This window comes from Myxococcus sp. CA051A, assembly GCF_013336705.1.
GTDB lineage: Bacteria > Myxococcota > Myxococcia > Myxococcales > Myxococcaceae > Myxococcus > Myxococcus llanfairpwllgwyngyllgogerychwyrndrobwllllantysiliogogogochensis.
This window is the reverse complement of the sequence record NZ_JABUMS010000014.1, coordinates 1-57,671: the sequence shown is the minus strand read 5'-3', so window position 1 is coordinate 57,671 and position 57,671 is coordinate 1. Positions and strand designations below refer to the sequence as shown.

Genomic DNA, 57,671 nt, shown 5'->3' with positions numbered 1-57,671 from the left:
CCGGAGGACGCGGCCATCACCACGCCGTACTGGCTGCGCAAGCCCATCTCTGGAGGACTCTTCGCCCTCGAGGACTCGGACCGCGCGCTGACGGGGTTGCCCGAGGGCGGCCCCGCGCTGGCGGTGACCTTCGTTTACGAGGTCGGCGGCAGGCGCATCGCCGTGACGCGGCCGGTGGTCCACGTGTGGACGGACCCGGTGCGCGGCGAGCTGTACCGCGCGTTCGAGGTGGTGCCCGCCGTCACCGCGACGCTGGAGCGCGACCGGGTGATGTTCCCCAACGGGGCGACGCAGGCTGTCTCCGTGGTGCTGGGCGCGGGGCGCGCGGAGGCCTCGGGCAAGGTGCGCCTGGAGCTGCCGCAGGGCTGGCGTTCGGAGCCGGTGGAGCACGCGTTCCAGCTCGCCGCGCGCGGTGACGAGCGCACGGTCCAGTTCCGGGTGACGCCGCCCAAGGGCGCCACCGAGAAGGCGCGCCTGCGCGTCGTCGTGGACAGCGGAGGCCGCGCGGAGTCATGGCGCGTGCGCAACGTCGCCCACGAGCACCTGCCGCCCCTGGCGGTCCGCCAGCCCTCCGAGGCGACGCTGATTCCCTTCGCGCTCGCGACGAAGGTGAAGCGCCTGGGCTACATCCCCGGGCCGGGAGACCGCGTGGCGGAGAGCCTGGCGGCGGTGGGGTACGAGGTGACGGTGCTCCCCGAGGAGCGGCTGGCTTCCGAGAAGCTGGAGCGCTTCGACGCCATCCTCGTCGGTGTGCGCGCGTTCAACGCGAACCCCCGCCTCGCCGTGCACCGTGAGCGGCTGCTCGACTACGTGAAGCAGGGCGGGCGACTGGTGGTGCAGTACAACACCAACAGTCGCGTGGGCCCGCTGGCCGCCTTCGTCGGGCCGTACCCGCTGGAGCTTGGCCGCGAGCGCGTGACGGACGAGACGGCGGTGATGACTCCCGTGTCCAAGGACGAGCCGCTGTTGCGCGCACCCAACCGGCTCACGGCCGCGGACTTTGACGGCTGGGTGCAGGAGCGCGGCCTCTACTTCGCGTCGAAGTGGGATGACCACTACCGCCCGGTGTTCGAGCTGAACGACGCGGGCGAAGCGCCCCTGCGCGGCTCGCTGCTCGTCACCCGTCATGGCAAGGGCGTGTTCGTCTACACGGGCCTGGCCTTCTTCCGTCAGCTTCCCGCCGGAGTCCCCGGCGCCTACCGCCTCCTGGCGAACGTCCTCGCGCAATGAGCTCCCCCGTGAATCCGTCTCCCTCCCAGACACCGCCCGAAAAGAGGCCGGAGCTGGATGACGCGCCGCCGCTCCTGGGCTCGTGGCGCAACGTCTATCTGCTGGTGTTCGGCGCCTTCGTCCTGTTCCTCGCGCTGTCGTCGCTGCTCACCTGGGTGTACTCGTGACCTTGCTTGATTGGGTGGTGCTCGTCGGAACGACGGCGTTCATCGTCATCTGGGGGATGTGGAAGTCCCGGGGCGCGAAGAACACCGAGGACTACCTGCGCGGCGCGCGCGAGCTGAAGTGGCCCACGATTGGCCTCGCGGTGATGGCCACGCAGGCCAGCGCCATCACCTTTCTCTCCGTTCCCGGGCAGGCGTACGAAGACGGCATGCGCTTCGTGCAGTTCTACTTCGGACTGCCGTTCGCGATGATTCTCATCAGCGCGGTCTTCGTTCCCATCTACTACCGGCTGAACGTCATCACCGCGTACCAGTACCTGGAGTCCCGCTTCGACTTGAAGACGCGCCTGTTGGGCGCCTTCCTGTTCCTGGTGCAGCGGGGACTGGCCGCGGGCATCACCATCTACGCCCCGGCCATCATCCTCTCCACCATCCTCGGCTGGCCGCTGGAGCCCACCGTCGTCGCGATGGGTGCGCTGGTCATCTTCTACACGGTGACGGGCGGCTCCAACGCCGTCAGCCAGACGCAGAAGCAGCAGATGGTGGTGATGATGGGCGGCATGGTGGTGGCCGCGCTGGTCATCCTCTGGCGGCTGCCCAAGCACGTGTCGTTCGGCGACGCCGTGGACGTCGCGGGCGCGTTCGGCCGGATGAACGTAGTGAGCTTCGACTTCAACGTGCAGGACCGCTACAACTTCTGGTCCGGCATCACCGGCGGCTTCTTCCTGGCGCTGTCCTACTTCGGCACGGACCAGTCGCAGGTGGGCCGCTACCTGACGGGGCGCTCCATCTCAGAGAGCCGGCTGGGACTGCTGTTCAACGGCGTCCTCAAGCTGCCGATGCAGTTCCTCATCCTCTTCGTCGGCATCCTCGTCTTCGTCTTCTACCAGTTCAGCACGCCGCCCCTGCTGTTCAACGACACGCTGGGCGAGCGCATGCGCGCGACGACGCAGGCGGGGGAGTACGCGGCGCTGGAGGCGAAGTGGGAGCAGGTGCAGTCCGGCAAGCGCGCGGAGGTGGAGCGCTACCTGGCGGCGGGAGACGCGGGAGACGCCGCCACGCAGTCGGGAATCCGGGAGGCCCTGCGTGTCTCCTCGGGCGAGGCCAGCGCGGTCCGCAAGGAGGCCAAGGCCCTGGTGTCGCGCGCGTTGCCTGGCGCGGAGACCAAGGACTCCGATTACATCTTCATCGGCTTCGTGAAGCGCTGGCTGCCCAGTGGCCTCTTCGGCCTGCTCATCGCGGTCATCCTGGCGGCGGCCATGAGCTCCATCGCCAGTGAGCTGAACGCGCTGGGCGCCACCACGACGGTGGACTTCTACCGGCGCGTGTTCCGCCCGGAGGCGTCGGACCGGCACGTCCTCATCGCCTCCAAGCTGTTCACCGTGTTCTGGGGATTGGTGGCCGTGGGCTTCGCGAGCTTCGCGTCGCTGCTCGACAACCTCATCCAGGCGGTGAACATCCTGGGCTCCATCTTCTACGGCACGGTGCTGGGCATCTTCCTGGTCGCCTTCTTCCTCAAGCACGTGCGAGGACACGCGGTCTTCACCGCGGCCGTCATCTCCCAGGCCACGGTGATTGGCCTCTTCATGCTCAGCGACATCGGCTACCTCTGGTTCAACGTCATCGGCTGCGCGCTCGTCGTCGCGCTGAGCCTGGCGCTCCAGGTCGTCATGCCTCGCGAGCCGCAGGTCGCGCCGGCCGCCGAGGTGTAGGTCGCGGGCTTGGGCCCCCATGAGGGGCCCGCCCTGGAGCGATGACCTCTCCGGCGTCGTCGACGAGGCCCGGAGTGGGGTCCAACTGGTGGAGGCGCCTCGCGCGGGATGTCCGAGCGAGGCCCCTGCGCGCCGACGCCCGGGCTAGCGAGGACCCACGAGGTACATGCAGGTTCCCGACGAGGGGGGCGGGGTGACCTGTGAGAACCACGGCGGGCAGCCCGAGCCCATGCTGCCCACGGTCATGGACGTGCCCAGGCTCATCCCCGCCATCCGCCAGATGACGACCTGCCCCGAGCTCGGGTTGTGCCAGGCGATGTCTGGGATTCCATCGCGCGTGTAGTCCGCGGTGGCGCCGACATAGAAGGCCAGGGACATGACGGGCAGGGGAAAGGAGCCGATGATGGCGGTGTTGTTCATTCGCCAGATGTCATTCTGGCCCGAGGTGCGGTGGCGCCAGAGCAGGTCCGTCCTCCCATCTCCGTCGAAGTCCGCCGCGCCCACGATGTACCAGGGGATCGCGCGAGGAAGCGGCGTGGAGATGCCGATGGGCGTGGGCCCGGACATGTACTGGTAGAAGAACTGCCCCGTGGAGCGGTTGTGCAGCACCAGGTCTGTCTGCCCGTCCATGTTGAAGTCTCCGGACGCGGCGACGTACCAGCTCGACGACGGGAGGACGCCCGAGATGGGCGCCATGCCGAGCACACTGAAGGAGCTGTTGAGGAAACGGATGGCCGTGCCGGCCGACGCGGGCGTGTGGAAGACGAGGTCCGGGTCCGACGTCGGTCCGCCGAAATCGGAGGCGGCCTGAACCACGAGCGACGGCGACACGGCGGGCATCACCGCCGTGGCGGCCAGGGAGGGGCCGGCCATGATCCAGGTGAGCATGTTGCCCGTGGACTGGTTCCTCCACAGCAGGTCGGAGTTCGGGTCGCCATTGAAGCTCACGACATCGCCGAGGATGGCCTGGGACTGGGTGCCCTCCGGCGCGACGCCTTCGTCGAGCGTTCCCTCCGGCTCGCCACAGCCCAGGACACCTCCAGCAAGACACAACGTCAGCACGGTCTTCTTCATGTTCAGCTCCCCCACGGGTGACTGCTCTTCGGAAACGGCGTGACTACACGGCCACGGCCTCGGTAATGCTGAGCGCCGCCGGCGGGGTCGGCGATGCGCTGCGCGGAATGCACGGTGGGTGAAGTCATGGCGCGCATCTTGTCCCATGCTCCCGACGCGAAGCCAATACATGCACATACCCGCCGTTTTAGTTTGGAGTGTCTCAATGCGTCAGTCGCCATCGCCGGGAGAACTCCTCGCGGTTGCGTTACCGCCGTGAAATGTGTCGGCACTGCGTACTCCCTTGCACACCTTGCATGGCGCCGACGTCACAACTGGATATCGCCGCGACGATTCCGGCCGCGAACAGGGTCAGCCTGTTGATGGGTCTGGGCGATGGCTCGCTCGCGGAGAGGCAAGACGTCGTCCTGGGGGCGATGCCCAGGGGGCTCGTCGCGGGGAAATTCAACGCCGATGACAGACTCGAGCTGATGGTGAGCCAGGACGGAAGTGCTCCCCTCAAGCTCCTGACGACGACCTGTCTTCCCTGACGCAGCGGCCGTCCACGACTCTTGAACGCCGCCCGCGAGTGGCCCCGTTTGGGGGAACGAACGACGCGTAACGTCTTCGTTTCGAATCTGCTTGCCGCGATTTCGCGTGCGCTGATATGTAACGAGTCGTTGACATATGAGTCCTCGCTCCGCCCACGCCCACCTGCCCACGTCTTCGGGGCCGTCCACGACGCTCGACGCGGTGTTCTTCGCGCTCGCCGACAGCACCCGGCGGGCGCTGCTGGCCCGCCTGCGGGGCTCCGAAGCGACCGCGGGGAGCCTCGCCACGGGCTTCGCGATGACCCGGCCCGCGGTGTCGCGCCACCTGCGCGTGCTGCGCCAGGCGGAGATGGTCCGCGAGGAGCGCCGGGGACGCGAGCGCGTCTACACGCTGGAGCCGCTGCGCCTGCGGCTCATCAGCGATTGGCTCGATGACTACCGCGTGTTCTGGCCCGCGCGGCTCCATGCCCTGAAGCAATTCATTGAGTCGATGCCCGACGACGACGCTCCAGGCCCACCCCAGGTCCCGGTGCGTCGCGCCCCACGTTCCCCGAAGAGGAGGCCCCGATGAGCCCGTCGTTCGAGCACGAGTTCACCTTCAAGCTGCCGGCTCCACCCGAGCGGGTCTACCGCGCACTGACCGACCCGGCCGAGCTGCGTCACTGGTTCGCCGAGCACGCCGAGGTCGAGCCGCGTGTCGGTGGGGCCTACCGCTTCTGGGGCAAGGCCACCCTCGGCGCGCCCCGCGAGCCTGTCCGCGACCAGGTCCTGACGGCGCTCGAGCCCGGCCGCGAGCTCAGGTTCAGCTGGACGATTCAAGGCGTCCCGACCGAGGTGAACTACACGCTCCAGTCAGGGGAGGGCCCGGACGCGTGTTCACTGGTGATTCGCCACGCCGTGCGAGGGCAGCTGCCGTTTCGCCAGCCGCGTCACGTGATTGACGACTTGTGGCGCATCCACACCGGGAACCTCAAGGACCACCTTCGCGAGGGCATCCAGCTCACGCTGCCCGACTTCAGCAGCAATACCCCCGAGGTGCGCGCGTCGATTGAAATCGCCGCGCCGCCCGCGAAGGTGTACCGAGCCCTGCTCGTCCCCGAGCTGATGAACCGCTGGCTCTTTGGCGCCGCCCGCGTCGACGTGGAGCGCGGTGAGATTTCCTACGGATGGAACTACACTTGCGAGGGCAGGTCCGTGGCGGGCGGCCCCACCCGCATCCTCGAGAAGGTCGAGAACGAGCGCCTGGTCACCGATTGGACCGACTGGCGGGGGGAGCCGGACAAGCCGATGACGCGCGTGACGTGGCTCCTGGAGCCCCTCGCGGAAGGGCGCCACACGCGCGTCACCGTCATCCACGACCGCTTCGAGCTGCCGGTCGACCGCAGCGACTACCAGCAGGGCTGGGCCGGGTTCCTGCGCCACCTCGGCAAGGTGGCCACCGACGCGAGCTGAGTCCGTCGGCGAACCTCGAACGCCGCCCGCGCGCGGGCACCTCCCACGGGCGGGCGGCGGATGGATGGAAGACAGCGGGCCTCAGAGCTCCGTGCAGTTGAGCGCTATCTTCCGATGCTCCAGCGCCTGCCGGATGCCGCTGTAGACGACCCCGTTCGACGCGAGCCCCACGTGTTCGACGAGGTTGTCCTTGCAGAAGTCCTGCACCGTCACGTTGCACTGCAGCGCCTCGCCCGAAGGGCTCGTCCGGTCACAGTTGTCCATCTTCCCGTTCGAGTTCGCCTTGGTGAACACGTCATGCAGGGTGTTGATGTTGGTGTAGTAGACGGGGTCGTTCGGCGGGCGCGTGTTGATCTCCGCGATGAACGCCGAGCCCGCCTTCATCTGCTTGCAGGGCAGCGGGTCCGCCGCGGTGCCGGTGCAGTTGAATAGCAGGCGCGCCACCAGGGCGAGCAGCGGGTCGTCGTCGGTGCCCTTGTGGGGCGTGCCCAGGCTGATGATGCTCTCCACCGACGCATTGCCGAAGTCACGCACGTACGCGCGGGCCACCGCGCCACCCTGGCTGTGGCCAATCAGATGGACCTTGCTCGCGCCCGTCTGGAGCAGCACGTCCGCCACCTTGAACTTGAGCTGTCGCGCGCTCTCGTGAAGGTCAATCAAGCCGCCGCTGGGCAGTTCGAAGAAGAAGCGCTGGTAGCCATCCCTGTCCAACCGGCTCTCCAGCGTCCAGTACAGGATTTCGCTCGCCAGGGTGCCGCCGACGATGACGACCGGATTCTTGCGCGCCGTCGGAGTGGGCGAGGGAGTCGGCGTCGGCGCGGGAAGCGGTGTGGTGGCGGGGACGGTGGTGATGCCGCAGCTCAGCACGCTGGCCTGTGCGCTGCCCGGGTTGCTGATGAGCGGCGGGTCCGCGCCCCAGCAGGACCAGGCGCCGTCCGCCTGGGGACCGTGCTGCACCATGAACTGTGCATGCACGGAGCCATTGCCGGCATAGGAGAGGTCGCAGCCACCACTGATGACCTTGCCCGTGGCGGCGGCGAGGGCTCGGGGATAGGCCATGCCCGTGGTCTTCACGCCCTGGCTCACCGCGCAGCGCAGCGCGGGCTTCGGGATGAGGAGGGCCGCCTGCGCGGGGTCCACCGCGAGCTGACACGCGACGAGTGACGCGGTGACGGTGGCGTCCTGTGGATGGTTCGGCGGGTCCGCGGCCTGACAGCGCCAGCCCTTGCCATTCGCAGTGGGCTTGGAGACGACGACGTTCTCCGCGTGGATGGAGCCATTCATCGCGTGGGAGGAGTCACAGCCGCCGGAGACGACGACATAGCCCTCGGTGGCGAGCTGTGGGGTGAGGGACACCTCCGCGAGCGGGTTGCGCGAGGGGCCCGTCTTCGAGCTGAGCGTCTTGCACTGCAAGCGCAGGCTGCTGACGTTGGGCGCGCTGGCCTTGCAGAAGGTGACGGAGGCCTTGGCCCACGCGGGATTGATGACGAGCGCGGGGTCGGCGCCCTTGCACCGCCAGCCGAAGTCCCCGTCGGGAGCGTTCTGCACCATGACCTCGGCGTGCGCGGAGTCGTAGCCGAAGCGCGACACCTCGCACCCGCCGCCCACGCGGACGTAGCCCTGTTGCTGTCTGGCGAGCGGCACGGAGGCCACGGCCTTCGGATTGGCGCCGAGGCCGGTGGCGGGAGCGCGCTCTTGAATCGTCTGACAGTCGAAGGTCACCTGCGCCGAGGCCGTCGTGCCCACGAGCAGGAGCGCGGCGAGGAGGACTCCACGTGGGCCATGTGCGGGGCTCATCGCGTCGCCTCCGGGGTGGAGGTGCGAAGGTCCTCGGAATAATGGCGACGGCAAAGCCGCCTCACAGAGCGCGCCAGCGCGTGCGTGGCGGTGTGAAGCGGAATGAAGTGGGGCTGCGTCATGGAGTCACTCTCCCTGCGGCGGCGAGCCAGGGCCACGCCGCACGCGGGGCGGTGATCTGCAAGCGCTGGACCCGTGACAGGGATGGACTTGTCCAAGAGCAGGGCGGAGCGATGTTCCTCACGCCAACAATCGAAGACAGTCAAAACGGACGCGTCACGGACACGTCAGCGAAGCCGCGTGACACGTCAGCCCGGAATGGACAGCCATGACTCGGGACAGGCCGGCTCCTGGTCTGCCTGGACCCATCCCGGGACACTCCGGACACGCCCCGTGTTGCCGAGAGCGGGCTCTACCTGCGAGCCCGCTCCCGTGGCGAAACCTCAGCCGCCCAGCTCGACGTTCTCGAGCACTCCGAGCGCATCCGGAATCAGGAGCGCCGCGGAGAAGTAGGTGCTGACGAGATAGGACGAAATGGCCTTCTCGCTGATGTCCATGCGGCGCACGGACAGGCCCGGCTCGACTTCGTCCTGGAGCCCCGTGCGGTGCAGGCCGATGACGCCCTGGTCCGACTCACCGGTGCGCATCACGATGATGGAGCTGGTGCGCTGCTCGGTGATGGGAATCTTGTCGCACGGCAGGATGGGAACGCCGCGCCACGCCATCGCCTTGGTGCCCTGCACGTCCACCACCGTCGGGTACAGCCCGCGACGGGTGCACTCCCGGCCAAACGCGGCGATGGTGCGCGGGTGGGCCAGGAAGAAGCGTGACTTGCGGCGCCGGCTGAGCAGCTCGTCCATGTCGTCCGGCGTCGGAGGGCCGGAGCGCGTGTGGATGCGCTGCTTCAGGTCGGCGTTGTGCAGAAGGCCGAAGTCACGGTTGTTGATGAGCTCGTGCTCCTGCCGCTCCTTCAGCGCCTCAATCGTCAGCCGGAGCTGCTGCTCCGTCTGGTTCATCGGCCCGTTGAACAGGTCCGCGACACGGGTGTGCACGCGGAGCACCGTCTGCGCCACGCTCAGCTCGTACTCGCGCGGAGCCAGCTCATAGTCCACGTAGCCACCGTGCAGTGACGGCTCGCCGGAGTGACCCGCGGCCATCGGAATCGCCGCCTGCCCCATCTTGTCCTGGGGCTTCTTCAGGCGCTCCTTGTACCGCGCGACGTGCGCCTGCAGGGCAGGGGACTGCTTGATGAGGTCCTCGAACACCTGCTGCGGCAGCGCCAGCACCGTGCAGGCCGTGGTCGCCTTGACGGTGAAGCCCCAGTGGTCGTTCGACTCCACCACCGCCTGGTCACCGAAGTGGTCGCCGTCCGCGAGCACGTCCAGCACCAGCTCGTCCCCGTACTTGCCCTTGCCCAGCTTCTTCGCCTTGCCGTGGGCCAACAGGAACACGTGCTCGGCGGGAGTCCCCGCCTCGACGATGGACTCGCCGGCCTTGTACTCCTTCTGGACGAAGCGGCTCGCCAGGGCCTGGAACACCGCGCTGTCACCCTCGAAGCCGCGCAGCAGCGGCAGCTTGTGCAGCTCCTGGGCGGGCACTTCCACCCGGGCGCCCACGTTGCCGAAGTTGAGCCGGTCGTCTCCCACCGAGTAGCTCAGGCGACGGTTGACGCGGTACGTGCCGCCCGTCACCTCCACCCACGGCAGCATGCGCAACAGCCACCGGGGGGTGATGCCCTGCATCTGCGGTACGGTCTTGGTCGTCGTCGCGAGCTGCCGAGCACCCGCCGTGCTCAAGCTCGTCAACTGCGAGTCCATTCCGCCGCCTGGATTGTTTGGGTTCGTCATGGCGTCGGGCTTTCGTTACTCCGAGCGGCCAATCTCGACGCTCTCCAGGATGCCCAGCGCGTCCGGGATGAGGACGGCGGCGGAGAAGTACGCGCTGACCAGGTAGTTGATGATGGCCTTCTCGTTGATGCCCATGAAGCGGACAGAGAGGCTGGGCTCGATTTCGTCGGGGATGCCGGCCTGGTGCAGACCGACGACGCCCTGGTTCTTCTCACCCGCGCGCATCAGCAGGATGGAGCTGGTGCGGGAGTCGGAGACCGGAATCTTGTTGCACGGGAAGATGGGGATGCCGCGCCAGGCGGGCACCATGTTGCCGTTGAGCTCCACGCTCGTGGGGTAGATGCCCCGGCGGTTGCACTCCTGGCCGAAGGCGGCGATGGCGCGCGGGTGCGCCAGGAAGAAGGACGGGTCCTTCCACACGGTGGAGAGCAGCTCGTCCATGTCGTCCGGCGTCGGAGGGCCGGAGCGGGTGTGGATGCGCTGCTTCAGGTCGGCGTTGTGCAGCAGGCCGAAGTCGCGGTTGTTGATGAGCTCGTGCTCCTTGCGCTCCTTCAGGGCCTCCACCGTCAGACGCAGCTGCTGCTCCGTCTGGTTCATCGGCTCGTTGAAGAGGTCCGCGACGCGGCTGTGAATCTGGAGCACCGTCTGCGCGACGCTCAGCTCGTACTCGCGCGGCGACGTCTCGTAGTCCACGTACGTGCCCGGCAGCACCGGCTCGCCCGTGTGGCCCGCGGCCAGCTCGATGGCGGCCTGGCCCGACGTGTCCTGCTTCTTCTTCGAGCGCGCCTTGAACTGCTCGATGTGCTTCTGGAGCGAGGGCGCCTGGGCGACCACCGCCTCGAACGCGGACTGCTGGAGCATCAGCACGGTGCACGCCGTGACGGCTTTCGCCGTGAAGGTCCAGAAGTCCTGCGACTCCAGCAGCGCCTGGAAGCTGTAGTGGTCGCCGTCGGCGAGCACGCCAATCACCGTCTCGTCGCCGTACTTGCCGGCGCCAATCTGGTTCACCTTGCCGTGGGCGATGAGGCAGATGGAGTCCGCCTCCTGGCCCTTGGCGGTGATGACCTCGCCCGCCTTGAACTCCTTCTGCTCGAAGCGGTTGGCCAGGGCCTGCAGCACTTCCACGTCGTCGAACCCGCGCAGCAGGGGCAGCTCACACAGCTCCTGGGGGATGACCTGGACCTTGGCGCCGGCCGTGGTGAACGTCACGCGGCCGTCGCCCACCGCGTACGTCATGCGGCGGTTGACGCGGTACACGCCACCGGACACCTGCACCCACGGCAGCAGCTTGAGCAGCCACCGGGAGGAGATGCCCTGCATCTGCGGAACGGACTTGGTCGTCGTCGCGAGCTGCCGCGCCGCCGCCGTCCCGAGGCTCAACAGCTGGTTCTCTGCTTCGTTGCCGGGCTTCATCGAGTTCGCCATGAGGGCACCTTGTCTTTCAGAGGTGGGGAGACTGGGAAAAGGTTGGGATTACGAATGAGTCAGGACTGGCGGAGGGCGCTGAACATCGAGGCGATTCGGGCCGCGGAGGTGCCCAGCCCCGTGGGGCCGTGCACGTGAGGCATGGGCTTGCGGCTGCCCTTCATCTCGAACTCCTTGTACCGGTCCACCGTCTGGTGCCAGATGAGCACGCCGGCCATCCAGTTCTGGAGCTTCACGACGTACAGGTTGAGCTTCTCCTGCGCCCGCGCGTCCAGCTTGAAGTTGAGGATGAGCGACGGCAGCTCGGTGGCGACGGTGTGCTGGAACTGCTCCATCCGCGCGGTCATCAAATCGTTGACGACCTCCACTGCCTGGGTGGGCGCCAGGTCCAGGAAGCGCTGGACGACGAGGACGCCGTTGTTCAGCTCGCCCTCGTACTCAATCTCCTTCTGATAGGAGAAGACGTCGTTGGTGAGGCAGGCGTAGTCGGCCGCCGAGTTCTCCAGCGAGCGGATGGGCCGGGTGTGGAAGATCTCCGCCGGAATCGCGTCGCCGTGGGCCAGCCGCGACAGGCTCATGGTCAGGTCCGAGCCGAACGTCTTGCGGCGCATCTCCACATAGTCGACCGGGTCCGGGACGCGGTTCTGTATCTGATTGGCCAGCTCCCACAGCCAGCTCTCCGTCATGTCCTGGATGGCCTTGCGGAACAGGTTACGCGCGTTCGGCGTCAGGTTGGCCGCGGTGCGCGCCCACAGGTCGGCGAGGCCTCGCTCCACCGGGTTCGTCGCGACCGCCGTGCTGGTGGCCGGGTCGTCCGGCATGAACGCCGTCAGCCGGGCGTTGAAGAGCTTCGCCCCGGCCATGTCCTTGGTGTAGCCGTAGAAGGCCGGGAAGTAGTCGTCCGCGTACGTGCCCCAGACGAGCCAGCCTGCGGTCAGGTTCAGCTCGGCGACGGAGGCGTCCGGATGGATGAGCGCGCCGCACAGCGCCACGTCCGCGACGTCGAACTTGTGGTCATCCCAGATGTACACGCCGGGCAGACCGGGCAGCGCGTCCAGCATGCCCATGCGCCGCGCCCACGCCTTGGAGTCCTTGCGCGAGCCGTCCAGGTGGGGGCTGAGCCCCGTGGTGTACGGCATGTAGAACTTCGGAGGCACCAGGTGGCCCACCGGCTGATAGGGCACGTGGGCAAAGCTCTTGAAGCGCTTGAGGCCCAGCGCGCCGGGCGACAGGGGGATGCGAAGCGCGGACGTGCCCAGGCCCGGGAAGGGGAGGTTCAGCTCGGCGCCGGGGCCCGATGCGGGCTTCATGTAGCGGCTGGAGCGCAGGTGCCACTCGTGGCCGCCGGACTGCCAGTCCTGGAGCCCCCGGATGTAGACGAGGACGTTGGCCTGCTCCACCGGGTTGAGGCCGTGCTCCGCGAAGAGCGAGGGCAGCTCCGTCACCGCCGTGTTCTCGAACTGCTGGAGCCGCGACGTGAGCACGTCGTTGACCAGGTTGGCCGCCGCCTGCGGGTCGATGTCCAGGAAGCGCTCCATGACGAGCACGCCGTTGGACAGCTCGCCTTCCTCCAGAATCTCCCGCTCGTAGGAGAACAAGTCGTTGCGCAGGTGGACCGCGTCCGCGAACGAGTGCTTCAGCACGAGCATCGCCCGGCTGGCGGCGATGCGGTCAGGCACTTCGGCGAAGACAGCGTGCTCCACCAGGTCCGCGGACCAGGGCGCCCCGCCGACCTTGCGGCGCATCTCGATGTACTCAATCGGGTTGGAGACCCGGTGCTCGCTGATGTTGTCCAGCTCCCACGTGGACTCGTCCAGGAGCGCCTTGGTGCTCTCGAAGAAGCGCTTGCGCCACTCCACCGACTTGGAGGGCACCGTGCGCATCCACAGGTCCGCCAGGCCCGCTTCCACCGGGTTGGTGGGCTTGGGCATGGGCGTGGACAGGTCCACCGGCATGAACTGGGGAAGCCGGTCCAGGTACGCCTTGGAGCCCTCGCGGTCCTGCGGACGCTTGTAGATTTCGAGGAAGTGGTCGTCGAAGTAGAAGACCCAGACGTACCAGTCCGTGATGAGGTCCAGCTCCGGGCTCGGCGCCTCCGGATGGGTGTAGGCGCACAAGAGCGCGTAGTCCATCGCGTCGAACTTCTTCTCGCTCCAGATTTCCGGAGCGCTGCCGTCCTTGGGCGCGCCGATGATTCCCAATTCGCGCGCCCACGCCTTGGAGTGCACCCGGGCTGCTTCGAGGTTTGGATTCAGGCGCGCGGGCCAGGGGACATAGAACTCTGGCAATACAAAAGGATGTTTGTCTCGCGCCTTGGCCATGGGTGCCCCTCGTTGTGACGGGCGCCTTGTAGAGTGTTCAAAAAGATGAATCCACGGATTACTCAACCAAAAGATAAAATCGATGGAACACTGTTAATTCTGAGTCTCCAGGCGGGGTGGGTCCGCACCCGGTGGGGCGATATTGATTGGCTCGTTTTCTCAGGGAGGGAGAGAAACAGGACGACAGTCGTTGATGGAGGAATGAAGTATTCGTGGAATTATTGCTTGTGATTGCGCTCGGGTCGGCTTGGCTCGGGCGAATGGGCCGGGCTAGCGTCACGGTCATGCTCCTCGTCACGCAGGGCCGTGAGCCGCGCAGGCAGTTGCTTCTCCAGCCCGCTCCCGGGTCGAAGCAGGTCGTCTCCGCCATCCACGCCTCGTCTGTCACGGTGGAGACGGGCGGCACGACGCGGCGCGCGCCGCCAGCGCCCTCCACGCGGATGACCTTCATCATCCACGTCCAGTCGGTCTCCCCGGAGGGGGACACGCGCTATGACTTCACGCTCGACGCGGTGGACCTGCTCGTCCACCCCGGCACGTCCGAGCAGCACGTGGACGAGGTCCGCAAGAGCCTGGCGTTCCTCCCGGGCCTCACCGGTGCGGGCCTGTCCGGACGGCGGGGCAACACCCTGGACCTGAAGCTGCCCGCCCACCTGGAGCCCGAGCGCCGCAGGGAGCTACAGGACCTGGCCAAGGCGCTCCAGTTCGTGGGCAACCCCTTCCCCCAGGAAGCCATTGGCCTGGGCGCGCGGTGGGATCAGCCGCTGTATGGCAGTGGCCCCGTGGGGACGCAGGGCACCGGCAGCTTCGAACTCTTTTCATTGGAGGGAAGCCGGGCGGGGACGCGCTTCCTCATCCAGCAGACGTCGAAGAACCAGCCCGTGCCGGCCGAATACCAGACGCGCTCGGACAGCTCCGAGCGGATGATGATCCGCTCACAGACCAAGGGGGAGACCGTCTTCCGCTTGGACAGACTCTGGCCCGCGAGCAGTGAGATGGAAATGCGCGTCCAGGCAGACCTGTCCTCGGAGAAGGAGGACCCGCCCCGTCGACTCAAGGTCATCACCGACGTGAAGGTGCGCCTGGAGGAGAAGGACCACTGAAGGGGACGTGGGACGTCTTGCTTTGGCGACCCGCCTTCCTGCCTCACACAACTCCTCGCATCGAATCTCGGATAATCTCTTTCGAGTGACGAGTGGACCCGCATTGCGGGCTGGACTCGTGTAGGTCCATGTCCGCCGTGGCGGACTTTCGCGGAGTCGGGGGCATGCGAGTCAACGAGGGCGGTTCCACTCGAGCCACGGGTACAGGGGATTCAGGCGCTTCGAGCGCGGCGGCGGAAGCCGAGCGGGCCGCTCGCGCGGCGCAGCTCGCGGCGGAAGCAGCGGCCCGTGCGGCGGCGGAAGCGGCCCGGGCCCAAGCCGCGCAGGCGGCCCAGGCGCAGGCCCGCGCGGAAGCCGCGGCCAAACAGGCGCAGGAAGCGCTGAGGCAGGCGCAGGCGGCGCTCGCGGAGGCGAAGAAGAAGAACGCGCCCAAGGCCGAGCTGACCCGCGCGGAGCAGGCCGTGAAGCAGGCCACGACGTTCGCCCAGCAGGCGGCGACGTCGGCCCGCAATGCGGGCAACCGGGCCACCAACGCCAGCTCCTTCGTCCCGGCCAATACCACCCAGGTTCCGGCGCAACGCCAGACGCCCGCGGGCCCTCCGGGCGTCACGCCGGGCTACACCCGCGAGCAGGCGGCCAAGGACGCCACGGAGCTGTACCGCGCGACGAAGGGTGGCCTCACCGGCTGGGGCACGGACGAGGCCGCCATCTTCAAGACGTTGGACAAGCGCACGCCGGGGGACATCGCGCTCATCCGCCAGTCCTTCCGGGAGCACTACAAGGAGCACCTGGACCTGGTCCTGCGCGACGAGCTGAGCGGTGACGAACTCACCCGCGTCAACAACATCCTGTCCGGCAACAAGGGCAACGCGGGCGCGGCGGCCATCCAGGAGCAGACGGGCTTCTTCGGGGACAAGGACGCCATCGTCAACACGCTGCGCGACGCCAGCCCCACGGAGCGTCAGTCCATCGCCCGCTCCTTCCAGCAGATGTACGGCAAGGACCATCCGAACATCCGGGCCTCCACGCCCGAGGAGTTCATGAAGCAGGCGCTGGGGCCGCGCCTGGATGACGCCCAGCGCACGCAGCTCAACAGCCTGCTGGACACCACCCGCGCCACCACGCCGGAGCAGGTGACGCAACTGGAGGCGGGCGCGGCGCGCTCCAAGGTGCATGACGCGCTCCAGGGCTTCTTCGGCGCGGACAGCGACAAGGTCTTCGACACGCTGAAGAACCTGCCCCCGGAGCAGAAGAAGGTCCTGCTCGCGGACGCGGCGCTCCAGGCGGAGCTTCAGAAGAAGTTGTCGAAGGAGGACTACACCCGCGCCCGCGGGCTGATGGAGGACAACCCGGCCGCCGCCAGCGCCGCGCAAATCAACAGCGCGACGCAGGGCTGGTTCGGCGCGGACGAGAGCGCCATCCTCGACGTGCTGAAGAACACGAAGCCGGAGGACATGTCCGCCCTCAAGGCGGAGTTCCAGAAGCAGACGGGCCGCTCGCTGGAGTCCGAGGTCCGGGGCTGGGGAGGCGCGGACACGCAGGTGGGCCTGCGCTACCTCAACCCGCCCGCGGCCGATGACAAGCTGGGCCAGGCGCAGGCGGCGGCCGAGCAGCTCCACCGGGCCATGGACGGCGTGGGCACGGACGAGGCGGCGCTGCGCGAGGTGCTGGGCAACAAGTCCAAGGCGCAAATCAATGACATCACCGCCGCGTACCGCGACCTCTACAAGCGGGACTTGCGCTCGGACCTGACGTCGGAGCTGGGCGGGCGCGACAAGTTCGAGATTGTCGACCAGATGTATGACCTGGGGGCCATCGACCCCAAGGCGCCGGATGCGGCGAAGCAGCAAGTGGACCGCCTGCGGGCGCAGCAGCAGTTCGAGCAGAGCGGCGGCCTGGGCATCATCGACACCATCCAGAACGTCACCAAGGGCGAGTCGGACTCGGAGCGCCTGGAGCGCAACCTGACGGCGGCGGAGACGGCCATCGCCACGGGCGACACGTCCGCGGCGCAGCGGCGCACCACGTACGCCACGGACGACGTGAAGGACCTGCAGGAGACGAAGGACAGCACCGCGGACATGGCGGCCACGGCGGCCGTCGCGGTGGTGACGACGGCGGCGGTGGTGGCCACCGGTGGCGCGGCGACGCCGCTGGCCATCGCGGGCTACGCGGCGCTGGGCGCCACGACGCGCGTGGCGACGCAGGCGTACTTCAAGGGCGACTCGCTGGGCATGGACGGGGTCGCCCAGCAGGCGGTGGTGGGCGCCGTGGAGGGCGGCACCGCCGTCATCCCCCTGCCCAAGGGCCTGGGCGGCGCGGGCGCCACGGCGGCCACGGAGACCGTCGAACAGGTCGCGAAGCAGACGGTGGGCCAGCGGCTGCGCAGCACGGCCATTCAGGGCGCGTGGGAGGGCGGCGTCGGCGGTGCGCTGGGCGGCGCGACAGACCAGTCCCTCCAGAGCGAGACGTGGAAGAACGGCCTGCTGCCGGGCCTCCAGCAGGTGGGCCAGCGCGCGGTGGTGGACGGCACGGTGGGCACCGTGTTCGGCGCCGGCGGCGGCGTGGCCATGGACGGCGTGATGCAGGGCGCCGCCCGCCTGACGGCTCCGCGCGAGGTGCCGGTGCTGACGAACCCGGCGCTGGACGGCGGCACCGTGCACGTGCGCTACGGCGACGGGCGGGTGCGAATCGAGGCGGGGCCGGACGCCACGCCCGCGCAAATCCAGGCGCACATGGAGACGGCCCGCACGCTCCAGAAGTACGAGGGGCCGCTGGGGCAGGTCCGCCAGCTCAAGGACCGGGTGAATCAGGCACTCACCGGGCAGCCGGGCTACGGCACCCAGGGCTTCGAGTCCCAGCTCGAGGTGAAGAAGCTCAACACCATCATCAAGGACCTGGAGGGAGTGCAGCAGCGCATCGACACGCGGCTGCAGAAGCTCAACGGCGGCGGCGAGGTGCCCACGGCGGCGCAGCGCGAGGTGATGGAGCGCGAAATCGCGGACCTGCGCGCGCAGCTCGACACCCACGCCGCGCAGGTGGGCTCGCTGGCCCCGGCGCGCGGCTATGTCGCGGCGGAGCAGCTCAGCAAGGGGAAGACGGAGGCGCTCAATCGCGGCTACCCCACGACGGAGGCCGAGGGGCTGCCGAAGGACCACTTCTGGGTGGAGAACGAGAACGGCCAGCTCTACCTGCAGCGCAACTCGGTGGAGAGCGGGCCCCGGAAGCTGTACGAGCCGTCCGGCAAGGAGGCCGAGGGCATCTTCGGGGAGTTCACCGACGCGCCCACCGGCTACATCGAGCCCAAGTTCCCCGCCAACGTCACGCGCCAGGAGGCGTTCGACGCCCTGGGCGGCAACAACCCGAAGTCGCCGTTCGGCGCCTGGGTGAAGTCGCTGGAGGCCGAGGGGCTCATCAAGGACAAGCAGGAGCTGGTCAATCTGCTGCGCGAGTCGCCCGGGGGCCTGTCGTTCGGCACCGTGCGCCACGAGCTGAAGGACAAGTACACCGACCAGCTCCTCACGCGGATGACGGACCCGGCCCGGCTGCGCGCCACGCCCGCCTACGCGGAGGCGCTCAAGGTCACCAAGAGTCCCGAGCAGGCGCTGGTGGCCGCAAGCCACACGGAGATGCTGCGCATCACCCGGGAGCTGGGCCCCGCGGACAAGGGCGCGCTCGCCCAGCGCTGGTACCAGTCCACGTTCGAGAGCACCCGCCACGGCGCCACGGAGGTCACCGTCAGCAAGCAGGCCGCGGCCGACCTCGGCGTCAGCTTCACGGCCAACCGCCGCATCGACGTGCTGGAGCCGGGCACGGTGCGCGAGCTGAAGAACGTCTCCACGAAGTTCGGTGAGCGCGAGCAGGAGCAGTTGATGGACCTGGTCAAGCTCTACGGCAAGACGCTCGACGGGACGGACACGCCCATCGAACAGGTGGTGGAGACCTTCGTGGACCCCCGGGGCGTGGTGGCCAACTCCAAGTTCCTGCACGACATGTTCGACGGCTCCGGCGGCCAGTACCTCAAGGTGGAGGTCTTCAAGGCCGACGGGACGTCGCTGATGATTGATGCCAACAACCGGGGTATCCTCAACCAGAGTCAGGCGGAGCTCGAGAAGACCCTCGGCATCACGAGGTAGCGGGGGCCAGGAGGTCGCGGGGTGACGGAGACGGAGATGAAGCTGGGGCTGTCGGGTCCTGACCTGCCAGTCCTGGTGCGGGCCATGGTCAGCCGACTCCTTCCGAAGACGTCCCCGAGCGCGCTCTCGGTGGACTTCACGGACCAGTCGCCCGGCGCGGACTGGCTGGAGACGCGCATGCTGAATGCCCGGCGGCGCGCGAAGGCCGTCTGGGCGGGCGACTCCTGGAACTTCCTCCTCGTCGAGTCCCCCGTGGCCCTCGTCGCGGGGTCGCATGAGAGGGACGCGCGGCAGGTGCTCGCGGAGCTGGCGCCGCTGCCCTTCTTCCTGGCGTCGTTCGCCAGCCTGTTTTCGGACTGGAAGGTCGACGGCAAGGCGTACGCCGCGCCCATCCTGGATGACCTGCACTACCCGCACGGCTGGGGCTGTGCGTTCCGCGGCCAGGGTCACGCGCGGCTGGTGTCTCGCCGCTGGCTGGAGTTCGGACCGTGGCGCCTGTTGAAGGGGCCGGACGACGTCTCCCTGGTCCAGTTCCATGACCTGGAGGCGGACTCCGCCACGGCGCTCGCGGAGGCGAAGCCGGGCCATGCGCGCATGGGAGCCAACGCGGAGGGCGGCATCATCCGGTCCGGGTACAAGCGCAAGCACACGTTCGACGGCTTCTATGAGCCGAAGGACAAGCTGCTGCGCATGGTCATCCACGGCCGCGACGTGTCCGCCAGCGAGATGCTGGACGCGTGCTCGCTGCGTCTGGACGGCGCGGTGGGGCCCGGGCAGCCGCTGACGCGCGTGGCGTATGTCTTCATGGAGCCGGAGCGGGCGCGCGCGCACCTGCACGAGCTGTGGCTGCGCGAGCTGGAGTGCTGGACGATTGAAATGGGCAAGGAGGTCCGGCTGGACAAGGACTACCGCCCGACACCGGTGAAGCCCGACTGGGTGAAGGTCGTGGAGGCCCGGGAAGCGGGCGCGACGAAGCGCTGAGTCCGGCGTGCCGCATTCCGGGCTTGCGTGGCGGCTGCGGGCTGGGAAACATGTTTCGCATGACCCAGCAAGCGGTGTCTCCCGCCGTGTCCGGTGTGTATGTGGTTCATCGCCAGGACGGTTTCGTCATCTCCGACGACTCCGCCCGCCTCGACGTGGACGTGGTGCATGGCTACCTGACGCGCTCGTACTGGAGCCCGGGTATTTCTCGTGCGCTGGTGGAGAAGGGGATTCGTCACTCGATGGTCTTCGGCCTGTATGGCGCGGACGGCGCGCAGGTGGGTTACGCGCGTGTCGTCACGGACCGGATGTCGTTCGCCTATCTCTGTGACGTGTTCATCCTGGAGACGCAGCAGGGCAAGGGCCTGGGCAAGTGGCTGATGGAGGTCGTCTTCGCCCATCCGGACCTCCAGGGGCTGCGGCGCTTCCTGCTGGCTACGCGAGATGCCCACGGACTGTATGCCCAGTATGGCTTCACGCCCCTGAAGAGCCCGGACCGGTTCATGGAGCGGCATGACCCGGACGTGTACAGCCGGACGTAGCGGGATTCGGTTGGCCCATGGTTCGCATTCGTCCCGGAGGGCTCCGTAGACTGGAGCCCTCGCGGGAGGTGCGGCGTGGAGCGTGTCCGGTCTCAGTCAGGGCTTCGTGAAGAGGACGCGGGCGCGGCGTGTGTGGTGTGTGACGCCATGCTGGAAGGTGCTCGTTGCGCCCATTGCGGCGCGGCCGTGGCGCCGGGCGGATATCGCGTCCTGCGGCTCATCTCGCAGTCTCCGCATGGTCGCGTGTACCTGGCCGTGGATGGGCAGGGGGCGCGTGTCGCGCTCAAGGAGCTGCTGTTCGCGCTGGTGCCCGGGGTGGAGCAACTCGACGCCTTCGAGCGGGAGGCCACGGTGCTGCGCTCGCTGGAGCACCCGGACATTCCGCGCTTCGTCGCGAGCTTCAAGGAGGGCAGCGGTGTGGGGACACGCCTCTACCTCGCGCAGGAGCTACTCGAAGGGGAGACGCTGCTCGAGCGCCTCACGCGCCGTCGATTGGACGAGGCGGAGGCGTGGACGTTGGCGGAGCAGGTGCTTCAGACGCTCTCGGCCCTGCATCGGCGCACGCCCGCGCTGGTGCATCGCGACGTGAAGCCGGCGAATCTCATCCTCCGGCCGGATGGACGCGTGGCGCTGGTGGACTTCGGCGCGGCCCGTCACCTGTCGCGCGACGTGACACATGGGTCCACGCTGGTGGGGACGTTCGGGTACATGCCGCCCGAGCAGCTTGGTGGCACGGTGGAGCCGTCCAGCGACCTCTACGCGCTGGGGGCGACGCTGGTCCATGCCCTCAGTGGACGCGAGCCCGCGGACCTCGTCGACGAGGGACTGGTGCTGTCGTTCGAGCAGCACCTCCAGGTCTCCGAGCCGCTCCGTGTCTTCTTGAGCAGGCTGCTCGCGCCGAAGCGCTCGGCGCGGTTCTCCTCGGCGGTGGAGGCGCTCTCCGCGCTGCGGGCGTCGGTCGAGGCACTGACGGTCGAGCCCTCGTCTCCAGTCGTGCTGACGTCCCCGAACGCGGGAGCGAAGGCCCCAGCCCAAGGACTGGAGCGGAGTGAGGAACGTCCAGGCGGAGAGGCTGCGGCATTGGCCGATGCGGGAGGCCCGGTAGGCGAAGCGTCTTCCAGCCCGGCACAGGCCGCGCGGGGAGGGCCCATCGGAGATCCGGTCCCATCCGTTGATGGCGCTTCGACAGGCGGCGCCGTGCACCCCGGTGGGGAGTCCGCCGACGTTGCTCGGGCGCTCCCTGCCTCCCTCTCTGAAGCGGAGGCGACACGCGAGGACACGGGGCCCCCGCGTCTCTCAGCGCGTCGGCGGAAGCTGCGCTGGGCCTTCGCCGCCCTGTCCGCGACGGCCCTGGTGCTGGGCGTGCTTCGCCTCGTGATGGCCCCGGGTGGCAGCGCGGTGATGGTCACCGACTCACCCGACTGGGGGCGCCCGACCCAGGCCCCGCCGCCCGCCCAACCCGCGATGCCTTCAGGGGCGGGCAACCACCGCAACTTCCGCACGCCCTGGTCGGGAGAGTCCGGCTCGCGCTGAACGGGTCGAAGGCATGCGCCTGCCCTGCTCAATCGGGCTGCCGCCGCATGGCACCAGTCGCCAGGTCGAGCCGCCTTGCGAGCCCATGCGGCGCGCGGCCCTCCCTCCTGAGTCATTTTCGTCTCGGGTGAGCGGTCAGCCAGCCGCGCGTGGGGGGTGACTCGCGGCTCCTCGCGCACGGGACGCGCGGTCCTCGGTACACAGCCCCCCTGTTTCAGTTTCACCCGGCCGCCGTGCTTACATCGCGCCGCGCTGGCCCCGTGCTTGCTCTCTCGCTGAGCTGGCTCCCGCCGCCGCACGACACCCCATGTCCTCAAACGAATCCGAACCCACCCCGCCGAGACCTCGGCTCGCTCGCCGCATCTTCGGTGAGCTTCGCTGGACGCCTCCCACCTGGGCCGCCGTGCTGGGCCACGCCCTCGCCCGTTTCGCGCGCGCCGTGTTCGGCTGGGTCCGCCGCAATCCCAAGCGCATCGCGCTGTCGGTCGTCGCCCTGGGGCTGCTCGTCGTCGCGGCGGATGCCGGCTATCGCTGGTATCAGAGCCGGCCTCAGCCGGTGCGCTACTCGCTCAGCGCCACGTCTCCCTCGTTGACGCCGCTCGACGACGGCACGCCTCGGTGGGACTCGGTGCACGTGCGGTTCACCGGCTCGGTGGCCCCGCTGGAAGCCATCGGCAAGCCGGTGACGGCGGGCATCACCCTCAAGCCCGAGCATCCTGGAACGTGGCGCTGGTCGAATGACCGGACGCTCTCCTTCGTTCCGGGTGCCGACTGGGGCGTGGGTCAGGAGTACCGCGTCACGCTGGACCGCTCGCTCTTCCCCGAGCACATCCTGCTCGAGTCCTACGAGACGCTGTTCCGCTCGGAGCCCTTCACCGCGTCCATCAACAGCCTGGAGTTCTACGAGGACCCGCGCAATCCGAAGGAGAAGCGCGTGGTGGCCACGGTGGCCTTCTCGCACCCGGTGGACCCGGCTTCGCTCGTGCGCAACCTCTCGCTGCGCTTCGACGTGCCCAAGGAGGGGCTGCTGGGCTCACGTCCCCAAGAGCACAAGTTCAACGTCACCTACGACAAGCTGAAGGGACAGGCCTACCTCCAGTCGGACCTCATCCCCATCCCCGACAAGGAGGCCACCATGGTGTTGCGGATGGCGTCCGGCGTCCAGGCCGCGCGGGGAGGCAAGGGGACCGAAGGGATACAGGAGCGGCAGGTCACCATCCCCGGCATGTTCAGCTACTTCCGCGTGTCGGGCACCCACGTGTCGCTCGTGCGCAATGACCGCTACGAGCCCGAGCAGGTGCTCATCGTCAATCTGACGACGGGCGTCACCGAGGAGGAGCTGCGAAAGAACCTCCAGGTCTGGGTGCTGCCCAAGGACAGGCCGGCCACCGCGGACGAGGCCGCGCGCACCAACCATTCCTGGAGCGATGCGCGGCTCATCGGCGACGAGCTGCTCGCGAAGGCGGAGAAGCTGGCGCTGGACCCGGTGCCCGCGGACAAGGAGCACGCCACGCTGCACAGCTTCCGCATCCGCGCGGACGTAGGCCGCTACCTCTACATCCGGCTCAAGAAGGGCACCCGCTCCGCCGGCGGCTACGTGCTGGCCGAGGAGTTCAACAGCACCGAGTCCGTGCCTCGCTTCCCCGAGGAGGTGAGCATCCTCCACGAGGGCGCGCTGCTCAGCCTCGCGGGTGAGAAGAAGGTCACCGTCCTCTCACGCGACGTCCAGGCGCTGCGCTTCCAGTTGGGCCGCGTGCTGCCGGACCAGCTCAACCACCTGGTGAGTCAGACAGAGGGCCGCTTCGCGCACCCCAGCTTCAGCAACTACCGCTTCGACGAGCAGAACATCACCGAGAGCTTCTCCGTGGTGCGCCCGCTGGAAGGCGTGGGCCGGGGCAAGGCGCAGTACGCCGCGTTCGATTTGACGGAGTACCTCACCCCCGCGAACAACCCTTCGGCCCGGCGGGGCCTGTTCTTCTTCAAGGTGCAGAGCTGGGACGCCGCGCACAATCGGACGACGGGCAAGGAGGACTCACGGCTCCTGCTGGTGACGGACCTGGGTCTGGTGGTGAAGGACAGCGCGGATGGCTCGCATGACCTCTTCGTGCAGTCGCTCGGCGCGGGGCTCCCTGCCGAAGGCGTCACGGTGAGCGTGCTGGGCAAGAACGGCCTGCCGGTGCTCAGCGCGACCACCGATGCGGACGGCCACGTGGCCTTCCCCAAGCTGACCGACTTCACGCGCGAGCAGACGCCCATCGCCTATCTGGCGCGCAAGGGTGAGGACTTCGCCTTCCTTCCCTTCAATCGCTCGGACCGGCAGCTCAACTTCAGCCGCTTCGACGTGGGCGGCATGACGAGCGGCACCACGCCGGAGCGCCTGACGGCCTTCCTCTTCTCGGACCGGGGCCTGTACCGACCCGGCGACACCTTCCACGTCGCCATGGTGGTGAAGCCCTCCGACTGGAGCCAGCCGCCCACGGGCGTGCCGCTGGAGGCCTCCGTCACGGACCCTCGCGGCCTGGAGGTGCACAAGCAGAAGCTCTCCCTCTCCGCCACCGGACTGGAGTCGCTCCAGTACACGACGGAGGAGACGTCTCCCACGGGCCACTACGCGGTGAACCTGTACGTGGTGAAGGATGGACTGCGAGGCAGCCTGCTCGGCTCGACGCAGGTGCGCGTGGAGGAGTTCCTCCCGGATCGGATGCGCATCACCACGCGCTTCGAAACCGACCGGCTCGAAGGCTGGGTGCCGCCCCAGGGGCTCAAGGGCCGGGTGACACTGAAGAACCTCTTCGGCATCGCCGCGGCGGACCGGCGAGTGTCCGCGGAGCTGTCTTTCAGCCCTGCGTATCCCGGCTTCCGTCAGTACCCGGGCTACACCTTCCATGACCCGATGATGGCGACGCGCAGCTTCAGCGAGCGCCTGGAGGACTCCACCACCAACGACGAGGGCGAGGTGGAGCTGGAGCTGGGCCTGGAGAAGTTCGAGAAGGCCACGTGGCGTGTGTCGCTGCTCGCGGAGGGCTATGAGGCCGAGGGCGGGCGAGGCGTGTCCTCGGAGGCCTCCGTGCTGGTGTCGCCCCTGCCGTACCTCGTCGGCTTCAAGCCGGATGGTGGGCTGACATACCTGAGCCAGGGTTCGGCGCGCTCGGTGGACTTCATCGCGGTGGACCCGACGCTGAAGAAGAAGGCCGTGCAGGGGCTCAAGGCGGAGCTCGTCGAGCGGCGCTGGGTGTCCGTCCTCACGCAGCAGCCCAATGGCACTTACGCCTACCAGTCCGCGCGGCGGGACACCGTGCTGCGCACGCGGGAGCTGACCATCAGTGAGTCTGGCTTCAAGTACGCGCTGTCCACGGAGCAGCCGGGCGACTTCGTGGTGGTGGTGAAGGACGGGGAGGGCACGGAGCTCAGCCGCGTGGACTACACGGTGGCGGGGCACGCCAACCTCACGCGCACGCTGGAGAAGAACGCGGAGCTGGAGGTGAAGCTCTCCCGTCAGGACTACGCGCCGGGGGATGAAATCGAGCTGAACATCAAGGCGCCGTACACCGGCGCGGGCCTCATCACCCTGGAGCGCGAGCGCGTCCACGCCTGGGTCTGGTTCAAGGCGGACGCCACCAGCACCGTGCAGAAGATTCGCCTCCCGCCGGGCCTGGAGGGCAACGGGTACGTCAACGTCACCTTCGTGCGCGCCATGGACTCGCAGGAAATCTTCATGAGTCCGCTGAGCTACGGCGTGGTGCCGTTCTCCGTGAGCAAGGACAGCCGCGTCCTGCAGGTGACGCTGACCAGCGCGGAGAAGGGGCGTCCGGGAGAGCCCTACCGCATCCGCTACAAGGGCAACCGGCCGGGCCGCGCCGTCGTGTACGCGGTGGACGAGGGCATCCTCCAGGTGGCGAGCTATTCGACGCCGGACCCGCTGGCGCACTTCTTCAAGAAGCGCGCGCTGGAGGTGCGCACGGGTCAGATTCTGGACCTGCTCTTGCCAGAGTTCTCCGTGTCGAAGGCCGTGTCCTCCATGGGTGGCGACGACGAGGGCATGGCGGCCATCGGCAAGAACCTCAACCCCTTCAAGCGCAAGCGGGACAAGCCGGTGGCGTACTGGTCCGGCGTCGTCGACATCGACGAGACGGAGCGCGAGCTCGTCTACCCCGTGCCGGACAGCTTCAACGGGGAGCTGCGGGTGATGGCGGTCGCCGTGGGCCAGGAGTCCGTGGGCGCTTCCACGCGCCGCGCCGTCATCCGGGGCCCCTTCGTCATCACCCCCAGCGTGCCCACCTTCGTCGCCCCCGGGGACGAGTTCAACGTGGGCGTGGCGGTGGCCAACAGCGTGGAGGGCGCCGGCAAGGGGAGCGAGGTGACGCTGGAGCTGAAGGCCTCCGAGCACCTGGAAGTGCTGGACGAGGCCCGGCGCACGCTGAAAATCGATGAGGGCCGAGAGGGGAGCACCACCTTCCGGGTGCGCGCGAAGTCCGTCCTCGGCTCGGGGACGCTGACCTTCACCTCGTCGCTGGGCAAGGAGAAGGGGCGGCAGTCCGTGGACCTGAGCGTCCGTCCGGCCGTGCCCTACCTGACGTCCGTGAAGGGCGGCTATGTGAAGGACGGCGAGGCGGACCTCGCGGTGCCCCGGAAGATGCACGGCGCCTTCCGCACGCTGGAGGTGAGCGCGTCCCCCATGCCGCTGGGCCTGGCGCGCGGCCTGTCCGCGTACCTGGAGAAGTACCCCTACGGTTGCACCGAGCAGCTCGTCAGCCGCGCCTTCCCGGCGGTGACGTTGAAGGGACGCCGCGAACTCTTGGGCCAGGGGCCGCAGGTGGCCGATGCCAGCTTCGCCGCCGCGCTCCACACGCTGCGCACCCGGCAGAACGACGAGGGCGCCTTCGGCTTGTGGGCCGCCAACTCGTATGCGCCCGTGCTGCCGAGCATCTACGCACTGCACTTCCTCACCGAGGCGAAGGAGCGCGGCTTCGCGGTACCCGTCGACATGATGAATCGGGGCCTCACGTGGCTGGGCACGCTGGCGGAGCGAGAGCCGCAGGACCTCACCCAGGCGCGCAACGTGGCCTATGCGCAGTACGTGCTCACCCGCAACGGCAAGGTGCAGGGCTCGGCGGTGAATGTCCTGCGCGAGTGGCTTGAAGCGAACGCCGCGGAGACGTGGCCGGTGGACCTGACGGCGGCGTATGTCGGCGCCACGTACAAGCTGCTCAAGCAGGAGAAGGAGGCCACACGCGCGATGAAGAAGGTGCTCATCGGCGCTCCCCAGGAGAACGACTACGCGGCGCTCTACGACGGGCTCGTCTACGACGCGCAGGTGCTCTACCTGATATCGCGCCACTTCCCCGAGCGGCTCCCCAGCATCACCGGGGCGATGCTGGTGTCGCTGGCGAAGCCGCTCGGAGAGGAGCGCTTCAACACGCTGTCCTCCGCGTACGCCATCCTCGGCCTGGAGGCCTACGCGAAGGCGCTGGGTGAGCAGGGCACTCCGTCGCGCGCGGGCGTGGCCCTGCTGGAGAAGGTGGCGGACACCTTGCGTCCGCTGACGGTGCCAGAGGGACTCTTCCCCAAGGTCGCCTTCTCCGAGCAGGCCACCTCCGTCCGGGTGAAGAGCGGGGCGAGCGCGCCGCTGTTCTTCCAGGTGACGCAGGCGGGCTACGACGCGCAGGTGCCCACGGCGCCCATCATCGAGAAGCTGGAGGTGCAGCGCGAGCTGAGGAGCCTGGACGGCAAGGTGGTGACGGACGTCCCGCTGGGCGGCGAGGTGGAGGTGCACCTCAAGCTTCGCGGGCTGCAGGGCAACACGTCGCACATCGCCATCACCGACCTGTTGCCAGGAGGCTTCGAGGTGGTGCTGGAGCGGCCCGCGCCTCCCGAGCCCGAGCCCGAACCCGAGGCCGAGCCCGAGTCGGAGTCGGAGGGCGACTCCGAATATGGCGAGGGTGACAGCTCCTCCGAAGGGGACGAGTCCTACGAGGGCGGCGGGTCCGAGGACGAGTCGCAGGACAACTCCTACCGGGAGCCGGAGCCCGCGCCCGTGGCCGGAGGGTGGCTGCCGCCGGTGGGCAGCGACCGCTCCAGCTTCAGCCCCGAGTATGTGGACGTGCGCGAGGACCGAGTGGTGCTCTACGGCACGGCGGGCACCACCGTCACGGAGTTCATCTACCGCATCAAGGCGACCAACGCCGGCCGCTTCGTGATGCCTCCGGCCTTCGCCGAGGGCATGTATGACCGGAGCGTCAAGGCTCGCTCGGTGGCGTCGCAGGTGACGGTGACGGCGCCGTGATTCGACGGGGGTGGCGCAAGCTGCTGGGGGTGGTGCTGGGGCTCGCGGCGCTGTACGTCGCGGTGCCCCGGCCGCCGCTGCGCGAGGGGCTGGGCTTCTCGCAGGCGGTGTTCGACCACGAAGGCCGGCTCTTGCGCCTCACCCTGTCGCCCGACGAGAAGTACCGGCTGTGGGTGCCGCTGGAGCGCATCCCCGCGACGCTCGTGGAAGCCACGCTGCTCCACGAGGACCAGCACTTCCGCTCGCACCCGGGCATCAACCCCGTGGCCCTGGGGCGCGCGGTGTGGAGTACGTACCTGTCGGGCGGGCGGCGCATGGGCGGCTCCACGCTCACCATGCAGCTTGCGCGCATCCGCTACGGCATCGAGTCGCGCACGCCCGGCGGCAAGGTCCTGCAGATGCTGCGGGCGCTGCAGTTGGAATGCACCTGGTCCAAGGACGAACTGCTGGAGGCGTACCTCAACCTGGCGCCCTATGGCCGCAACGTGGAGGGCGTGGGCGCGGCCAGCCTCGTGTACTTCGGCCGGGACGTGGCCCGGCTGACGCTGGGCGAGTCGCTCACCCTGGCTGTCATTCCGCAGAGCCCCGCGCGCAGGGACCCGGGTCGGGACTCGGGAGCGCTGACGGCCGCGCGGCTGCGCCTCTTCGAGCGCTGGCGGGTGGAGCACCCCGAGGACACGGAGCGCCGGCCGCTGCTGGCCCAGCCGCTCCCGGTGCACCAGCCGGAGGACCTGCCCTTCCTCGCGCCGCACTTCGTGGGCAGCGTGCTGCGGCGGGCCCCCGTGGGCGCGAGTCTGACGAGCACGTTGGATTTGCCCCTGCAACGGTTGCTGGAGCGCCACGTCCGGCAGTACGTGGAGCGCCGGCGCGACATGGGCATCCGCAACGCGGTGGCGATGCTGGTGGACTGGCGGTCGATGGAGGTGCGCGCGGCGGTGGGCTCGGCGGACTTCTTCGACGCGCGCATCGAGGGCCAGGTGGATGGCACGCACGCGAAGCGCTCGCCGGGCTCCGCGCTCAAGCCGTTCATCTACGGGCTGGCCTTCGACGAGGGACTGCTGCACCCACGCACCATGTTGAAGGACTCGCCGCTGGGCTTCCGGGGGTATGACCCGGAGAACTTCGACGGGGAGTTCGCGGGACCGCTCCCGGCGGTGGAGGCGCTGGTGCGCAGCCGCAACGTTCCGGCTGTGGCGCTGACGAAGCAGCTGCGCGCCCCGGGGCTGCATGGCTTCTTGCGCAAGGCCGGTGTGACGGACCTGCGCGACGAGCAGCACTATGGCCTCTCCCTGGCGCTGGGCTCCGCTGAAGTCACCATGGCGGAGCTGGTGGAGCTGTACGCGATGCTGGGCCATGGCGGCCACCTGCGCCCGCTGCGCTGGACGGTGGATGCTCCCGTGGAAGAGGGCGTGAAGCTGCTGAGCCCGGAGGCCAGCTTCCTGGTGCTGGAGTCCCTGGCCACGGCGAATCGGCCCTCACAGTCCTTTCGCTCGGAGTGGACGCGCGACACGGTACCCGTGGCGTGGAAGACGGGGACGTCCACCGGGTTCCGGGACGCGTGGAGCGTGGGCGTGGTGGGGCCTTATGTCGTGGCGGTATGGGTGGGGAACTTCGACGGGCAGCCCAACCCGGCCTTCGTGGGACAGACGGCCGCCGCGCCGCTGATGTTCGAGCTGGTGGACTCGGTGCGCTCGCGTGACGCGGATGTGCGCCGCGTGCTCCAGACGCCTCCAGAGGGCGTGAGCCGCGTGCGCGTGTGCGCGCTGTCCGGTGGGCTGCCGGGGCCGCACTGCTCGCGCAAGGTGGACACGTGGTTCATCCCGGGCACCTCGCCCATCCACACCTGTGACGTGCACCGCGAGGTGTGGGTGGACGCTCGCTCGGGGCTGAGGGCGTGTGGACCGGGGCCCTCCACCCGCGCGGAGGTGTTCGAGTTCTGGCCGTCGGACCTGCTGCGGCTGTTCCAGAAGGCGGGCCTGCCCAGGCGCGTGCCGCCACCGGAGGGCGAGGACTGTGGCCTGGAGCGCAGCGCCAGCACGGGCACCGCGCCGCGCATCACCACGCCCGAGGAAGGCGTGGACTACAACCTGCGGGCGTCGTCGGAGTCCTCGCGCGCGGTGCCGCTGTCGGCGGTGACGGACGCGGACGTGCGGCGGGTGTTCTGGTTCGTGGACGAGCAGCTGGTGGGCACGGCCTCGCGGGGTGAGCCACTTCAGTGGGACGCGAAACCAGGGACGTACGTGGTACGGGCGGTGGATGACCGGGGCCGCTCGGACGCGAGGACGTTGCGGGTTCGCGTCGTGCGCTGACCCAACGGGCGCGGGCCGGGCTATCCTCGGCGGGACGAGGAGTGGCCATGGCGAACGGACAGAGGCGGGGCGGTGGGCCCGGCCGGAGCGAGGAGACGCGCATCGCGCCCGAGGAGGATGAGGACGCGACGCGGGACATCCCGTCGTCCTACCGCCCGGAGGAGACGCGTCTGGCGCCCCCGGAGCCGCCCCATCCCGAGACGCGCATCGGCCCCCTCGACGCGCAGGAAGAAATCATCACCGACGTGCGCAAGGGCCAGTCCGCGGAGGCTCGCGGTGGCCGTGCCACGGGAGCGCGCCCCTCCGAGCCGCGCGCGGGTGGCCGAGGCCAGGAAGTCATTCAGACGGAGGCGCGAGGGGCGGGCCGGGGCCAGGAAGCCATCCTCACGGAGGCGCGTGGGGCGGGGCGGGGCCAGGAAGCCATTCAGACGGAAGCGCGAGGAGCAGGCCGGGGCCAGGAAGCCGAGGCGCGAGGGGCGGGGCGGGGCCAGGAGGTCATTCAGACGGAAGCGCGCGGGGCGGGCCGGGGCCAGGAGGTCATTCAGACGGAAGCGCGCGGGGCGGGCCGGGGCCAGGAAGCCATCCTCACGGAGGCACGCGCGGGAAGTCGGGCGCATGCGGGCGGTGCGTCGGAGTCGCGGGGGGGTCGAGGCCAGGAGTCCATTCTCACCGAAGCGCGAGGAACCGGCAGGGGCGCGGCAAGTGGAGCGTCGGACGCACGGGGCGGTGGCCGAGGCCAGGAGGCCATCCTCACCGAAGCGCGAGGCGCCGGGCGGAGCGCCACGGGCGCGCGCGGACGGGGACCCGAGGTCTCCGCTGCGGACGACGACGAGGACACCTCTGCCACGGGCGTGCATGGCGGCAGCGACGAGGAATACCAGCTCTTCACCACGGGCGAGGGTCGGGGCGACGATGCGCTGCCGCCCTTCGCCACCGAGATTCGAGGAAGTGGCTCCCCGGCGGCTCCCGCCACGGAGCTGCGCCCACCCGCGCCTCCGATGCTCAGGGCCTCGCCGTCAAAGCCACCCCCCGCCGCGAAGGCAACGGGCTGGCTGTCGAAGGGGGGCGAAAAGCCGCCCTCACAGGGCCTCACGGCGGGCGTGGTGCGCCTCAGTCCGCTGGAACCCGCCGCTGGCAAGGTGGTCGCCGCCGCGGAGGAGGGCCCCGCGCTGCGGACGATGTTCGCCAACCACTCCGCCCTGCTCGCGGAGCAGCTGCGCGATGCCCTGGCGAAGAAGATGTATGGGCGCGGGCCGCATCGCGTGCTGCGCATCGACGACCCCGAGGGCCCGAGCACCGCGGGCGGCAAGCTGGCCCGCCAGTCCATCTCCCTGGTTCCGCGCAAGGGCTCCGGCCCGTCCGTCGTGTGCGGCTGGGTGGACGTGTCGAAGCGCGAGGCCCAGCTGCGCAGCTTCGAGGGCGTGGCGAAGCGCTACGAGTCCCACCACGGCGAGCCCCTGGAGCTTGCGCCCGAGGAGTACGAGCGCTTCCTCCATGACGTGGAGGACGTGCTCGTCAAGGCGGTCATGAAGGTCCGCCTCATCGTCCCCGAGGAGCAGGCCAGCGCGGGACAGGCGGCGATGGCCGTGAAGGCCCAGTCGCGAGGCGGCGTCCCCATGATTCTGGTGCTGCTCCTCATGGGGGCGGCCTTCGCGCTGGGCCTCTTCGTGGGACGCACGCCCGGCTGACGCTACGCCGGGGGCGGCGCCTCGCGCACCCAGTGCCGGTGCGCGGCGATGGCCTTGGCGAACATCTGCCCGAAGCCTCGCGTCTCGTTCCTGGCGCTGCGCACGACGCCCATCGAGTCATCCAGCCCCTTGGCCATGGGCTGCGACAAACCCGCCGCGTCCAGCAGCGTGGTGGCCGCGCCGGACAGCGCCAGCGCCTTGCAGTGGACGTAGGCCTCGCGCACGAAGTCCACCGCGAGCGGCAGCTTCTTCAGCGCCGTCACGCTCTTGTCTCCGCCGGGGACATAGACGGCGTCGAAGAGCACGGACGACGTGTTCTGGAACGTCTTCACCGGCGTCTCCTTGCTCCCGTCCGCGCTGGAGACCGGGGCGAGCGTGGGGCCCACGATTTCGACCAGGGCGCCCAGCCCCTCCAGCGTCTTGCGCACCTGGGACAGCTCCTTGCCCGCGAAGCCATCCGCGACGAGCACCGCCACCTTGCGCGTCTTGATGGAGTCGTGCGGCGTGTTCTCCATGCTGAGCGCCGGGGACGCCTTCAGCCTGGGCGCGGGCTTGCCCGCCGACGCGTCCGAGGCCTTGGGTGGCTTCGGCGGGGCGACACCCACCGCGCGAGCCACCCGCTCGGCCATCTGCCGGTCGATGTTCACCAGAATCTGGTTCACCACGCGCTCGCGAATCTCCGCGCGCTCCACCTTGCTCACCTCGAACTCGACCGCGGAGATGAGGTGCTCGCGCTCCGGCTTCGACAGGCTGTTGAAGAAGAGCGTGGCCTGGCTGAAGTGGTCCCCGAAGCTGCCGCTGCGCGCGCGAATCTTGTGCCCCTCCACGCGCTCCTGCCGGTGGACGAAGGCCGACTTGGGGTCGGCCAGCATCGGGCAGCCGCCGCCCAGGGAGTTGGGGTGGTAGTTGGCCCGGCTGGTGTTGATGGTCTGCCGGCCGAAGCCATCCTGCTGGTGGTTGTTCACCGGGCAGACGGGCTTGTTGATGGGCAGCTCCGCGAAGTTGGGACCGCCCAGGCGCGTCAACTGCGTGTCCAGGTAGGAGAAGATTCGCGCCTGGAGCAGCGGGTCATTGGTGAAGTCGATGCCCGGGACGATGTTGGCCACGCAGAAGGCCACCTGCTCCGTCTCCGCGAAGAAGTTGTCCGGGTTGCGGTCCAGCACCAGCTTGCCGACCTTCTGCACGGGCACCAGCTCCTCGGGCAGGAGCTTCGTCGCGTCCAGCAGGTCAAAGCCATACTTCAGCTCGTCGCCTTCCGGAACCAGCTGGATGCCCAGCTCGTACTCGGGGAAGTTCCCCTGCTCAATCGCATCCCACAAGTCTCGGCGGTGGAAATCCGGGTCCTTGCCGGACACCTTCTGCGCCTCGTCCCAGACGAGCGAGTGCGTGCCCAGCACGGGCTTCCAATGGAACTTCACCAGCGTGGCCTTGCCCTTGGCGTTGACCAGCCGGTAGGTGTGGACGCCAAAGCCTTCCATGTGCCGGAAGCTGCGCGGAATGGCCCGGTCCGACATGAGCCACATCACCATGTGCGCCGTCTCCGGGACCAACGAGACGAAGTCCCACAGCGAGTCGTGCGCCGAGGACGCCTGCGGAATCTCGTTGTGCGGCTCCGGCTTCACCGAGTGGACGAAGTCGGGGAACTTGATGCCGTCCTGGATGAAGAAGACGGGCATGTTGTTGCCCACCAGGTCGTAGTTGCCCTCGGGCGTGTAGAACTTGGTGGCGAAGCCGCGCACGTCGCGCACGGTGTCCGCCGAGCCGCGTGAGCCTCCCACGGTGGAGAAGCGCACGAAGACGGGCGTGCGCAGGCTGGGGTCGGTGAGGAAGCGCGCCTGAGTGTAGCGCTCCAGGGATTCGTAGACCTGGAAGTAGCCATGGGCGCCCGCGCCGCGCGCGTGGACGGCGCGCTCGGGGATTCGCTCGTGGTCGAAGCGGGTCATCTTCTCGCGGAAGTGGAAGTCCTCCAGGAGCGTGGGGCCGCGCAGGCCCGCCTTCAGCGAGTTGTCCGTGTCCGAGATGCGGATGCCCTGGTCCGTCGTCAGCACCGTGTCTTCCTGGCGTGCGCGGTATGCCTCCAGTTGCTCGTTCTTGCTGGGGGGCGGAGGGTTCGGCTTCGACGGAGTCTTGCGCGGCGGCATGAGGGCTCCCAGGGGAAGGAAACGCGCCGGGAACTGGCGCGCTCGCGGTCTACGCCCGCCGTCGTGTGCCAGGGAAAGAGAGGCTCCATCGAAGGGCGCGAGCGTTCACCACCCGCCAGGTCGGGTCCTCGGAGGTGTCAGCGGTCGACACTGCATGCGGCCCACGCGAAGACGCCCCCGCGCGTGGACCCGGGGGGACCACGACACAGGGGCGTCGGGAAGACGGCCGTCGTGCTGGGTGGCGACTACGGCGTGGGCTGCGCGACGACGGGCTGCGTGCCCGCGGCGGCGGCCTCGGCGGCGGCGGCGAGCTCGGCGGCGGCCTTCTCCGCCTCCGCCTTCGCGGCGGCCACGCGCGCGGCCTCGGCCTCGGCGCGCTTCTTCGTCTCCGCCTCCACCACCGTCTTGAGATTCGCGAAGCCTGACTCGAAGTCCTTGCCCACCATCGCGTCCATGTCCATGACCATGCACATCGCCTTGGCGATGAAGCCGTTGGTGCCCGTCATGCTCCAGACGACCTCGGTGCCGCCCTCCACGGGCTTGAAGGCGAAGGTGGTGATGCTGGTGGCGGCGAAGGGCTTGATGAACTCCAGCTTGATGCGGGCCAGTTCGTTGAGCTTGCTCTCCTCGATGGTCATCCGACCCTCGCCCACGTCGTCATTGCCCGTCCACCCATAGATGGCGCCAACGCCCGACGCCGCGCCGGAGTGCGTCCGCGTCATGTTCGGGTCCAACCGCTCCCACGGAGACCACGCGGCCCACAGGTGGAAGTCATTCACCTGCGCGAAGACGATGTCCGGGCTCGCCGGCAGCGTCGCCGTGCGCTGCACGGTGAACTCCGAGGGGCGCGTGGCGATGATGCCCGCCAGGATGAGCAGCAGGGCGGCGAGGCCAATGAGAATCTTCTTGAGCATGGGGTGTGGAGTCCTTGTTCGGGGGCGGCCAGCAGGGCGCCTGACCGGTGGCGCGTCATAGAGGCTGCGGGCCATCCGACACAAGGCACCCCATGTCAAAGGCAGGACCTCCCAGGTTTCATCGGAGGTGAAATGAAACGGGGCCCGACGCGCATGCACTGCGTCGGGCCCCGCACGATGACGCGCCTGGTGGGGGCGCGAGTGACTCAGTTGTAGGTGGCGGTGTAGGTGCCGGCCAGGGCGCCGTCGACGAAGGCGAAGTCCACGCCCTTGATGGTGCGCGTCACCGTCGTCACGGCGGAGCCCGCGCGGGTGACGGACAGCAGCGTGCGGCCCGTCGTGGTGCGGGTGGGGACCATGAGGGACAGGTTGCGCGCGGGGCTCGTCACGTTGAAGGTGAGCACCGTGCCGGTGAAGGCCAGGGAGGACACCTGGGTGGCCTCGCGGGCATCGAGCCACTCCAGCAGTTGCTTCGCGGTGATGACCGGCACGCCGTCACGCTTCGCGGACGCGATGATGGCGGCCGAGCCGGAGGAGCCGGCCGACGGCTGCGAGTCGACGTGCATGTTGGCGTTGAAGGCGCCGTAATAGCCCTTGGTGCCCAGCGCGTTGGCCAGCAGCGTGTCGATGTGCAGCGGATAGGACTGACCGGACTCGTCCGTCATCTGCGTGGCGAGCTGGTAGACGTCCAGCGGGGTGCCGTCCAGGTCCGCGAAGCGCATGGCCAGGCCGGAGCCGGTGAACATGCCCGGGCGGTCCTGCACCCAGTATTCCGGCCAGTAGTAGTAGTTGGTGTCCATGCGGATGCCGTGCAGGCGCGACACCTTGGGCTGGGTGGACCAGTCGCTGAACGCGATGCAGTGCGTGCGATTGGTGACGGGCGCGGGGACGGCGGGGAAGGCGGACGCGAAGCTCGCCAGCTGCGGGGTGAAGAAGTTCGGGTCCAGGGTGTTGGCCGTGTAGTCCGCGCAGCCGGTGTTGATGTGCAGTGCGTACTCGAAGCCCTGCGCCACGTAGCCGTTGGCCTGGGTGGCGCTCAGTCCGCCCACGTAGTCGTAGATGGTGCCGCGGATGCACTCCCAGTCGTCCACGCTGCACCCGGACGTGCTGTCGGCGAGGTACTGGTTCCAGCGCTGGGTGGAGGCGCCGCCCGGGTGTCCGTCGCCCGTCATCACCACGACGGCCTTCTTGGAGCGAGGGAAGTACCAGAGGCGCGGCAGCGGCGTGGTGCTCGTCTGGTGCAGCACGTTGGCGAGCAGGCGCTGCTGCTCGTCCGCCTGGGGAATCTGGACCTTGCCCAGGTTTACCCAGTCCAGCTGCGGGTCGAAGGACGCGTTGCCGTAGAACATGTCGCTGGCGCGCGCGCCCGGACCAATGGAGGAGCCGTCCCGGTTCTGTCCCTGCCAGGCGGGGTTGCCCTGGCGGGTGTAGATGACGGACTTCGCCAGGTCATACATGAAGGCGGTGGCGGTGCCGGTGCCCACGGTGCGCTGGCTGACGGCGGTGTACGCCGTCGCGTTGGTGGCATCCGCGTACAGCGTGGCGACGGTGCGCGTGCCAGCCACCACGGTCCGCAGGTCGGCGAGGCCGTGGTACTGCATCGTCTCCGCGGTGATGCCCGTGCCCGGCGCCTGGGTGGCGTTGACCAGGATGTAGCCATTGGCCTGCGTGCCTTGAGAGGCATTGAGGCCAAGCAGGGACTGGAGGTTCGCCGCGGGCCGCAGGGCGACGAGGCTGCCACCGGCGGTGACCCAGTTGGTGACGAGCGTCACCTGGGCCGCGCTCAGCGTCTGCTCGCCGAGCACGAGCACCTTGTAGTCATTGAGGGAGACGGAGACGCCGATGTTGCCGGCATCGGTGGTGGCGAAGGCGGCGATGCCCTCGGCCTCCAGGATTTCGCGCAGGTAGTCGGTGAAGGGGTTGCCGGGGGAGGTGGCCACGAGCACCGGGCCCGCGCCGTGGACGCCCGGACGGGGCGGCGGCCCGTTGGACTCGAAGACGACGTCCACCCAGTAGTTGGAGTTCTGGTAGCTGCCGTTGGGGAACGTGGACGTGGAGCCATAGACGAAGACGCCGTTGCCGCCGGCCGTCGTGGCGCCGGGCAGGGCGTGCAGCGGAGGGGCGTCCACGCCGGCGGTGAGGCCGTTGTTGTCGAACGAGTAGCCACCGAGCGGCGCGAAGTACGACGCCACGTAGGTGGTGCCGGCGGTGATGGCGACAGGGGTGGAGAACGTCACCTCCTGCCAGCCCGCGGCCGTCTCGTTGGTGAAGGTGGCGGAGGCCAGGGGCGCGCCGGCGGCGCTCCACAGGTTGCCCACGTGGGTGCCGTTGTTGCCGCTGCCCTTGTAGAAGCGCACGCCCTTCACCTGTCCGTCCACGTCCGCGCGGAACTTCACGCCCACTTCGATGGCGGCGGTGTCATTGGCGGTGGCGGTGCCAGGGGTGGCCGTGGCGGCGAAGAGGCGGAAGGTGTTGCCCGGGGGCTGCGTCGGGGGCTGCGCGCCGGTGGCCTGGAAGACGACGTCCACCCAGTAGTTGGAGTTGCCGAAGCTGTTGACGGGGAAGGAGCCCGCGGCGCCGTAGGTGTAGACGCCGTTGCCGCCGCTGGTGCTGCCGGGCAGCGCGAAGAGGGGCGGGGTGTCCTGGCCGCTGGCGAGGCCGCCGTTGTCGAACGCGTACGAGCCGACAGGGGCGTGGTACGAGGCGATGTAGGTGGTGTTGGCGGCGATGGCGACGGGCGTGGAGAACGTCACCTGCTGCCAGCCCGTGGCCGTCTCGGCGGTGAAGGTGGCGAAGGCCAGGCGCTGCCCGTTGGCGCTCCAGAGGCTGCCCACGTGGGTGCCGGTGTTGGCGGCGCCCTTGTAGAAGCGCACGCCCAGCACGTTGCCGCTCACGTTCGTCTTGAACTTCACGCCCAGCTCCACCGGGAGGGCGTCATTGGTGACGGAGGCGACGGCGGGCGTGGCGGTGGAGGGCCACAGGGTGACGGGGGCGGCGGGGCGGAAGACGACGTCCACCCAGTAGTTGGAGCTGCCGAAGCTGCTCGTCGGGAAGGAGCCCGCGGCGCCGTAGGTGAAGACGCCGTTGCCGCCGCTGGTGCCGCTCGCGAGCGCGTGCAGGGGAGGAGAGTCCACGGCCGACGCCAGGCCTCCGCTGGTGAAGCCGTAGGCTCCGCCGGGCGCGTGGTACGAGGCGATGTACGTGGTGCCGGCGCTGATGCGCACGGGCGTGGAGAACGTCACCTGCTGCCAGCCGGAGGCCGTCTCACCGGTGAAGGTGGCGAAGGCGAGGCGCACGCCGGCGGCGCTCCAGAGACTTCCCACGTGGGTGCCGGTGTTGGCGGTGCCCTTGTAGAAGCGGATGCCGAGGATGTCTCCCTCGATGTCTGACTGGAACTTCACGCCGAGCTCCACGGCGGCGAAGTCATTGGTGACGGAGGGGACGGCGGGCGCGGAGGCGGGGGCGAACAGGGTGTAGGTCGTCTGGGCGCGCGCGGCGGTGGGGAGCGCGAGCAGGACGGTCGCGAGCAGCGCCAGCGCGTGGACGCGTGGCTGTCGCGAGACCCGGGTGGGTTGTGGCTTCGAGGGTGTCATTCGGACTTCTCCTTGGGGGGGCACGACGAGACAGGGGGCCGCAGAGGCCGCGGCATCTTGCTGGTTGTCCCTGACACCGACAATGCCGTGAGCGATGGGCTCACATGTTATTTCCGTCTTACGCGATTTTTATATGCGCGCGCCACGGCGCGTGAGTCCGCGCTGGGATTTGTCACTGAATCAAGACAGGCGCCCGAGCCGCTCGCCTGAATACCGAGGGGGCGCCAGCGCGTTCCCACGAGACGCCGCTTCGTTCCGTGAGGACGCGGCTTCGCGCGAGCCTCATGCGCTGTCGCCCCGGAGGCTCGACTTCCCTCTTATTCAGTGTCCTGGCGTCCGACTTGCAATCGTCTGACACATGAGTGGCTACCACTGTCGCAACTGTGGTCGGAACACCAGCAGGCACAATCCCGTCCTCCAGTGTTCCGGGTGCAAGGAGGCGATGTCGGCGTACTGCGCGAACTGTGAGAGCAGTTATACGTCGAGCAATATCGGCACGAAGTGCGGGTGCGGAGAGCCGCTCGTCGAGGATCCTGATTACAGGACGCGCATCGAGCGCGAGGCGAAACGGATAGATGCGGAGGACGATGGGGGGCCACCACCGCCCCCCGTCGGGCCCAGGCGTGCCGGTCCGCCTCCCCTCGTGCTGCCCATTCCCTTCGCCTCGCCGAAACCTCCGGGTCCTTCAGGTCCTTCGGGTCCTCCCCCCTCCGTGCTGGCGAGGCCCGGGCTCAGCCTCATTCCCAATATCATCCACGGGACCTGGGCCGGCGGAGGCTCTATCGCGGCGACGAAGACCCTCAAGGGAATCACGAGCTGGCTGGAGAAGACCCAGGCCACGCCAGACCATCAGGTGTGGATCTGGTGGGATGACGCGCACGTCTTCAACATGCACGTGCGCAAGATTCTCAAGAAATACCCCAAGGCGCGCGCGCAATACGATCTCAGTGCCGCGCACGACCCCCTGCACGTGCGTGGGACGGTCCGCCCTGGGCGTGACCTGCACAACCTGCGAGTCCTCTCGAAAGGGATGGCTCCGGACGAGAAGCTCGCCCTGGCCAGGGACCTCATCGACGAAGCGGCCGATGACCTGGAGCCCCTGCGTGCGCTGGAGCGCGCGCACCCCGGGCGATTCAGACTCTGCAACCTCCGCTCACACGAGTTCCTGACGGGCATGCACTTCCTCAACATGGATGCCTATGACCAGGAGCTGACCCTGCGCGGAATGTTCGCGGCCTCGGCGTCCGACATCCTCCGCTACGAGGTGCTCTACAACTACGGCGGGGTCTACATGGATGTCGACATCGACCTGCTCTCCGCGTTCGGAAGACTCGAGGTCGATCCCGCGTGCGCCCTGGTGGGAATCACCCCGGACCGCGAGGGCGCGGCGTCCGCCGCCAGGTGGCCCGGCCGCGAGCGGATCGCCACGACCCCGGCCTACGCCGGCAAGAGCCTCTATCTCAGCAACTGCATCGTGGCGGCGGCTCCCCGCAGTCTGCTCATCGATGCCATGCGACAGACCATTCGTCTGGCCTATCGAATCATTGGGGGGAGGGCCCCACGGGAGGCGTTCGCGCTCGATCCCGACCATCGGCTCGCGGGCTATTGGATGGACCACACCACGGGCTCCACGCTCGACCTGACCGGGCCCAACATGGTGCGAGACCTCCTCTGGCTGTGTGCCAATCACACTCCCTGGGAGCAGTTGCCGGACGAGTGCATCTCCCGTCTCTGCGCCTCCCTGGAGCCATCCAAGGCACCGGGACCGAAAGCGTCGGCCTCGTCGTCGGGCGCTTCCGCCAGCGCATCCTCTCCTTTTGATCGTGTGGCCGAGGTCTGGCGGGACGACGTGCGCGAACACGTCCCGTTCTGGCAATGGGTCGCGGCGAATGCGACCTTCCCCATGGCCCATGTCGAATGCGTGACGGCCGCCGCGCGCGTGAGTGATTGCGATGTGGCGAATCTCCAGGTGGTGTCCGCGAGGGTACTCAAGGCCCCGGAGCGTGAGCCCTTCCACTTCCTGCACTTCCCGGGCATCCCCAGGGGGGGCGCGCTCAAGGGCATGCTGAATGACCTTCACACGAATCACAAGATAGACACCCCGTTGCCCTTGACGCTCAAGGTAGACGAGCTGATCGTCTGGGGCTCTGTCCGCTGGAGGGTCGCCGAGGTGGGCAAGCAGAAGGGCCTTGTCGAGGGCAGGAAGCCCGTCACGCTGATACGCCTCTGACCCTTCGGGCAGCTCCAAGGGACCCATGTGGCTCGTCATGGGTCCCGGCCTCCTCAATCCCCCGCGGCTAGTGGCCGGACTGCGCGCCGACGGTGCGGCCATTCAGCGGCTGCACGGGGCGGTTGTTCGGGTTGATGTGCGGCAGGCGCTCGAACGCGCCAATCTGCGCGTCGGACATCTGGATGGGGTGCTTCATCACGAACCACTGGAGTCCCTCGCTGCAGGGGGGCGTGGTGAGCGAACCCGCGTACTGGAAGAACGCCCGGTTGGAGGGCAGGAGCGCGGTGGCGTTGACGAGCGCACCGGCCGGCGCGCTCTCCTCCCCCTCGTGTCGGGGCAGGTGTCGGAAGGCGGTGAACAGCGCCGCGTTCACGAAGCCCTCCTCGATGAGCACGCCCACGACCACCTTCGGAGTTCCCTGGGCGTCGGTGTGCACCAGGTGGACTTCCAGCGGGTAGCTCACGCCATCCTTGGTGTGCTCGCTGGGGGTGTTCATGACGTGAGGCTCACAGGGCGTCGTGCCGTGATTGGCCCCTTTGGGAAATGTCTCGCATTTCTCAGGGGTCGCAATGAAACGAGAAAGGGTCGCGGACACACAGGGGAGTGTCCGCGACCCAGGCACTTTCAGTTGCGGTGGTGTGTGTGCGATTAGTGCTGGAAGAACGCCGGGGCGAACGCGTCGGTGGGCGCGTTGTCCACGAAGTTCTTGTCGTCGAGCTTCACGGGCGTCGTGGTGTCCGAGGTCTCGTTGAGGACCAGGTCCCTCACGAAGGCGGTGAACTCCGCGCCCGCGTCCGTCCCCGCATCCGCGCCTGCGTCGGGGTGAGGCGGAAACGGGGAGCGGTCATCGTCGTCGTCGCTGCATCCCGTGTAGGCCAGCGCGGCCCCCAGGAGCAGCACACAGCTCATTGCTCGGAGCGTGCTCATGGGCTCACGTCCCGTCGCCGTTGGCACCCGCCTGCGGCGTGGTGAGATAGGGGAAGACGGCGTCGAACTGCGAGGCATCCTGGAGCACGGCGTCGTGGAGCGGGAGGTTGCGCGAGGGGGCCTGCGTGTCGTTCGCGAGCAGGTAACCCATGGACACGCGCAGCGCCACGTCCACCACGTCATCGCCGGGTCGGCGGCCATTGGGGAAGCCCGCCGGGTCACACCCTGGATTGGCCAGGGTGAGCTGACCATTGACGAAGCAGGCGGCGGCGCCCAGGTTGTTCTGGCCCGCCTTCGCCGTGGCGGGCAGGGCGGTGTTGAGCCGCTGCATCTCCGCGGTGGAGCCGTTCGCGTTGACGCTGGTCACACCCGTGAGGAAGGCGGCCACCAGGTCCGCGCGAGGGAAGACGGTGGGGGCCTTCACGCCCTGGTCGCCGAAGAGCTTCTCCAGGATGGCGGGCAACGTGGGGTGGGTGACGTAGTCGGCGAACTGGGCGTCGTCCTTCGGCTCGCTGGCGTTGAAGCGGTCCTTGTCCTTGATGCCGATGACGACCTCGTTGACCAGCGGCATGCCCAGGCGGCTCACCTGCGTCCATGCTCCACCCTCACGCGAGGGCGCGGTGTACGTGGCGGTAGGGTTGATGGCGCGGGCCTGACGGACGCTGGCCGCCGTCCATCCGCCGATGACGTCCTGGGTGCCCGCCTTGAGGCAGGAGATGGGGACCTCGAGCGCCAGCGTGGTGATGTTCTTCTTCGCCAGCGGGTTGGGGACGGCGTTGCGCGCGCCCGGGTTGGTGATGACCGAGGCTGGAGCGTTCACCAGGTCGAACACGGGCCCCAGGTTCACCGCGAAGGGCTCGCGGCGCTGGCCCACGAACAGCTTCGCGGTGCCGGTGCAGCCGGGGATGTTGACGTTGTGGATGTGCTGGCGGGCGTAGGTCTCGTACGTGGCGGCGTTGCCTAGCGACTTGGTGCCCACGTAGTCCGCCGGCTTCGGGAAGAGGGTGGCGTGGCCCGCGGTGTTCGTCACGTCCTGTCCGGCCGCCGCGCGGCGAGGGCCTCGGGCGACCTTGACGGTGTAGTTCTCCTGGACGTTCTGCGCGCTCCGGTCCGCGCTGGTGATGGCGCCCACGTTGGTGAAGGGCACGGACACGCTCTTCGTGCTGCCGTTGTTGCCCACGTTCAGCGTGATGCCATTGGGGCCGTTCAGGTTGTTGGTGAACCGGAACTGGAAGGTGATGTCCTCGATGGCATCCCCGTTGTTGTCGACGAGGATTTCGTAGAGGGCATCGGGGTCCAACGAGAAGTAGTTGGGGCCGCCGTACGCGTCCTGGAGGGGCAGGTAGTTGGCGATGAGCGTGACGTAGTCCCCACGGCCCGGCTCATAGCTGCGGAACATGTAGAAATCGGTGGCGTCGACCTTGGGCATCCGGGTGATGAAGGGGGCTTCACGATGACTGGAGGCGTGGGCGGTCGGTACGAGCAGCGCCGCCGCGAGCGCCAGTGCGCTCGCGAGTTGTCGTCTTTGCATGCGTGTCTCCACAACGTTGGGGGCAAATCCCACCGACGGGCCAGGGGCTGCGCCGGACATCCGGTGGTGAATGCAATACGGGGATGCGACGTGATTGGATGGGTCAGAGCGGAAGGACGCTCAGGTCCAGCGCGCGCTCCGCGAGCCACACGCAGGCGATGAGGCCGATGGCCGCCGAGCCCCCGACGAGTATCGCGCGGCGATACATGGACGCGCCGCGCAGCAGGAAGGCGACGGGGAGGAAGACGGCGACGCAGGCGAGCTGGCCCAGCTCCACGCCCACGTTGAAGCCCAGGAGCGTCGTGGCGAGTCCCCCGGCGGGCAGGCCCAGGTCGGCGAGCACCGACGCGAAGCCGAAGCCATGCAGCAGGCCCAGCGCGAAGGCCACGGCCCAGCGGGTGCCTCGAACCCGAGGAAAGACATTGTTGGCCGCCGCGAGGATGACGCTCACCGCGATGGCGGACTCGACGAGTCGGGAGGGCAGGGACACGAGCCCGAGCGCGGCGACGCTCAACGTGAGTGAGTGGGCCACGGTGAACGCCGACACCACCTTCACGACATCGCGCAGCGCGGGGCCGAACCTGTCCACGGGCTCCCATCCGCCCGTCGGTGAGCGCCTCAGGACGGAGGGCAGCAGCAGCGCCAGCAGGAACAGCAGGTGGTCCAGGCCCGCCCAGATGTGCTCGACACCGGAGTGGACCATGCCGCCGAAGTGGCTCCAGGCGGACAGCCTCGCGAGGGGAATCTCCACCGCGTGGCGTGACGCGGACAGGATGAGCGTGCCCTGTCCCTGCTCACCTGTGACCTGGACGACGCCCCGGTGCTGCGGGTCGCGGTCGAACAGGAGGGTGTAGTCGAGCGTCAGCATCGAGGGTTCGACGGGGCAGGCCGCGCGGAAGTCGAGCACCGCGTAGGCCCCGTCGGAGTGACGCGCGACACGAAGGTCGCCCTCGGCGGTGGTGGGGCAGGGCGTGCCGGCCGTGCCCAGCGACAGCCGTGACAGGACATGACGGACGATGTCCTCCTGGCGGGTGCGCACCTCGCCCCAGGCGAGCGCGCCGTCTCCGTTGGAGTCGAGGCCCAGCACCGTGTCCAGGTCCCTGAGCGCCACGTCCCACCGGCCGTTGAAGCCGTGCGCGGCGCGTTCGAGGTGCAGGTAGCTGTCGCTGGGCTTGTGGGCCAGGGCGATGGAGGGCAGCAGGACGAGCAGGGCGAGGAAGCGGTTCATGGCGCGGTCTTCTTGGGCCGTGCGGCCAGGGCGAGGAGGCTCGGCGCTTCGCGGGAGCTGTTCATGGCGCGGCTTTTTTCAGCCGCTCGGCCAGCGCGAGCAGTCCCGGGTCCTCGCAGGAGGAGGCATCGAGGAAGGTGAGGGCGGGGCGCGCCGCCTCGGGTGCTCCGGCGGCCAGCGCGGACTCGAGGAGGACGCGCACGTCCCAGGGCTCTCGCTGAGCCTCCCAGTTGGCCTGGGCGAGCGACAGCGCCTTGCGCGCGTCCTTCTCCACGTGCAGCGCGAAGCGGGCCTCTTCGCGTGCGTGCAGCGTGTCACCGCGCAGCCGGCTGGCCGCATACCGCTCAGCCAGCTCCTGGGCGAGCGCGGGGGCTTGCGCGGAACCCAGGGCCGTCTCCGCCAGCACGCGGCGCAGGAGGTGGCCGTCGTCCGTCGCGTGGTCCTTCATCAGCCGCGACGCATCACCCGGCCGGTTCAGGTCCAGCAGCAGGTCCGCGAGCGCCGCGCGGGTGTAGGCGTCATCCGGGTCGGCCGCGAGCGCCTGTGTGTAGAGAAGCTCCGCCCGTGCCGAATCCCCCGCGCGGGCAGCGGCTTCGCCCAGGGTGGACAGCGCCCAGGCCTGCTCCTCGGGACTGCCCATCCCCCCGCGCCGAGACATCGCCTCCGAGAGCCGCGCATAGGCTCGCCGCGAATGTCCGGCGACGCTGTCCACCTGCGCGCGACACACGGCGGCGGTGAGGGCCCCCGCGAGCGTGTCCAGCGGCGCGCAGCTCTTCTCCGCCTCCGCATGGTGACCCCGGACACCCAGCACCACGGCGCGCGTCAGCCACGCCTGGGCGTCCCGAGGGTCCTCCCGGACGGCGGCTTCCAAATCTCGCAGGGCCGCGTCGAACTCGTGGCGGCTCTGTCGCAGGGTGGCGCGCAGCAGGCGGACCTCATGGGGAGGCTCGGCCTCGTCCCACCAGGGCGCGAGCGCGGCCTGGGCCCACCCAAGGTGTCGTGGGTCGCCCCGGGCTCGCCCCTCCTTCAACTCCAACCGGGCCAGGCGGACGGCGAGCTCCAACTGTCGGGGTTGGCGGTCCAGCTCCTGTCGCAACGCGGCACGCTCGCGGGCGCGGGCGTCGGTCGCTCGGGCGGGAACCTGCTCCAGGACTTCCGTGTCGTTGTCGGGCGTGAAGGGCGTGGACGCGGCGCCCGTGCCACGACTGCAACCACAGGCCAGTGCGAGCACGACGCCGAGGACGCCGCGAAGGGAGCGTGTGACGGGGGGCATTGCCCATCCGTACGGCCCCGTGAGGCGCGTGGATTTCGCGTCGAATATCGGCGCGGTGTCGGGACGCCCGGAGGATGAGGGGTGAGCCCCCCATCGCCATGACAGGGGCCCGCGCCTCCGCTCGCGGAGTGATGACCCGACCCCTCGCTCCTGTGTCATAAGGGCGGGGTCTTCTGCCTGCCGGAGTCGTGTCCTTGAAACTCTCATCCCTCCTCGCGAAAGACGGCCTCCAGCGACTGCCCGCCCGGGTGCGGCGGCGGTTGGCGTTGGAGGCGCGGAGGCTGGTGACCGCGGGCGTCGCGCACGTGCCGCCGCTGCGCAGCGGACTGGAGCTGCTGAGCTTCGAGCTGTCGCTGCTCCTGGCGCAGGGAAGCAAGGACATGTACGGGGCCAGCTATTACGGCGCCGGACGCAACCCCTTGGACCGCGAGGGCAACAGCGGCTACGAGCACTACCGCCGCGACTCCAGCCACGCCAACAAGGCGGCCTATCTTTTGTGGAATCACTTCGACGTGCGCACCTCGCTGGACGTGGGTTGCGCGCTGGGTTTCACGGTGCAGGCGCTGCGCGAGCTGGGGTGGGACACCCAGGGCAGTGACTTCAGCGACTTCGCCATCCACCATGCTCCGTGGGACGTGAAGCCGCACCTGTCACTCGGAGACCTGTCCCAGCGCCTGCCTTTCGACGACGGACAATTCGAGCTCGTGTCCGCCTTCGAGACGCTGGAGCACCTGCCTCCCTCCATGGTGCCGCATGCGATTTCGGAGCTGCACCGCGTGACGCGGGGCTTCCTGGTGGTGACGGCGCCGTCCTTCGGCCCCTGTGGCACGGGACCGGATGGCTGGTTCGACGGGAAGGTGCGGCCGGAGCGGCTGGAGCACTACCGGTCGCTGGGGCCCGACTACCTGGGCCCGGTGCCGGAGGAGGACCTGGCGCGCGACGAGTGGGGCCGACCGCTGGAAGGGCACGTCACGATTGCGTCGTTCGCATGGTGGCGTCGCCAGTTCGAGTCCGCCGGCTTCGTGCTCGCCCCGGCGCTGGAGCAGCGGATGTACGCGGACATCCAGGCCTTGGGCCTCCAGGGCCTCTGGAACCTGTATGTCCTTCACCGGCCCGGAGTGGCGTTGCCCGCCACGGACCTGCGCACGCCGGAGGAGCAGGCGCGGCTCGCCCGGCGGTGGGACGTGCCGCTGGGCGCGGGCTGAGGGCCCGCGCTACTCGAACAGGGACAGCTCGGCGAGAGTGGCCATCGTCGCGCCCGGCATGGGGTCGCCCGCGTGGTTGAAGCCCACCGCGCGCAGCCGCACATGGCGCACCGGCCCCGCGTCCTGCGTCACGGGCGCATCGAGGAAGTGGGGACCCTTGATGAAGGACAGCTGTCCGTCGAAGGGGCTGTCCCACCGAGTCATCTCCTCGAAGCCCCTCCACGGGGGACTGAGTCGCGGCGGTGGGATGTAGCGCTCCGGGACGTTGTGCAGCACCGCCAGCTGGGTCCATTGCTCCGCGTCCTCACTCCCCTCCAGCACGAACCCGGAGAAGTTGCCTCCCTCCGCGCCGCGTACCACCACATGCCGCGGCTTCCGTGGCTCGGGGAGCGTGACGACCAGGGACTCCACCGGCTTGCTTCCGAGGGACACGGGGTCGAGCCGGCCATCCGTCCAGGGACAGCCCGCCGAGGGCGAGGGCTGACACGTGGCGCCTCGGCTGGCGGGCACGAGCCCACCTGGAGCCAGGGGCACCTCCTCCGTGCGCCAGTCCATGCGGAACCACAGCTCCGTGTACTTGCCTCCGAGCGGGAAGAACCAGAACTCCCCCACGGAGACCGCCCGGAGCATGACGGTGGGCTGGGGAAAGTCCTCCAGCACGTAGCGACTCGCGGCCCAGGGCGAGGTGGGAATCAGGGCGCGGAACAGGGGCTGCGCGCCATTCAGCATGAAGAGCATGGCTTCGGGCGTGGTGGGCAGAGCGGGGATGACGGTTTGATTCTCATCGGAGGTCATCGCGTACTCGCCCGTGAGGGGTGGCACGGGCACGGCGGGCGCTGACGCGAAGGTCACGGACGCGCCCTCCGCTCCTGTCGTGACGGCGAGCTGGGAGTCCCAGATGCGCAGGGTGGGGAGCTCCACGTCATCGTGGAAGGTGAAGGATGTGGAGACAGCCGCGCCGGTCTCGTCCCGCCATGATGCGCGAAAGCGATAGGGTTGGAGCCAGGGGTTGGGTGTGTTGACGGACTCCACGTCCCCGTAGCGCATCTCCAGGAAGAAGTCCCCGCTCGGCTCGGTGGTGGACTCCGCGTAGGGCGTGAAGTCCGGCGGCTCATACACGTAGGGGCCCTCTCCCATGGGCACCTCGTGGAGGGTGCGCGCGTACGGCACGACTCCGCCGCTGACGGGCGTGCCGTCGCGCCGCTCGAGCCGGCCGTAGACGAAGACGGGCTCGTCCTGCAGTCGCTCACACCCCGAGGACAGCAGCAGGACGAAGAATCCCAGACATGATGGGTGGCGCATCTCAGTAGCTTCCCTTCAGGCCCAGCATGGGCAGGATGACGGGCAACCCCATGGCCTCGCGCTGGAGTCTTCCAGCCGTCCGTTTGTATTCGTAGGCGAACACCTCCTGCTGGAGGGAGAGGTTGAGGATGTCCAGATAGGCCTCGACGGTGAAGTCCTCGAGCGACCAGGACTTCGCGGCGCGGAAGTCCACGCGGAAGAACGGCGCCAGCCGCTCCACGCGGTCCGCGTCCTGTCGCGCCCAGGCGCGGAAGCCCTCCGGGTTGATGACGGGGCGCTGGGTGACGGAGGAGACTTCACCGGACTCCGGACGGCCGGTGTTGAAATGCACCACCGTGCCTACCGTCCAGTTGTTCGCGAGCTTGTAGCTGAGCGCGGCGTTGAAGACGTGCGCCTGCTCGAAGGCGAAGGGCAGCTCGCCCTCGGTCGTCTCCCGGATGGTGTTGTTGTCGGCATAGCGCGCGAAGCGCCGATGGCGTTTGCTCTGGAGGAAGCTGTAACTGACCCATCCGAACCAGTCGCGCCCCAGCGGATGCCGCGCCATCAGGTCCAGGCCATACGCGTAGCCTCGCGCCGACGGGTCCTCGCGCTGCTGGCCTCGCCGCTTGCGGTTCTCCAGGACGTCCTGCACGTCGAACTCCACCGTGCGGAACAGCGGGTTGAAGTAGACGTCCACCGTCACCTCCAGTCCCTCGGTGGCCTTCCACTCCGCGCCCACGTCGAACTGCGCGCCCGACTGGACGCCGTTGCGCAGGCCCGACACATCCAGCGCCGGCAGATGGAGCAGCACGGTGGGGGACTGGTGGTACATGCCACCGCCGCCCTTGAGGGTGAGCGATTCGGAGAGCTGGTGGCGCACCGCCAGCCGGGGCTCCACGACGACGTGCTGGATTCCGGGCACCAGGTGGTAGCCGTCCACGCGCACGCCGGGCGACACCACCCACGTGTCCGAAGGGCGCCACGTCGCTCCGACGAAGCCACCGACGAAGGTGGCCAGGGCGGAGGGCTGCTTGAGGGGATGGGCGTCATCCGTCGGCCGCCAACCCGGAGTGCGCGCGGAGCCGGTGATGCCGGTGGCCACGCGCCGGTGCTCCACGTCCGTGCCCGCCAGGACGTCCAGCGCCTTGGACAGTCGCCGCGTCCACCCGGCCCGAGCCGCGAAGGTGAGCTGGTCCAGCCCGTACTCTCCCGCGAGCACCTCTTCGGGGCCCCGTGCCGGGTTGCGCACCACGCGCCGGTAGCCCTGCAGGCCCACCTCATCCAGGCCCACGGTGATGCCCAGCTCGCCCTCGCCGCCCGCCACGGGGTGGGTGCCACGCAGGTCCACGCGATGGAAGCGGGAGACGATGGTGGCGCCCAGGCTGTCCTCGTAGGCGGCGGTGGCCTCGCCCGCGTCGTCGGAGCTGCCGAGCGCGAACAGGCGCAGCCGTCCCTCGCCAAGCTTCTGCTCCACCCGGGCCTGGTAATCCCAGAAGGCCGCGTGGATGGGATTGTCTTCGTGACTCTTGAAGAGGGCGTACGCCAGGGGGATGAGCAGCCCGGTGTAGCTGTAGCGTCCCGCCACGGTGACGGAGGTGCCGGTGCGGTCGAAGGGCACCTCGATGAAGCCGCCCGCGTTGATGAGGTCCGCGTAGGCGGCGAAGTGTGGCTTGTCTTCACGTGGCCGGCTCAGCCGCCCTTCCACCGCGCCGCCCAGCAGGCGCCCGTACTGCACCGGCGGCGCGCCGGGATGGAAGTCGATGGTGTCGATGAAGTCCGGATGCACCACCGCGGGCCCGAGCAGCAGGTGGTACAGCATGGGGACGCGCACGCCGTCCAGGTAGTAGCCGGTGGCGCCGGGCTGCCCTCCGCGCACCACGGGGTAACCCAGGCCCGAGGCGACGCTGCCCACCCCCGGCATCAGCATGATGACGCGGAAGGGGTCGCCCTGCGTGCCCGGCACCTCGCGCAGCTCCTGCTCGTGCAGGGTGATGCGATTGACCTCCGTGCGGGGGCGGTCATCTCTCACCACCGTCTCGTAGGGATTCACGCGGGTGGGCTGGAGCCGGTAGACGACGTCGAGCGACTGGCCCGACTCGAGCGACTCCTCGAACGTCCCGGGCTGGTGGGCCGGGGCGCGGACGAGGAGCCGGTGGGCGCCCGGAGCCAGCTCCAGCGCGAAGCGGCCATCCACGTCCGTGACGGCAATGGGCTCCTCGCCGCCGTCCAGGAACAGGGCCGCGTCCGCCAGCAACTGGCGGGTGCCCAGGGCACGGACCTCACCGCGCAGTCGCGACTGGGTGAAGCGCAGGGCCGCCGGGGGCTCGAAGTGGTAGCCATATGGCAGGCGCACCGACACGGTTCTCCCGCCCAGGCTCGCCGGCGTGAAGCGCAGCCCCCGCGCGGCGCGGACGGCGGCCTCCGTGAGGGGGGCCAGCGTGGCCGCCTCCTGCACCGTCACGTCGACGACGAGGCCCTGCTCGTCAATCTGGAGGATGAGCTTCACCTCGTCCGGGGCGCCCTCCAGGCCCTCGGGCCAGGTGACGGGGGATTCCTTCACCAGCTGAGGCGTCAGGAGCGCGAGGCTGCCTCCATCCGTCTCCAGCTTCAGCCGCGCGGCATCGTCGGCGGAGACCGCCGTCCCCGCGTCCGTGGCCTGGACGTCGACCTCCACCGCGCGGGGCTCACTGGTGGCGGCAGGAGCGGCTTGTCCCCGAGCGGGGGCTGGAAGACAGACAGCCCAGAGCAGGGACAGGACGAGGAAGGGTCGGGGGGAGCCCATGGTTCCACGTATACGTGGGCACCTTCCGGCTCTGGCTCAGGCGACCGCCGATGGCGGCCCATACACAGACAAGCGAAACTGTCTACCCATGGGGGGGCTTGTCCCGGCCCCCGGGCTCCGCTCAGCACTCAGGCAGGCCGACGCTGAGGTTCGCGACCTCGAGCACGTTGACGGCGAGCCCGCCGCGCGCGGTCTCCTTGTACTTGTCCTTCATGTCGCGGCCGGTGTCGCGCATCGTCCGGATGACCTTGTCCAGGCTGACGAAGTGGCGTCCGTCGCCGGAGAGCGCCATGCGCGAGGCGTTGATGGCCTTCACGGACGCCATGGCGTTGCGCTCGATGCAGGGCACCTGCACCAGGCCACCAATGGGGTCGCAGGTGAGGCCCAGGTTGTGCTCCATCGCGATTTCGGCGGCGTTCTCCACCTGGAGCGGCGTGCCCCCGAGCACCTCGGTGAGCGCGCCGGCGGCCATGGAGCACGCGCTGCCCACCTCGCCCTGGCAGCCGACCTCGGCGCCGCTGATGGAGGCGTTCTCCTTGTAGAGCACGCCGATGGCGCCGGCAGTGAGGAGGAATCGCACCACGCCGTCCTCGTTCGCGCCGGGCCAGAAGCGCCAGTAGTAGTGCAGCACGGCGGGGATGATGCCGGCCGCGCCGTTGGTGGGCGCGGTGACGACGCGGCCTCCGGCGGCGTTCTCCTCGTTGACGGCGAGCGCGTAGAGGTTCACCCAGTCGAGCACGGTGAGCGGGTTGGTGAGGCCGGCCTCGGGGCGACTGAGCAGGCGCTGGTACATGGCCGCCGCGCGGCGCTCCACCTTGAGGCCGCCCGGGAGGATGCCGCTGGACGCGCAGCCCCGGCGCACGCACGCCTGCATGACGTCCCAGATGCGCAAGAGCCCGCTGCGGATGTCCTGCTCGGAGCGCAGCGTCTTCTCGTTCGCCATCATCAGGGCGCTGATGGGCATGCGCTCCCGCTCGCACAACTCCAGCAGCGTCGCCGCGGACTGGAAGGGGAAGGGCAGGGGCGTGGTGTCCTTGCGCAGCGGGTCCTGGCCGGTGGCCGCGGACTCATCGACGACGAAGCCGCCGCCCACGGAGTAGTAGACGCACGCGTCCAGCTCCACGCCGTCCGCGCCGGACGCGGAGAAGCGCATCCCGTTGGGGTGGAAGGGGAGGCTGCGGCGGCGGTGCATCACCAGGTGCTCGCCGTCCTTGAAGACGATGTCCCGCTGGCCGAGCACGCTGATGCGGCCCTCGGTGCGCCAGCGCGTGACGATGGCGGGAATGGCCTCCACGTCCACGGCCTCCGGCGTGTCCCCGCGCAGGCCGAGCACCACCGCCTTGTCGCTGCCGTGGCCCTTGCCCGTGGCGCCGAGCGAGCCGAACAGCTCCACCTTCAGGCGCGTGAGCTTCTCCAGGTGGCCATGCTCCGCCAGTCGCAGCACGAACGTGCGCGCGGCTCGCATGGGCCCCACCGTGTGGGAGCTCGAGGGACCGATACCAATCTTGAAGAGGTCGAAAACGCTGACGGCCATCGCGGGCGCAACATGCCACGTTTCCACTTTTGTCCCAGCGCCTCGGGGCGTGACGTTCCTGCTCCATGTGAAGGGCAGGACTTCTTTGCGTGCCAAGGAGCTGAAGCTCGGTGAGGTGCCGAGCGAGCACGTCGGGTGGAATGCGCGAGCCGTGCCGCGGGACGCCAACGAGAACGCACTGCGTCGTGAGTGCCAGGGTGTTCTTCTCTTCGGAGACTGGAATGCGTGGGGCGAAGGCGCGCGAGTCGGGTTGAAGGTGGGGGCGCCTGGTGCGGGGTGAAGAGGTGGCGGCTCAGGCGACGGCGCGCTCGGGGCGGAGCGCGGTGGGGCTGTCGTGGCGCTCCCCTTCGGCGAGGGCGAGCGACTTGCGGTACTCGGCGGCCTCGGCGATGCGGGTCAGCTCGAACTCGCCGTGGTGTTCGCGCACGGCCTTGGCCACCTCGTCGAGCGTGACGCGGAAGAACTCCTTGCGCTCGTTGATGCGGTTGACGCGGCGGTGGGAGAAGGTGCGGTGCAGCGCGGCTTCGAGCGACGGTGCGTCGGGTGTGCGGATGATGGCGTGGACGTCGAACTCGAAGGGGACGGAGGCATCGCCCAGCTCGTCGATGCGGTCCTGGGGCACGAGTCGTCGCGTCATGCCGACCTTGTAGATGTCCTCTCCGAAGGAGCCGATGTTGGAGATGACGTAGACGTGGCCGGTGCGCGTGAGCTGGGCCTGGGAGATGGCGCGTTGGCGCTCCTGGTCCTCGGCGACGCGGCGCTCCAGTTCGGCGATGCGTTCGAGGAGCTTGGATTGCTCGGCGCCCTTGCTGCGCTCCAGCTCCCCGCGGGCCTTGCGCAGGGCTTCTTCGTCACGCTGGGCCTCGCGCTCGGCCTCCAGCTTGGCGCGTTCGAGTTCTCGCTGCGCGGTCTCTTCCTCGCGCATCTGCTCGCGGATGCGGCGTTGTTCTTCCTTCTCCTCCTGGCGCTTCTCTTCGTATTCGTGGGCGAGGCGCAGCTCCTCCAGCTTCAGCTCGACGTAGTCGGTGGAGATGAAGCACTGCTGAATCTCGGTGAGGCCGCTGATGGCCTCGGCGGACTTCTGGATGCGGGCCTCCATGGCCTTGATGTTCTTGTAGGTGACTTTGGCCACGCAGGCGTCCGCCTCGCCATTGAAGGCGCGGAGCATCAGCTTGAGGGTGCGCTCCGTTTGCTTCTTGCCCTCGGCCTTGCTGCCGTTGACCGTCCATTCAATCTTGCAGGAGGCGGCTTGCTTGTTCTTGAGCATGGCCTTCTGGCGTTCGCGGAGGGTGTCGAGGCGGTGTTCGTACTTCTCCGAGGAGGAGAGGTTGTAGATGGGTTTGTAGAACCCGTAGGAGCGGAGGATGGTCTCTTCTTCGAGGGGGCGGAGTTCGGCGCGCAGCTTGATGATGAGGGGCTCGAGCTGGGCCTGTTCCGCGCGGGCTTGATTGCGTCGGGCCTCGACTTCCCGGACGGCGGCGTCGGCCTGTTCCCTGGCGCGAGCGAGTTCCGTGCGGCCTTGCTCGCGAGCACGGGTGAGTTCGGTCTGGGCTTGTTCGCGGGCCTGGGTGAGTTCCGAGGCGACGCGGGTTCGTTCGAGGCGGATGGCATGGTCCGTCGACGCCCTGACCTGCTCCAGGTCTGCCTTCGCGCCCCGGATGGCGGCGTCCGCGAGGTCGCGTTCCCGGGCCAGCTCGGAGGCGACGCGGTTGCGCTCGGTGGCGAGCATGTGTTCGGACTCGGCCTTGGTGCGTTCCAGGGAGGAGAGGACACGCTGTCGCTCGGCCTCCACGTCGAGCACGGGCCTGAAGCGGGCCCGGACGGCTCGGAGCTGGAGGGCGGTGCGGACCAGGAGCCCCGTCAACAGCAGGCTCGAAATCGCCAGGGCCAGGACGGCAGGCTGCATGGAAGTCTCCCCCGTGAAGTGTCCCCGCCGTCGGACGGCGGCGCGGAGGAGGACCACTGTGGGCCTGGGGCGGTTTGCCGGGGTATCACCCCCAGGGGGTATTGTACCGTCCCCGCGTCACCTGTTGCTGAGAGGGAGCCATGTCTCGTTGCGTAGATCGGCTCACAGGCTCGACTGAAAGGACGTAGCGATGCGATTCCGCGCCTGCACTGCACTCCTGCTCATCCTCTCTGCGTGCGCTACGTCGGAACCAAACTTGAGAGATCGAGTGTCCCCGAACCCCGTGCGCGCCAACCTCAAAAGAGCGGCAGCGCTACCGTGGAGTGATGGGGGACGATGCGCAGTCCGTGAGGCTTCCCAAGCTTGGCCCGCGCTGGCGGAGCGGTGCTATCAGGCTCTCGACCATGATCGGATCCGGTTCAATGACCTGACCGGGAGGTGCACCGTTGCCTCGGCGGGAACGGTTGTCCTGGGAGTTGGCCTCTGTGTCTTGGCCGCTCCTGAGATCGTTGTGGGCGCGGTGGTCGTCGTTGGCGTTGTGGTGGTGGGCGTCGCCATCAAGGAAGCGCTGGATGCCTATGAGTTGAGGAGAGGGAGTGGTTCCGAAGAAATAGAGTCCGTGCCTCAGTCGATGCCTGCCCCGCAGGAACTCTCCGCGAAGCGAAAGCCCAAGCCTGCGCCATCAGGACAGGACTGGTTCCCCCCGGGGACAACCGAGCCCCTAGGCCCGGAGCGACGGCACAAGTGCGAGCCTGTCCCAGTGCCGCACCGAGGCGGAGATGAGGCGCACAATAAGTGTGCTGACAAGGTCCCGAACAACAGCTTCCCTGGCTGGGATGTAGTCGTCAACGGCAAGCAGTTTGATGCGTTGCAGCGGGCCACGCGCACTCTATGGGAAGTAAAGACTGATGATTTTGACGTGCACTCGCCTCATTCGCAGAGGTTCTTTGCCCGGGTCAAACTGCCGGAGATAAAGCGCGAGCAAATGCTCGCGGAGGCATGTGGGTACAGATTTGTCGTGGGGGTTCGGAGCGCTGTTCACAAGACCGCGCTTCTTGAACTGGATCCAGACCTCGAAATCGTTGTCATGGATTGGTGTTAAGGTGATGGCTTTGCGGAAAACTCTCAACCTCAACGTGTATGCGCCCGCGCTTGTTGATGGCGATAAACGGCCGCTTGCCATCGTTCATGCGATGGAGCGCGCTGTGCCCGGATTGCGGCTCGCGTGGACACTTTCTGAAAAAGGGGGATTCGTTGCATTGCCGCGCCGCGATGAATGGATTGCGACGGAAAGGACCGACGGTGGGTTTCCATTCCTTTGCAACGATGACGAAAGCCGGCCTGTGACGCTTGCCGGGTGGGAGAATCCAAGCGGCCTTGCTGTAGGCAGTCCGCCACGCCTCGACGTTCATGCGACTCTGCCGCTCGATGCAGGCGGCATCGCGGCGGCACCTGATGTGCTGGAGGCGATAGGCGAGAGAACTCGAGCGGTCTGGGGGCAGGTATCGCCGTCGGGTTATAATGAGGTCGTGTCGCAGCAGTTTCGTGGTCCGGAAGAGGATCCATCTGCGACGTCCCACGGACTCCCCGGCCTTCTTCGCCCACGGTACAATCGTGCGGCCGAGATTCCACATTATCTTGGGTGGTTGAATTACTGGTCTTCCGCCACCGCCGACGCCATCGGCTTTCCGGACTCAGCCCGGGATGCGAACCTGATCTCACGAGCGCGGCGCACGGAATCGGGCGGTTGGGTCGTGCGGCTCACTGATGCGCCGCTCGACCTTGGCAATCCTGTTCATCTGGAAGCGCTCCTGCGTGTTTATGGTCGTTTTCGGGAGATCGGCGGTCGCTCAGCGCAGTGACTCCTCAGAGGAGAGGCTGGGGCACCCCACATAATGCCTTCGTCCCTTGTGCTCTAATGAGGGGATGAATCGCTCGGACTGTTTGGGAGTTCATGACATGAATGATGAGGAAGTCCTGGCGGTTCTCCGTACGGAGGGAGAGGGCCTCTCGGCGGTGGAGTTGGCCAAGTTGTTGGAACGACTCACGGGTCGGCTCTCTCACGGGATGATTGTGACCTATTTCAAGAGGGCGTTTCCCGCCATCCCGTTGCGCGTCCTCTTGGAGGCAGGCGTCTGGTGGCGTGTGAGCGCTGGGAGTGGCTCTTCTGATGAGCAGTTCAACGAAATGCTAGGCCCCTGGTTGGGACGGTGAGTGCTCCTGAGTCTGGTATGAAGAGCGTCATTCAGCCAGAAGATTGGGAGACAGCGCTCAGTCAGTGTGGCCGCCGCGTCAAATGGTTGGAAATACGAGACTGAAAGCTCTTCTCGAGCATGGTTATGACGTTCAATCACTTCCGCGACAGGTGAAGGTCAGGGGTGATTTGAAGGGTAGAAATTTATTATGTTCAGAGGTGATCTGTGATGAGTGGTGCGGACGAGTGCAGGAGGTTGATTGCTGGAATGTCGACGGGTGAGAAAATTAAATTCTACCTCTCGTACAGCCATCGGATAACCATTACTGCTCGGGGGTTTTATGGCGACCTTGACTCTCTGAGGCTCAGTGGCTGCAATGAGACCTTGCACCGATTGACTGGCCACTTGCTCCGGCTCCAGTCTGGCGGTGTTGATTCGGCGACTGAGGAGTCGTTCGCCGATATGATTGTTGCGGGTGCTGAGTCGCGTGGGTGGTTGCCAACGCTCAGGTTGTCATTCGCAGTCGTCCATTCGAACCCAGGGCGCAGTTGACGTGAGCTGAGAGGGCTGATCTTCAATAGAGGATGAAAGTTGGACTCCCCACTCTGGAGAACCTGCGGCGGCCATTGTCCGGGCCTTATATGAGGAAGGCCTGGCATAAGGGCGGATTGCCCACCTGACATGCCCTGCGGTTTTCGGACCACCTGAAGCTTGAGAGGATGCCGTCTCCGGACACCACGGAGGCAGGCAGTGAAGAAGAGTCGGTTCAGCGAAGAGCAGATGGTCGCCATTCTGCGAGAGGCG

The 57,671-nt window shown here is 68.5% G+C and carries 36 protein-coding genes (1 of these 36 running past the window's edge); 19 read left to right on the top strand and 17 right to left on the bottom strand.

Annotated elements, in window-relative coordinates:
* The 3 genes in view from HUA74_RS32980 to HUA74_RS32970 are tightly spaced (at most 8 nt apart) and all read left to right on the top strand, a layout consistent with a single transcriptional unit that may run on beyond the window.
* Positions 1 to 1,230, top strand: the final stretch of a protein-coding gene (locus tag HUA74_RS32980) for a PIG-L family deacetylase (protein WP_174457715.1). 1,257 nt of this gene lie to the left of the window's left edge; only the last 1,230 of its 2,487 coding nucleotides appear in the window; its start codon lies beyond the left edge, outside the window; its stop codon occupies positions 1,228 to 1,230.
* Positions 1,231 to 1,238: 8 nt separating this feature from the next.
* On the top strand, positions 1,239 to 1,397 hold the full coding sequence (locus HUA74_RS32975; protein ID WP_174457688.1) for a hypothetical protein: 159 nt from the start codon (positions 1,239 to 1,241) through the stop codon (positions 1,395 to 1,397).
* Complete coding sequence (locus tag HUA74_RS32970) at positions 1,394 to 3,106, top strand: sodium:solute symporter (RefSeq protein ID WP_174457714.1); 1,713 nt, start codon at positions 1,394 to 1,396, stop codon at positions 3,104 to 3,106. Before HUA74_RS32975 ends, HUA74_RS32970 begins: the two co-directional genes overlap by 4 nt.
* A 144-nt stretch (positions 3,107 to 3,250) precedes the next feature.
* Here HUA74_RS32970 and HUA74_RS32965 read toward each other — a convergent pair whose 3' ends face one another.
* Positions 3,251 to 4,180: a VCBS repeat-containing protein gene (locus tag HUA74_RS32965; protein ID WP_174457713.1), complete on the bottom strand. Its 930-nt coding sequence runs from the start codon at positions 4,178 to 4,180 to the stop codon at positions 3,251 to 3,253.
* Between the two features lie 296 nt (positions 4,181 to 4,476).
* On the opposite strand from HUA74_RS32965, the gene HUA74_RS45220 reads away from it, so the two are divergent.
* From HUA74_RS45220 to HUA74_RS32950, 3 genes are all read left to right on the top strand, one after another.
* Entirely contained in the window at positions 4,477 to 4,710 is a 234-nt protein-coding gene (locus HUA74_RS45220) for a hypothetical protein (protein WP_217443625.1), read from the top strand.
* 136 nt (positions 4,711 to 4,846) lie between these two features.
* The gene (locus HUA74_RS32955) at positions 4,847 to 5,281 is read left to right on the top strand and encodes a helix-turn-helix transcriptional regulator (protein ID WP_174457712.1); all 435 of its coding nucleotides are present in this window, start codon (positions 4,847 to 4,849) and stop codon (positions 5,279 to 5,281) included.
* Positions 5,278 to 6,162, top strand: a complete 885-nt coding sequence (locus HUA74_RS32950; RefSeq protein ID WP_174457711.1) for an SRPBCC domain-containing protein — start codon at positions 5,278 to 5,280, stop codon at positions 6,160 to 6,162. Before HUA74_RS32955 ends, HUA74_RS32950 begins: the two co-directional genes overlap by 4 nt.
* 81 nt (positions 6,163 to 6,243) lie before the next feature.
* Here the strand turns inward: HUA74_RS32950 and HUA74_RS32945 are convergent, their stop codons facing one another.
* From HUA74_RS32945 to HUA74_RS32930, 4 genes are all read right to left on the bottom strand, one after another.
* Positions 6,244 to 7,959, bottom strand: a complete 1,716-nt coding sequence (locus HUA74_RS32945) for an alpha/beta fold hydrolase (protein ID WP_174457710.1) — start codon at positions 7,957 to 7,959, stop codon at positions 6,244 to 6,246.
* Between the two features lie 443 nt (positions 7,960 to 8,402).
* Complete coding sequence (locus HUA74_RS32940) at positions 8,403 to 9,806, bottom strand: family 2B encapsulin nanocompartment shell protein (protein WP_174457709.1); 1,404 nt, start codon at positions 9,804 to 9,806, stop codon at positions 8,403 to 8,405.
* A gap of 15 nt (positions 9,807 to 9,821) precedes the next feature.
* On the bottom strand, positions 9,822 to 11,231 hold the full coding sequence (locus HUA74_RS32935; RefSeq protein ID WP_141641405.1) for a family 2B encapsulin nanocompartment shell protein: 1,410 nt from the start codon (positions 11,229 to 11,231) through the stop codon (positions 9,822 to 9,824).
* Between the two features lie 59 nt (positions 11,232 to 11,290).
* Positions 11,291 to 13,552 (bottom strand): family 2 encapsulin nanocompartment cargo protein terpene cyclase, encoded by a 2,262-nt coding sequence (locus HUA74_RS32930; RefSeq protein ID WP_174457708.1) that lies wholly within the window; start codon positions 13,550 to 13,552, stop codon positions 11,291 to 11,293.
* A 284-nt stretch (positions 13,553 to 13,836) separates the two neighbouring features.
* On the opposite strand from HUA74_RS32930, the gene HUA74_RS32925 reads away from it, so the two are divergent.
* From HUA74_RS32925 to HUA74_RS46070, 8 genes are all read left to right on the top strand, one after another.
* Positions 13,837 to 14,655 (top strand): hypothetical protein, encoded by an 819-nt coding sequence (locus HUA74_RS32925; RefSeq protein ID WP_174457707.1) that lies wholly within the window; start codon positions 13,837 to 13,839, stop codon positions 14,653 to 14,655.
* Positions 14,656 to 14,819: 164 nt separating this feature from the next.
* Complete coding sequence (locus tag HUA74_RS32920; RefSeq protein ID WP_174457706.1) at positions 14,820 to 18,791, top strand: annexin; 3,972 nt, start codon at positions 14,820 to 14,822, stop codon at positions 18,789 to 18,791.
* A 21-nt stretch (positions 18,792 to 18,812) separates the two neighbouring features.
* Positions 18,813 to 19,772: a hypothetical protein gene (locus tag HUA74_RS32915; RefSeq protein ID WP_174457705.1), complete on the top strand. Its 960-nt coding sequence runs from the start codon at positions 18,813 to 18,815 to the stop codon at positions 19,770 to 19,772.
* A 59-nt stretch (positions 19,773 to 19,831) separates the two neighbouring features.
* Positions 19,832 to 20,314 carry a GNAT family N-acetyltransferase gene (locus tag HUA74_RS32910; protein ID WP_141641400.1) on the top strand — a complete coding sequence of 161 codons (483 nt, stop codon included), beginning with the start codon at positions 19,832 to 19,834 and terminating at the stop codon, positions 20,312 to 20,314.
* A 75-nt stretch (positions 20,315 to 20,389) separates the two neighbouring features.
* A complete protein-coding gene (locus HUA74_RS32905) occupies positions 20,390 to 21,847 on the top strand; it encodes a serine/threonine-protein kinase (protein ID WP_174457704.1) in 1,458 nt (485 codons plus the stop codon).
* 307 nt (positions 21,848 to 22,154) lie between these two features.
* Entirely contained in the window at positions 22,155 to 28,130 is a 5,976-nt protein-coding gene (locus tag HUA74_RS32900) for an alpha-2-macroglobulin (protein ID WP_174457703.1), read from the top strand.
* Positions 28,127 to 30,439, top strand: a complete 2,313-nt coding sequence (pbpC, locus tag HUA74_RS32895) for a penicillin-binding protein 1C (protein WP_217443624.1) — start codon at positions 28,127 to 28,129, stop codon at positions 30,437 to 30,439. Before HUA74_RS32900 ends, pbpC begins: the two co-directional genes overlap by 4 nt.
* A 47-nt stretch (positions 30,440 to 30,486) precedes the next feature.
* Positions 30,487 to 32,127 (top strand): hypothetical protein, encoded by a 1,641-nt coding sequence (locus tag HUA74_RS46070; RefSeq protein ID WP_254625348.1) that lies wholly within the window; start codon positions 30,487 to 30,489, stop codon positions 32,125 to 32,127.
* A 2-nt stretch (positions 32,128 to 32,129) separates the two neighbouring features.
* Here HUA74_RS46070 and HUA74_RS32885 read toward each other — a convergent pair whose 3' ends face one another.
* The 3 genes from HUA74_RS32885 to HUA74_RS32875 form a co-directional block, all read right to left on the bottom strand.
* On the bottom strand, positions 32,130 to 34,268 hold the full coding sequence (locus tag HUA74_RS32885) for a catalase (protein WP_174457702.1): 2,139 nt from the start codon (positions 34,266 to 34,268) through the stop codon (positions 32,130 to 32,132).
* Between the two features lie 245 nt (positions 34,269 to 34,513).
* Positions 34,514 to 35,182 (bottom strand): SRPBCC family protein, encoded by a 669-nt coding sequence (locus tag HUA74_RS32880; RefSeq protein WP_174457701.1) that lies wholly within the window; start codon positions 35,180 to 35,182, stop codon positions 34,514 to 34,516.
* A gap of 206 nt (positions 35,183 to 35,388) precedes the next feature.
* On the bottom strand, positions 35,389 to 38,775 hold the full coding sequence (locus HUA74_RS32875; protein WP_174457700.1) for a DUF4082 domain-containing protein: 3,387 nt from the start codon (positions 38,773 to 38,775) through the stop codon (positions 35,389 to 35,391).
* Positions 38,776 to 39,487: 712 nt separating this feature from the next.
* Here HUA74_RS32875 and HUA74_RS32870 point away from each other — a divergent pair.
* Positions 39,488 to 41,005 (top strand): TcdA/TcdB catalytic glycosyltransferase domain-containing protein, encoded by a 1,518-nt coding sequence (locus HUA74_RS32870; RefSeq protein WP_174457699.1) that lies wholly within the window; start codon positions 39,488 to 39,490, stop codon positions 41,003 to 41,005.
* 67 nt (positions 41,006 to 41,072) lie between these two features.
* Here HUA74_RS32870 and HUA74_RS32865 read toward each other — a convergent pair whose 3' ends face one another.
* From HUA74_RS32865 to HUA74_RS32845, 5 genes are all read right to left on the bottom strand, one after another.
* On the bottom strand, positions 41,073 to 41,501 hold the full coding sequence (locus tag HUA74_RS32865) for a carbonic anhydrase family protein (protein ID WP_254614820.1): 429 nt from the start codon (positions 41,499 to 41,501) through the stop codon (positions 41,073 to 41,075).
* A gap of 152 nt (positions 41,502 to 41,653) precedes the next feature.
* Positions 41,654 to 41,932 (bottom strand): hypothetical protein, encoded by a 279-nt coding sequence (locus HUA74_RS32860; RefSeq protein WP_174457698.1) that lies wholly within the window; start codon positions 41,930 to 41,932, stop codon positions 41,654 to 41,656.
* A gap of 4 nt (positions 41,933 to 41,936) precedes the next feature.
* Complete coding sequence (locus tag HUA74_RS32855) at positions 41,937 to 43,463, bottom strand: DUF4331 domain-containing protein (protein ID WP_174457697.1); 1,527 nt, start codon at positions 43,461 to 43,463, stop codon at positions 41,937 to 41,939.
* Positions 43,464 to 43,566: 103 nt separating this feature from the next.
* The gene (locus HUA74_RS32850) at positions 43,567 to 44,691 is read right to left on the bottom strand and encodes a HupE/UreJ family protein (protein ID WP_174457696.1); all 1,125 of its coding nucleotides are present in this window, start codon (positions 44,689 to 44,691) and stop codon (positions 43,567 to 43,569) included.
* Between the two features lie 61 nt (positions 44,692 to 44,752).
* Positions 44,753 to 45,964: a tetratricopeptide repeat protein gene (locus HUA74_RS32845; RefSeq protein WP_174457695.1), complete on the bottom strand. Its 1,212-nt coding sequence runs from the start codon at positions 45,962 to 45,964 to the stop codon at positions 44,753 to 44,755.
* A 194-nt stretch (positions 45,965 to 46,158) separates the two neighbouring features.
* Between HUA74_RS32845 and HUA74_RS32840 the strand changes: the two genes are divergently transcribed.
* Positions 46,159 to 47,169 (top strand): class I SAM-dependent methyltransferase, encoded by a 1,011-nt coding sequence (locus HUA74_RS32840; protein WP_174457694.1) that lies wholly within the window; start codon positions 46,159 to 46,161, stop codon positions 47,167 to 47,169.
* 9 nt (positions 47,170 to 47,178) lie between these two features.
* On the opposite strand, the gene HUA74_RS32835 is transcribed toward HUA74_RS32840, so the two are convergent.
* The 4 genes from HUA74_RS32835 to HUA74_RS32820 all read right to left on the bottom strand — a co-directional run bounded on the left by HUA74_RS32835 (position 47,179) and on the right by HUA74_RS32820 (position 54,672).
* Positions 47,179 to 48,471 (bottom strand): hypothetical protein, encoded by a 1,293-nt coding sequence (locus tag HUA74_RS32835; RefSeq protein WP_174457693.1) that lies wholly within the window; start codon positions 48,469 to 48,471, stop codon positions 47,179 to 47,181.
* Position 48,472: 1 nt separating this feature from the next.
* A complete protein-coding gene (locus tag HUA74_RS32830) occupies positions 48,473 to 51,232 on the bottom strand; it encodes a TonB-dependent receptor domain-containing protein (RefSeq protein WP_174457692.1) in 2,760 nt (919 codons plus the stop codon).
* 121 nt (positions 51,233 to 51,353) lie between these two features.
* Positions 51,354 to 52,766, bottom strand: a complete 1,413-nt coding sequence (locus tag HUA74_RS32825) for an L-serine ammonia-lyase (protein WP_141641385.1) — start codon at positions 52,764 to 52,766, stop codon at positions 51,354 to 51,356.
* 292 nt (positions 52,767 to 53,058) lie between these two features.
* The gene (locus HUA74_RS32820; protein ID WP_174457691.1) at positions 53,059 to 54,672 is read right to left on the bottom strand and encodes a DUF4041 domain-containing protein; all 1,614 of its coding nucleotides are present in this window, start codon (positions 54,670 to 54,672) and stop codon (positions 53,059 to 53,061) included.
* A gap of 490 nt (positions 54,673 to 55,162) precedes the next feature.
* Here HUA74_RS32820 and HUA74_RS32815 point away from each other — a divergent pair, with 490 nt between their 5' ends.
* The 3 genes from HUA74_RS32815 (at position 55,163) to HUA74_RS32805 (ending at position 56,886) form a co-directional block, all read left to right on the top strand.
* Positions 55,163 to 55,774, top strand: coding sequence for a DUF6310 domain-containing protein (locus tag HUA74_RS32815; protein ID WP_371817341.1), 612 nt, complete (start codon positions 55,163 to 55,165; stop codon positions 55,772 to 55,774).
* Complete coding sequence (locus HUA74_RS32810; RefSeq protein ID WP_371817340.1) at positions 55,728 to 56,534, top strand: DUF5953 family protein; 807 nt, start codon at positions 55,728 to 55,730, stop codon at positions 56,532 to 56,534. Before HUA74_RS32815 ends, HUA74_RS32810 begins: the two co-directional genes overlap by 47 nt.
* 97 nt (positions 56,535 to 56,631) lie before the next feature.
* Positions 56,632 to 56,886: a hypothetical protein gene (locus tag HUA74_RS32805; RefSeq protein WP_174457689.1), complete on the top strand. Its 255-nt coding sequence runs from the start codon at positions 56,632 to 56,634 to the stop codon at positions 56,884 to 56,886.
* The last annotated feature ends 785 nt before the right edge of the window (positions 56,887 to 57,671 follow it).

What these genes read in the sequence shown, in the direction of transcription:
- HUA74_RS32965 (WP_174457713.1), bottom strand. Translation starts at nt 4,180, where the DNA reads ATGAAGAAGACCGTGCTGACGTTGTGTCTTGCTGGAGGTGTCCTGGGC.
- HUA74_RS45220 (WP_217443625.1), top strand. Translation starts at nt 4,477, where the DNA reads ATGGCGCCGACGTCACAACTGGATATCGCCGCGACGATTCCGGCCGCG.
- HUA74_RS32955 (WP_174457712.1), top strand. Translation starts at nt 4,847, where the DNA reads ATGAGTCCTCGCTCCGCCCACGCCCACCTGCCCACGTCTTCGGGGCCG.
- HUA74_RS32950 (WP_174457711.1), top strand. Translation starts at nt 5,278, where the DNA reads ATGAGCCCGTCGTTCGAGCACGAGTTCACCTTCAAGCTGCCGGCTCCA.
- HUA74_RS32945 (WP_174457710.1), bottom strand. Translation starts at nt 7,959, where the DNA reads ATGAGCCCCGCACATGGCCCACGTGGAGTCCTCCTCGCCGCGCTCCTG.
- HUA74_RS32940 (WP_174457709.1), bottom strand. Translation starts at nt 9,806, where the DNA reads ATGACGAACCCAAACAATCCAGGCGGCGGAATGGACTCGCAGTTGACG.
- HUA74_RS32935 (WP_141641405.1), bottom strand. Translation starts at nt 11,231, where the DNA reads ATGGCGAACTCGATGAAGCCCGGCAACGAAGCAGAGAACCAGCTGTTG.
- HUA74_RS32930 (WP_174457708.1), bottom strand. Translation starts at nt 13,552, where the DNA reads ATGGCCAAGGCGCGAGACAAACATCCTTTTGTATTGCCAGAGTTCTAT.
- HUA74_RS32925 (WP_174457707.1), top strand. Translation starts at nt 13,837, where the DNA reads ATGCTCCTCGTCACGCAGGGCCGTGAGCCGCGCAGGCAGTTGCTTCTC.
- HUA74_RS32920 (WP_174457706.1), top strand. Translation starts at nt 14,820, where the DNA reads ATGCGAGTCAACGAGGGCGGTTCCACTCGAGCCACGGGTACAGGGGAT.
- HUA74_RS32910 (WP_141641400.1), top strand. Translation starts at nt 19,832, where the DNA reads ATGACCCAGCAAGCGGTGTCTCCCGCCGTGTCCGGTGTGTATGTGGTT.
- HUA74_RS32900 (WP_174457703.1), top strand. Translation starts at nt 22,155, where the DNA reads ATGTCCTCAAACGAATCCGAACCCACCCCGCCGAGACCTCGGCTCGCT.
- HUA74_RS46070 (WP_254625348.1), top strand. Translation starts at nt 30,487, where the DNA reads ATGGCGAACGGACAGAGGCGGGGCGGTGGGCCCGGCCGGAGCGAGGAG.
- HUA74_RS32885 (WP_174457702.1), bottom strand. Translation starts at nt 34,268, where the DNA reads ATGCCGCCGCGCAAGACTCCGTCGAAGCCGAACCCTCCGCCCCCCAGC.
- HUA74_RS32880 (WP_174457701.1), bottom strand. Translation starts at nt 35,182, where the DNA reads ATGCTCAAGAAGATTCTCATTGGCCTCGCCGCCCTGCTGCTCATCCTG.
- HUA74_RS32875 (WP_174457700.1), bottom strand. Translation starts at nt 38,775, where the DNA reads ATGACACCCTCGAAGCCACAACCCACCCGGGTCTCGCGACAGCCACGC.
- HUA74_RS32865 (WP_254614820.1), bottom strand. Translation starts at nt 41,501, where the DNA reads ATGAACACCCCCAGCGAGCACACCAAGGATGGCGTGAGCTACCCGCTG.
- HUA74_RS32860 (WP_174457698.1), bottom strand. Translation starts at nt 41,932, where the DNA reads ATGAGCACGCTCCGAGCAATGAGCTGTGTGCTGCTCCTGGGGGCCGCG.
- HUA74_RS32855 (WP_174457697.1), bottom strand. Translation starts at nt 43,463, where the DNA reads ATGCAAAGACGACAACTCGCGAGCGCACTGGCGCTCGCGGCGGCGCTG.
- HUA74_RS32850 (WP_174457696.1), bottom strand. Translation starts at nt 44,691, where the DNA reads ATGAACCGCTTCCTCGCCCTGCTCGTCCTGCTGCCCTCCATCGCCCTG.
- HUA74_RS32845 (WP_174457695.1), bottom strand. Translation starts at nt 45,964, where the DNA reads ATGCCCCCCGTCACACGCTCCCTTCGCGGCGTCCTCGGCGTCGTGCTC.
- HUA74_RS32835 (WP_174457693.1), bottom strand. Translation starts at nt 48,471, where the DNA reads ATGCGCCACCCATCATGTCTGGGATTCTTCGTCCTGCTGCTGTCCTCG.
- HUA74_RS32830 (WP_174457692.1), bottom strand. Translation starts at nt 51,232, where the DNA reads ATGGGCTCCCCCCGACCCTTCCTCGTCCTGTCCCTGCTCTGGGCTGTC.
- HUA74_RS32825 (WP_141641385.1), bottom strand. Translation starts at nt 52,766, where the DNA reads ATGGCCGTCAGCGTTTTCGACCTCTTCAAGATTGGTATCGGTCCCTCG.
- HUA74_RS32820 (WP_174457691.1), bottom strand. Translation starts at nt 54,672, where the DNA reads ATGCAGCCTGCCGTCCTGGCCCTGGCGATTTCGAGCCTGCTGTTGACG.
- HUA74_RS32805 (WP_174457689.1), top strand. Translation starts at nt 56,632, where the DNA reads ATGAATGATGAGGAAGTCCTGGCGGTTCTCCGTACGGAGGGAGAGGGC.